The following is a 50,699-nucleotide window of genomic DNA, read 5'->3' as shown; positions in this document are numbered from 1 at the left end:
CCGCCACGCGTTCTACTACCGGTACACCGTCGATGAGCTCGGCCTGCTCAACGAGCTATGGGAGCTGGTGCGCGTCAAGGCCAACCTGTTCACCCCGTCCAAGAAGCCGGTCGCGCGCGAAAGCACCCGGGACGGCCGTCCCCGCCGCGTCTACGACGCACCACGCACCCCGTGGGAGCGGCTCAAGGAGTTCGACGAGGCGGACAGGGCCGCCGGCGGCCCCGGCTTCATACCCGACGACAAGCGAGAGGAGATCGAACACACGCTCGCGACCGTGAACCCGGCCGAGCTCGTCCGCCGCATCCACGACATCCAGGACCGGCTCGAAGCACTGGCGGCACCGCGCACCGCGCGGCTGGCCAGACGCATGGGCCCGGACATGGCATACTTGAACAAGACGCTCGCCCGGATCGCGGGCGTCGAACCGGAAGACGACGAAACCCCACAAGCCGACGCGGACTAGGATTTCACGCTCACCACAGGTGAGGCACCACTCCGGATTACGCGCTCATTTTCAAATGAGGCACCTCGCGATACATCAATCGGGAGTAAGCAGGAGCGGTTCAGAGATCAATCAGTCTGAAGCGTGCAGCTTTACCGTTTCAGACCAATGCTGAATCAGGCCTCGACCTTGGCAGCAGCCTTGTCGGCATCGAAGGCATGCACAGAGTCAGCGCCCTTTGCGGAGCCCTTTTCACCGTTATCGGAATCCCAGTGAATCTCGTGCTTGTCGTCGTGGTTACGCCACCAGCTGGAAAGGATGGAACCGGAGATGTTGTGCCACACGGAGAAGAAGGTGGACGGCACAGCGGCGATTGGGTTGGAAGCGAAGGAAGCCAGAGCCAGGGTTGCGCCCAGAGCGGAGTCCTGCATGCCAACCTCGAAGGTGATGGCCTTCTGCTGAGCGTAACGGAAGCCCTTCGGATAGATCTTGTACATCAGCTTGGAGAAGCCGAAGCCCAGAGCGTAACCGGAAAGGTTGTGCAGAATGACCACCGGGATAGCCATGAGGGAGGAAGCGACGAACAGCTTCGGGCCGTTGGCGGCAACCACAACGCCGATGATCAGGAGGATGGCGACCTGAGAGACGATAGGCAGAGCCACAGTGACCTTTTCAATCTTCTTACCAAAGATCATGTGGCAGATCACACCCAGGGCGATCGGGAAGAGCACCACCTTGACGGCGTTGAGGAACAGGGACTCAACCGGCACAGTGACGTACTGGGAAGCCAGCCACTGCATGAGCAGCGGGATCATGAACGGAGCGCACAGGGTGGAGAGGATGCCGATGGAAACGTCCAGAGCCACGTCACCACGGGACAGGTAGCTCATCACATTGGAGGAGGTACCGGACGGGCAGCAGCCGACGAGGATCACGCCGACGGCCAGAGCACCATCGAGACGGAAGATCCAGCACAGCAGCACAGCGATAAGCGGCATGATGACGAAGTGGGCGATGGTGCCGACGATAACCATCAGCGGCTGGGTGAGGATGCGCTTGAAGTCATCCAGAGACAGGGTCAGGCCCATGCCGAAGAGCACGATGCCCAGCATGTAGCCGGTGTATGCCTTACCCCACAGGCTGGCCTGCGGCACGAAGTAGTTAAACACGGCCCACACGATCACGATGACCGTGAACCACTTGGTCAGCCAATCGGCGAACGCTTTAACCTTTTCCATAGTGTTTCTCTCTCTCGTTTGGAAATGTCAAGGTACGAAAGTAGGCCAGCAAAGACGTAGGAGAAACACAGTGTTCACATTGTGGGCGTAGTCACATTTGCCTGAACAATGCGGATGTATCACGCATGAAACATCGCAAACTTTCCTTTCACGTCGAGGTAGCCCATATCCCCGCTCTGCGGCATGGCTGCACTCATCCGCATCGGAAAAGGCAACAAACAGTGAAAAATCGCTGCAACAATGAGCTTTTCGAACAACAGCACCCATCACGACACGCCGATGCGCACAGCACGAGAAACTCGTGTATAGTATCCATCTGTTGCGCAAAAGCACTGTGTGATTGTGCATCGATGGTGGCCATAGCTCAGTTGGTAGAGCATCTGATTGTGGTTCAGAAGGTCGCGCGTTCGAGCCGCGTTGGCCACCCCAGTACCCCTCCGATAAGTCGGAGGGGTTTTTCGTTTTCTGCGCCATACAAACCAGCGTTGTAGACTCGAGGCTATTGCTTTACGAGCCACAAAAAGAAAGATTCGCAATGCTGTCTTTTGAGAATGATTATTCCCGCGCCGCTCACCCGTCTGTGCTCAATGCCGTGGTACGGGCTAATGAACACCTGTATTCCGGCTATGGCTCAGATGAACTGACTGCTCAGGCCAAGGCAAAGATTCGCGAAGCCTGCGACTGCCCAGACGCCGACGTTTGGTTCCTGGTTGGTGGCACGCAAACCAATCAAGTGGTGATTGACACCATCACTCCCGTCTACGCAGGCGTAGTCACCGTGACTTCCGGCCATCCGAACGTGCATGAAGCCGGCGCTATTGAATTCAGCGGGCACAAAGTACTCACGCTCCCCCATCACAACGGCAAGATGGATGCGAATGAGCTTGATGAGTTCTGCAAGACCTTCTATGCGGACGGCAATTACGAGCACATGGTTTTCCCCGGCTGCGTGTACGTATCACAAAGCACCGAATACGGCACTATGTATAGCAAAGCCGAGCTGGAGGCACTAGCCAAAGTCGCACATCGGTATGACATGCCGCTGTTTGTGGACGGAGCGCGCCTTGGCTATGCGCTGACTGCCACCGGCAGCAATCTGACCCTGCCCGATCTGGCCCGCATTGCTGATGTGTTTTACATCGGCGGCACCAAGGTTGGTGCGCTGTTCGGTGAGGCCGTGGTGTTCACCAAGAACAACACACCGAAGCATTTCCTCACGCAAATCAAGCAGCATGGCGCATTGCTGGCCAAGGGATTCGTGCTGGGCGCACAGTTCGATGCACTGTTCACCGACAACCTCTACCTCAACATCGCCCGCAATGCCAATGTTGCCGCCGACCGTATCCGTGAAGCATTGAAAGCCAAGGGTTACCAGCTCACCTTCGAGGCCCCGACTAACCAGATTTTCGTGACTCTCGATCAGCCGACCATCGACCGTTTGGCACAGCATGTGAAGCTTGGATTCACCGAAAAGGCCGATGATACCCACACCGTGATGCGCATCTGCACCAGCTGGTCCACCACCGAAGAAGAGGTCAATCAGCTTATCGAGCTGCTGTAAACAGGCGCACCAATAACACATTGACACTAACGGAGTAGCGGTTGTAATGCACTATGTGCCGGACCGTAAAGACTTGGCCTGAGCGGCCCGGAGCGTGTCCGGCATACAGTGCATTACAACCGCCACGGTCATTGAGCACTCAATCACGTGAGGCTATTCCCTGATAGCCTCACGTTCCATGTCCACGAACTTGTGGACCGAGGCCTCCACAGAATAATGAGCTTTGGTATTCTCAGCGTATTTGGCGCTCCACTCGGCGCGCTCTTGCTGATGTGAAATCCACCAGTCGATGCGACGCGCCAGTAAAGCGGCATCACGCACGGGGAACAGCGACTCATCCAGCAACGCAAACTGGCTTGCCGCAGACAATTCGGAAGCGGCAATCACCGGCACAAGGCCACAGGCCATCGCTTCGATAACGCTTACGGATTCAATATCCGCAATCGAACAGTGCACGAACAAATCACCTGACCGCAGCAATTCCGGCATTTCGGCATGCTTATGGAAACCAATATCTGCCTTACGCGCCAAGCGTCGCCCAGCACGGAATGACAGGTACCGGCGCAACGGCCCAGTTCCGGCAATCACCAGTTGAATATCCGCAGCATGGCGAGACATGGAAATTGCTTTAATCAGCGTGATCTGATCCTTTTCGCGGGCCAGTCGACCAGAAGCGATAATGCGGAACGGCACTGGAGTGGGAGCCGCCGGATCAACCGACTTCAACGGCTTATACGCTGGTGAATATCCATTAGAAATCACATGCAACTTCGCCTTGTATCCATGCGCACGCAGCAAACTGGCGGTCATTTCGGTAGGCACATGAATATGGTCGATTCGCTTGTACAGCCAATGCTTGAATAGCCAGTACAAGAAGCTCGAAATCCCTGGAATATGGCGCAACGGACCTGCCGAATACAACACGTTTTCCGGCTGCAAATGGAACCCTGCAGTCACCGGAATACCCATTTGGCGAGCAACCTTAGCAGCATGACGCCCGAATTTGAACGGCATATAGATGTGCACCACATCTACGCCTTGGAAAGCCGTGCGAAATAACGTGTCACTCGGCTGAGCGAACTGCATAAGCTGTTTGGAAGCCACCCAGGAGACCAACGGCACCTTATTCACACGTGCGGGATATTCGGGAGCACCAACTCCCACCAATCGCACATGATGACCCTGACGCTCAAGTTCAGCGGCCCACTGTAATGCGGAATTCGATGTACCGTTACCCTGATTGCCCACCGTATCCACCACCAAAGCAATGGTCAGCGGTCGGTCGATGCTCTCTTCACTCCCGTTTTCACGCATTGCCTCATCTTAAGCCACGTCCATACATCGCCCGGCATGTGGCGGGAGCAAACGCTAGCACACATTCGAAAAATAGTGTGCTGCAAGGCGCATTGCCTAATTTTTAGTCAAAGTTTCCAATGCGCGACGAATTCGCGAAACAGCCTGATACAGCTCAGCAGTATGCCTTAGCAAACTGATACGAACCCAATAATCGCCCACTGTGCCGAAGCAGGAACCCGGAATCAGAGCCACACCGGCATTCTTAAGCAGCCAGTCAACAAACGCATCCGAATCGCCGGCATCATCCGGCACACGCGCCCACGCAAATAATCCACCATGCGATTGGCTGACTTCCAGACCACTACCGCTGAGACCATCGCGCACTACTTCGAAACGATGCTGATACTGCGCTGCCAGCTCCGCTACCGTGGACTGGTCGGAGTTCAATGCCAAGGCTCCTGCATGCTGAATCACACTGGAGGCAAGCACAGCAGTCTGCCGGTGCACGGCCTTGACCGCAGCCAGCACATCAGCATTACCGGCGACGAACCCACCGCGCCAGCCAGCCACCATATACATTTTGGAAAGTGAGCCCAACTCCAAAGCCACGTCAAGAGCACCCGGCGTTTCCAGTATGCTTAGCGAGCGAGCGCCACCGAATTCCAAACCCGCGTAAGCAAAGTCATTGAGTATTACAAAGTTGTATTGCTTAGCCAACCGTACAGCAGCCGCATACAGTTCCGGAGTTGCTGCCGCACCGGTGGGATTGTTCGGATAATTCAGAATCAGTAGTTTGGCCCGCGTCCACAGTGCCGAATCCACTGCTTCCAAATCAGGCAGAAAACCATGTGACTCACTGGCTGGGATCGTTTCGAATCGACCGCCCGCAACCGCTGTGGAACCTTCATACTGCGGATAGTATGGGTCCACCGCCACCACCGTGTCCCCTGGGTCAATCAGCGCCTGAATCACCGTGGCAATGCCTACTGATGAACCGGAGGTGGCGAGCAGGTTGGCGGCAGAATCAACATTGACTCCATGCTCACGCTCATACCAGCCTGCGATAGCGTCAAGATACTGAGGCAAACCATCAAACGGAGGGTAGCGGAATTCAGATGGGTCATGCGCCGCGGCAGCAAGTGCATCTTGAACAAACACGGGAGGCTGCCCGTCTGGATTGCCTTTGCTTAAGTCAATAACGTCATGACCTTGAGCGATAGCGGCCGCAACTCTCGCATCTGCCTCGGCGAAGGGATTACCCGGCAGATTGGCCGCTCGTTTGGAAATCAGTGCCTCGTATTGCACCGGCATGTCCAATCCCCCTCGTTCATCCACTTGCGAAGCTTCCAAGCGCATTGCCTCGCAAGTGTTCCCCTTCAAACGTTGGCCCGACCGCGCTGAACAAATCGGCCGGTAGTTGATAAGGTACGGCACTGCTTGTGCCAGTGCAACGGCGTGTCTATATGCAGTATTTATGGCAGGTTACAGGCAATAAAATTCGTGTGGCATGGCACAATGTGGGTATGACTGAGACTGCTGTGAATACTGTTGCCAACTCTCTTGTTTCCTTTGCCGCTCATCGTCCGCTTGGTACTCCGCTGGGCAAGCACGCCACCCGCGTACTGTTTTTGGGTTCCGGCGAGTTGGGCAAGGAAGTCACCATTGAGCTGATGCGCTTGGGCGCTTGGGTGTGCGCCGCCGACTCCTATGCCGGAGCTCCGGCTCAGCAGGTGGCGCATGAGTATCGCGTGCTGGATATGGCGAACGCCGATGAGCTGCAGGCTCTGTTTGATGAGGTGAAGCCGGACATTATCGTGCCCGAAGTGGAGGCCATTGCCACCGATGTGCTGGCAGGAGCCGCTGCCGCTGGAGCTCAGGTGGTGCCAAGCGCTGAGATTGCAGCGATTTGCATGGACCGCGAACGTTTGCGCGTGCTGGCTCATGAGGAGCTGGGATTGCCGACCACACCGTATCGTTTCGCTGGTTCTCTGGAAGAGCTGCGCGCCGGCGCTGCCGAAGTGGGCTATCCGTGCGTGGTCAAGCCGGTGATGAGCTCGTCTGGTCATGGTCAGTCCGTGGTACGTTCCGCGGATGCAATTGATGCGGCTTGGGTGGAAGCTCAGGAGGGTCGCCGTGCCGCCGATGAAGGCGACGTGTCCCGTGTGATTGTGGAGGCTTTGGCTCCTTTGGATTATGAGTTGACTGTGCTGACTGTGAGCTCTTCGGCTGGTATTGTGACCTGTGCTCCGATTGGGCAGCGTCAGGAATCCGGCGACTACCGCGAGTCCTGGCAGCCAGCCGCATCTTCTGAGGCTGTGTTGGCGCAGGCGCAGCTGATTGCTCGCGGTGCCGTGGAGGGGCTGGTGGCCCGCGCGCGTAAGGCCGGTGAAACCGGTTGGGGTGTATTTGGCGTGGAATTGTTTGTATTGACTGATGGCTCGGTGCTGTTCAATGAGGTCTCCCCTCGCCCACACGACACGGGTATGGTGACGATGGCTTCTCAGCGTTTGAGTGAGTTCGCCCTGCATGCGCGCGCAATCCTGGGCTTGCCGATTACCGCAGATCATGTGGCTTTAAGCTTGCCAAACGGCGCTGTTGCTGCCAGCCATGCGATTGTAGTTGCCGGCGACGGTGAGGCCGAATTCACCAATGCCGCCAGGGCGTTGGCCGAGCCTGGCACCGATTTGCGTATCTTCTCCAAGCCGGAAGTGCACGGTCACCGCCGCATGGCCGTAGCACTGGCTATTGGTGCCGATGAAGCCGACGCGCGAGCCAAGGCAGGACGAGTCGCCGATGCATTACAAATCGACGTTCGATAACCCGCTGAGTGTCAGCTATCGTTGATACCCTTTTACCGTTAGTTCACCCAGAATTCCACTCCTGAAAGGCGAGTTATGGAGAAGCTGGAAAAGCTCTACGAGGGCAAGGCCAAGCAACTGTACGCAACCGACGATCCCGATATCCTGTGGGTCGAATACAAGAACACCGCCACCGCTGGCGACGGTGAGAAAAAAGAGGACTTCACCGGCAAGGGCCGTCTGAATAACCTCATCACCACTATCATCTTCGACCTGCTCAAGGCTCGCGGCATCAACAGCCACCTCGTCAAGCGTGTGAACGACACCGCTCAGCTGGTGCGCAAGATGGACATGTTCCCGCTGGAGATTGTGCTGCGCAACACCGCAGCCGGCCACTTCTGCTCCCGTCTGGGCGTTGAAGAGGGCCTGCCGCTCAAGGAGCCGGTGCTCGAGTACTTCCTGAAGAACGATGATCTGCACGATCCGTTCGTGAACGATGATGACCTGGTGGCTCTGGGCGTGTGCACCCGCGAGGATCTCGCCGAAATCGCTCCGCTGGCTCGCAAGATCAATGAAGCACTGATTGACATCTTCGCCAAGATCGATGTCAAGCTCGTGGACTTCAAGATCGAGATGGGTCGCGCTTCCGATGGCACGCTGCTGCTAGCCGATGAGATTACCCCGGATTCCTGCCGTCTGTGGGATCAGCGCGATCACTCCGGCAAGGTGGAGCACCTAGACAAGGATCTGTTCCGCCGCGGTCTGGGCTCCATCATCCCGGCTTACGAGGAGATTGAGGGTCGTCTGGCCGAGCTGGCCAAGTCCGAAGGCATCGAAGTCGCCTGATTCATTTCTTTTGGCTCCCCTCTGACGAAGGGAGCCAATTTGTCTTTTTACGATTGTTAGGAAAGGATTTTCATGGTTTTCCGCGTTTATGTGGAAAAGAAGCCCGGCTTTGACGTCGAAGCGCAGCAGCTCGCCGGCGAACTGCGCACCATTCTGGGCGTCACGGGTTTGAAGGGCCTGCGTATCGTCAATCGTTACGATGCTGAAGGCATTTCCGAAGACCTGTTCAACCAGACTGTGCCCACCGTGTTCAGCGAACCTCAGGTGGACAATGTCTCCTACGACCTGCCTGACTTTGGCGGCGCCAAAGTGTTCGCCACCGAGTTCTTGCCCGGCCAGTTCGATCAGCGCGCTGATTCCGCAGCCGAATGCATCCAGCTCATCTCTCAAGGTGAGCGCCCAACCGTGCGTTCCGCCAAGGTCTACGCGCTCGAAGGCGATCTGACCGACGCTGATGTTGAGACCATCAAGCATTACGTCATCAACCCGGTTGAGGCCCGCGAGGCAAGCCTCGATACCAAGGAAACCCTGAAGACCCAGGTGCCGGTGCCCGGCAAGGTGGAAGTCATCAAGGGCTTCGATGAGATGGATGCCGAGGCCGGCCAGAAGTTCATTGACGAGCGTGGTCTCGCAATGGACCTTGCCGATTTGGAATTCTGCCAGAAGTACTTCGCCGAGGAGGGCCGCGAGCCTACCATCACCGAAATCAAGGTGATCGACACCTACTGGTCCGACCACTGCCGCCACACCACATTCGGCACCGAACTGGACGAAGTGAACATCGATGACGCCGTAGTCAAGGCCGCATTCGACCGCTACCTTGAAATGCGTCACGAACTCGGCCGCGACGCCAAGCCAGTGTGCCTGATGGACATGGGCACCATTGGCGCCAAGTGGCTCAAGAAGAACGGCATCCTCACCGGCCTCGATGAGTCCGAGGAAATCAACGCCTGCACCGTTAAGGTCAAGGTTGATGTGAACGGCCACGATGAGGACTGGCTGTTCCTGTTCAAGAACGAAACCCACAACCACCCCACCGAAATCGAACCGTTCGGTGGCGCTGCCACCTGCATCGGCGGATGCATCCGCGATCCTCTGTCTGGCCGTTCCTACGTGTATCAGGCCATGCGCGTGACCGGTGCCGCCGACCCGACCGTTCCGGTCTCCCAGACTCTGGAAGGCAAGCTCCCGCAGCGCAAGCTAGTGACCACCGCTGCTGCTGGCTACAGCTCCTACGGCAACCAGATCGGTCTGGCCACCGGTCAGGTGGATGAGATCTATCACCCGGGCTATGTGGCCAAGCGCATGGAGGTTGGCGCTGTGGTGGCCGCCACTCCGGCCGATCATGTGCGCCGTGAGACCCCGGCTCCGGGCGACAAGATCATCCTGCTGGGTGGCCGCACCGGCCGTGACGGCATCGGCGGCGCAACCGGCGCTTCCAAGGCTCATAATGTGGAGTCTCTGGAGCTCGATGGCGCTGAGGTGCAGAAGGGTAATGCTCCGGTGGAGCGCAAGCTGCAGCGTCTGTTCCGCCGTGGCGATGCCTGCCGTCTGATCAAGCGTTGCAACGATTTCGGCGCTGGTGGTGTTTCCGTGGCGGTCGGCGAGCTGGCTGACGGCCTGTACGTGGACCTGAACACCGTGCCGAAGAAGTACGAGGGTCTGGACGGTACCGAACTGGCCATCTCCGAATCCCAGGAGCGTATGGCCGTGGACGTTGCCGCCGAAGATGTGGACGAGTTCCTCGGCTACGCCCGCGAGGAGAACCTTGAAGCTACCGTGATCGCCACTGTGACCGAGGATCCGCGCATGGTGATGACCTGGAACGGCGATGAGATTGTGAATCTTTCCCGCGAGTTCCTGGCCTCCAACGGTGCTTCCAAGCATCAGATTGTGCACGTCGAAGCCCAGCAGGCCTACGCCGTGCCGTCCGAGTGGACCACGGGTTCCCTCTCCGATCGCTTCCACGCTCTAGTGACCAACCTCAACGTGGCATCCAACAAGGGCCTGTCCGAGCGCTTCGATTCCACCATTGGCGCCGGCACGGTGCTGATGCCGTTCGGTGGCGTCAAGCAGCTCACTCCGAACGAGGCCATGGTGGCCAAGTTCCCGGTGTTCGGTGAGACCACCACCGCTTCCGCGATGGCTTGGGGCTTCAACCCGTACATCATGGAGAAGAACCAGTTCACCGGTGCTTACCTGTCCGTGGTCGAGTCGCTGGCCAAGCTGGTGGCCGCCGGCTTCGAGCATGAGAAGGCGTACCTGAGCTTCCAGGAATACTTCGAGAAGCTGCGCGACGAGCCGGAACGCTGGGGCAAGCCGACTGCGGCTGTGCTCGGCGCTTTGATGGCTCAGGTTGATCTGGGCGCTGGCGCTATTGGCGGTAAGGATTCCATGTCCGGTTCCTTCGAGGATCTGGACGTGCCTCCGACCCTGATTTCCTTCGCCGTGGCCGTGGGCAACATGAAGCGCGCCACCTCCCCTGAGTTCAAGGGTGCCGGCCACCGCATCGTGCGTATCGCACCGCGTTACCTGGCCGATGGCCTGACTCCGGATAAGGACGCACTGCTTGACGCCTTCGCTCTGGTCGAGGAACTCACCGACTTCCACACCGCCCTGGCCGTCTCCACTCCGGGTTACGGCGGCACCGCCGAGGCCCTGTTCAAGATGACCGTGGGCAACGGTATCGGCGTGGAACTGAACGATAGCATCACCGCCGACGACCTGTTCGCTCCGGCTTATGGCTCGTTCATCGTGGAGCTCAAGGACAACGAGAAGATTCCGGCCGTCTCCAACCTGGTCGAGGTGGGCGAAATCGGCGTGACCACCGAGGCATACGCATTCAGCGCCGCCGGCGAAACCATTGACTTGGCCGAGCTGCAGAACGCTTGGGAAGGCGGCATCGAGTCCGTGTTCCCGTACCGTTCCAAGGGCACCGAAAAGGGCCAGACTGTGGAGACCATCGACTTCCACACTGAGGCCGCTGGCGTGAAGAAGACCGTGTACACGGGTACCGGCGTGGCCAAGCCGCGCGTCATCATCCCGGTGTTCCCGGGCAACAATTGCGAGTACGATTCCGCCGCCGCCTTCGAGCGTGCCGGCGCCGAAGCGCACACGCTGGTGATCAACAACCTGACCCCGGCTGCCGTAGCTGAATCCACCGCCGCTCTGGTTGAGGAAATCAACAAGAGCCAGATCGTGATGATTCCTGGCGGCTTCTCCGGTGGCGATGAGCCGGACGGTTCCGCCAAGTTCATCACCGCGTTCTTCCGCGCTCCGGCCGTCACCGAAGCGGTGCGCGACCTGCTGAAGAACCGCGATGGCCTGATGCTCGGCATCTGCAACGGCTTCCAGGCGCTGATCAAGCTGGGGCTGGTGCCGTTCGGAGACATCGTGCCGATGACCGCCGAATGCCCGACGCTGACGTTCAACACCATCGGCCGTCACCAGAGCCGACTGGTGCGTACGCGCGTCGCCTCCGACCTGTCCCCGTGGCTCGCCAAGACCTCTGTTGGCGATGTGCACACCGTGGCCATTTCCCACGGCGAAGGCCGTTTCGTGGCCTCCGACGAGGTGCTAGCCCAGCTCAAGGCCAACGGTCAGATCGCCACCCAGTACGTGAACGAGGCGGGCGTGCCCGGCATGGATCTCGACGTGAACCCGAACGGTTCGCTCCTGGCCATCGAAGGCATCACCAGCCCGGACGGCCGCGTGTTCGGCAAGATGGGTCACTCCGAACGTTCCGGCAACGGCCTGTACGTGAACGTGCCCGGCGATAAGTACCAGCCAATCTTCGAGGCCGGCGTAGAGTACTTCGCCGCCTGATTGAGTAACGGCTACTGAATAGCAGTACAGCTAAGAATGGCCTTCCGACCATACGGAAGGCCATTCTTTGTTATTCCAAGATAATCAGCACAACACAATGGTTGGTTTGGATACTTGCAAACCCGCAACTAGTTAGCGAGGCATCTTGGTCCGAAAAGACTTTTGAGTTCGGCGAACAGCGCTGCGTCTCGTTTGACACGGAACCGATCACCAAGTGTGAGCACCTGAGCATTGCCTTGCCCATCCAATAGAGCGAGTTGAGTTTCACAGAGCCCCGGGTATTTCAGCAGCACTGGCCTGAGCCTGTTCATGTTCGCGCGATGGGCTGCGTTCCACGGCAAGATGATAGTCAGTGAACGCGTATTGCCATCCTCTAGGTTAAGGACCTGCAACTCTGCGGCACGTAGTGATACAGTCTCATCGCGCAATTCCACATGGCCGCGAATCTGTACCACGGAATCCAAAACCAGCTCAGAGGCCGCAGCTTCATACGCTTTACCGAAGAACATGCACTGGATACTGCTCTCCATATCCTCGATCGTCACGATCGCCCACGGATTGCCCTTCTTCGACACACGCCGATCCACACCGGTAATCAAACCCGCAAGCGTTACCTGCTGATCATCAGGCATCGTCTTAGCCCGATCAATCAAATGCGCGATTGGCATCTCACGCAAGCCAGCCAACACTGCCTGCATACCAGAAAGCGGATGATCGGACACATACAGGCCAAGCACCTCACGCTCGAAATTCAGCCTAGTCTTCTTATCCCACTCCTCTACGTCAGGCACGGTAATGCCAGCATCACACATAGCATCAACCCCGCCAGCCTCATCATCGAAGAACAGATCAAACTGACCTTGCTCCTGCTTGCGCTTAATCGGAATCATCACATTAATAGCAGCATCGCTCACGACGTTCAAAGCACGGCGACTGGAGTCGGTGGAATCAAACGCACCAGCCTTGATGAGGGAATCAATCAGCTGGCGGCTCAGTACCATCAACGGAATACGACGGATGAAATCCATGAAATCCTTGTATTGGCCGCGTGGCCCTTCACGTTCGGCAATGATTTCGGCAACGGCCTGCTTGCCTACGTTGCGGATTGCTCCGAGGCCGAAGCGTATGTCATTGCCCACAGCGGAATACTCATAAACCGACTCGTTGATATCCGGGGAAAGCACCTGGATGCCCATGCGGCGCGCTTCGCCGAGATACAAGGCAGTCTTATCCTTGTTCGAGGCCGCACCCTGCAGCAAAGCAGCCATGAACTCCACCGGGTAGTGAGTCTTCAGGTAGGCAGTCCAGTAGGAAATCAAGCCATACGCAGCAGAATGCGCCTTGTTGAACGCATATTCAGAAAACGGAACCAGAATCCTCCAGATGGCTTCAGCTGCTTCCTCGGAATAACCATGTTCCTTCATACCGGCAAAGAACGGCACTTTCTCGCGAGCCAATACTTCAGGTTTCTTTTTACCCATCGCTCGACGCAGCACATCTGCTTTGCCAAGCGAATAACCTGCCAAGATTCGAGCGGCGGACTGTACCTGCTCCTGATAAATAATCAGACCGTACGTTTCACCCAGCACCTGTCTCAACGGTTCATCCAGTTCGGGGTGAATGGGTTCGACTGGCTCCAGACCGTTCTTGCGTCTCGCGTACATGGTGTGCGATCGCATGCCCATCGGCCCAGGCCGGTACAGGGCAATCAACGCGGCGACATCGTTAAAGCAGGTAGGTTTCATAGTTTTGAGCAGGGATCTGATGCCATCGGAATCGAGCTGGAATACACCGAGTGTGTCTCCTCGAGAGAGCAGCTGATAGGTCGGCTTGTCGTCTAACGGAATCTTCGTGTAGTCGATGGCCGGTTTACCATTCGCCTCAATATTGCTGAGCGTGTCACGAATGACCGTCAAATTGGACAACCCCAGGAAATCCATCTTGACCAAGCCCAACGTTTCGCACGTATGGTATTCGAACGTAGTGGTGATAGTGCCATCCTTGCGTTCCAGCAAAGGTGAAACATCGGTGATGGGAATGCTGCCCATGATGGTGGCGCAAGCGTGCACGCCGGTTTGACGAATAAGCCCCTCGATTCCCTGAGCTTCCTCGGTGATGCGCCTGACATTCGGATTGGAATCGTGCAGTTCACGATATTCGCGCGCCTCAGCATACCGTTCCGCATTCGGATTGAAAATGTCATGCAGGCTGATGTCCTTGCCGCCTGTTTCAGCCGGAGGCAGCGCCTTGGTAGCTGCATCACCCACCGAAAAGTCGTAGCCCATGATGCGCGCCGAATCCTTCAGAGCCTGTTTCGTCTTAATCGTGCCGTAAATCACACATTGCGCCACCTTGTCATGCCCATACTTGTCAGCCACGTATTCAAGCACCTTCGCACGGCCGACCGGGTCGAAATCCACATCAATATCAGGCAAACTCACGCGCTCCGGGTTCAGAAAACGTTCGAATATCAATCCATGTTTCAACGGATCCAACTCCGTGATACCCAGTGCATAGGCCACCATCGCACCAGCGGCCGAGCCACGACCTGGGCCGACCATTACACCGTGCGTTTTAGCCCAATTGATGTAGTCCGCCACCACCAGGAAATAGCCACAGAACTGCATCTGGCAGATTACGCCACACTCGTAATCCGCCTGCTTCAGCACCTCCAACGGCGGATTACCGTCATAGCGATGTTCAAGGCCCTCTTCGACCTTCTTCAAAAACAGGCCGGTTTCATCCCAACCATCAGGGCAGGGAAACCTCGGCATAAATGCGCCGTCTTCGTTGTCATCGAACATGACATTGCAACGCTCAGCAATAGCCAATGTATTGGCACATGCCTCAGGCAAATCCCGGAATAACTCGCGCATCTCCCCGGCCGACTTGATGTAATAACCCGTACCAGCAAACTTGAACCGGTCCGGATCGGCCAGACGCGCACCCGAATTGATACACAGCATCGCATCCTGAGCACTCGCGTCTTCGGCGCACACGTAATGTGAATCATTCGTGGCGAGCAACGGCGCCTTCAGTTTCCTCGCAATCATCAGCAAATCATTAGATACCTGGTTTTCAATCTCCAGACCATGATTCATCAACTCGATGAAGAAATTGTCTTTGCCGAAGATATCCTGCAACTCGCCCGCTGCGCGCAACGCCTCGTCGAACTGGCCAAGCCGCAGACGAGTTTGGACGATGCCCGACGGACAACCCGACGAGGCAATCACACCCCTCGAATATCGAGAAAGCACATCCTTGTCCATGCGCGGATATTTCGCCACTCGTCCTTCAAGATTCGCGATAGAGGATGCCTTGATGAGGTTGGAAAGCCCCTCGTCGGTTTCCGCCCACATGGTCAGATGCGTATACCAGCCGCCTCCAGACACGTCGTTCGGGTTGCGGCGGCGATGCTTCTCGTCAAGATTGGGGTTCCAGGCCGTGTCCCAGTTGACGCGCGTAGAGTCCTGACGCGCTGTTTCCGGCGTTATGTACGCTTCAATACCGATGATCGGCTTGATGTCATGGTCTATGGCGTTGCGCCACAGTTCGTACGCGCCGTGCATATTGCCGTGATCGGTAATGCCAACGGCCGGCATGCCAAGTTCGGCTACCCGATTCACCAGATCAGGGATTCTAGATGCACCGTCCAGTAACGAGTAATGCGTGTGATTGTGCAAATGCACAAAACTCCCGGTTCCACTCATGTGTCGAACCGTATATTCCAATAATGGCTACCGGTAGATAAGTACCGGATATGCAACATCCGATTCGGATGGTATGACAAGGGCGGCGCGGGAGCATTTCAATCTCCCGCACCGCCCTTGCCAGATCAACCATTAAGGTCGAATTCAGCGCTCCAGCTCAGTAGTAATCACATTCACCGTGTAACCATACGTCTCGGCAACCGGCGAATACATACGCTCAATCACATCCTTGTCTTGCTTATTCGCAGCCTTCAACAGCTCTCCCTTATTGAGTTTCTTTTCTTCTGCAGCGGTCGCTGGAATACGGATTGACCAGCGGTGAAACCGTTCAGAACGCCCCTATTACTGCCCTATTGTTGGATTATTCTAGCCTGGTAAGGCCAAGCTTGCGGCTGAAGGTTGTAAGGAAGGCGCGCCGGATGTTTAGGACTTCCATTCTTGTTGATTCCAAGGCATTCGACAGGACGCCCGATGATTGCCATAACCTCATCGATTCGTTCGGCACGAGCATTATTGCCCCATGCGACAATGATACGAACCCCGGTTGCAGCCACAGATTTTAGGATTTCATCATTCTGCGGCCCGACAGGAAACCCTTGCGCTTCAAGCTCTTCAGGATACGTTGTCCGGTACGCATAAAGGTTGTACATACTGACTGTCCCATATCCCCATCGCCTCGCATATTCAACACAATGCTCTACTGTACGGTCATCGATATCCGCATCAGCAGTCGAGGGGTTAAGCAAAATGAATGCGATGGATGGCAGCGCATCATCCCATGTACGACTAAGTTCATAGCGGTATTTCTTATCTTCGCTTATGTTGGCCGAAGATCGGATATATGTATGGGGCATTGCTTATGGAACCTCCCTATAACAACCTATTCTTAGAAACATTCCTCGAGCATCTCCTATTGTAAATAGACAGTAAGGTCTTACGAATATCGTCAATAGGATTGTTCGTCATCAGTTTCAGCCGACTTACAATAAGCAGGTAATTTTCTACTGGTTTGTATGATTCGCCAGCAGCGCCAGCGCCCATGCATAGGATGGACAGTATGGATGCGCAGGCCAAGCAGTGTAATCATGTGGAGCATGAGTTCGGACCGGTATGGGATGGTCAATCGCGCATGCTGATTTTGGGTTCGATGCCGAGCCCAAAATCTCGCGAAGCAGCGTTTTATTACATGCATCCGCGCAATCGGTTCTGGCCTGTCATGGAAGCTGTCTTTGCCAACCTTGCCGATGCGTCTGACCGCGCAGGCGATTCGGCTGAATCTCGCCGCACATTCGCCTTGCGCCACGGCATCGCTCTGTGGGATGTAATCGCCTCCTGCGATATCACTGGCGCCAGCGATGCCAGTATTCGCAATGCAGTGCCCAATGATCTCGCACCGATTCTGCGCGGCGCACCAATATCGCATATATTCACCACCGGCGCGAAAGCCGCACAGCTGTACCGCAAGCTAATCACGCCGGAACTAGCCGCAGCCGGATTCGATATCGACATGACACCATTACCATCCACCAGTCCAGCCAATGCTGCCAAGCATTTGTCTGATCTTATTGATGATTACCGCAATGCCTTCCGTGCTGCAGGCATATCGGTGAACGCATAACTGATTCCCCAAGCACGCATTTGCGCAAATCACCAGCATGCAGCGCACGCACATGCAGCCGGCCAAAGCTTGGCAAATATTCGCAAACCTCTGCTCGCCGGAATAGCTCAGGAGTAGATTGGGCATCATGGTTGACTTGAATACGATGAACAACGACGTGTATGCAATGGTACTTACTGGTGGATTTGGCAGTATCCGTGGCTCACATTGCCCAGGCATAGAGACGTTGGAAGTGTTCACAGAGACGACCAACACGGCCACTGGAGCGAACGGTAATCTCTCAAGCAATTCCAGCACAATTACCTTGACTAAGGCAGGCGTGCTCGCTGACGTGCCATCCCCTACATGGATTGAGCGCGACGGCGATCTGCTCTATGCCGTGCTTGAAGACACCAATGAGGTGGCCGCATTTCGCATCGAGCAGGGTGGAAACGGCAGCAACGTGCACCTTATCGAGCTTTCCCGCATCGCAACGCCGGGAGCAAGCCCCACCCATGCCGTGGTCTGCGCGGATGATTCAGGCAACAGGCATCTGATCGTGGCTTGTTACGCCGATGGGCACGTCTGCGTGCATCCGATTGCTGCCGATGGCGCAGTGCTTGAGGCGTCACAGGTGCTGGTCGGCGAAGGGCATGGCCCGCTGCCTGCCCAGGAAGGCCCGCACGCGCATTGGATTCTTCCCCTACCAGACGGCCGCGTACTTTCCACTGATTTGGGTGTCGATCGTATTTATGTGCATCATTGGGACTCCGGCAAGCTGGTGCGCGATGGCGCTGTGCAACTGGCACCTGGCACCGGTCCTCGTGACATGCATCTGCTACCGGTAAGCAGCGGTGATTCGGCATGCAATTGGCGCGTGGCCGTAGTCGGCGAATGGGGCAACACGGTAACGCTGCTTGGACCTGCAGCAGACTCGAACAGCGCTGACGACATCCATGTACTGCAAACCGTGGAGCTCGGCGGCGATTCAATCGACCAAGCCGCCTCGCTGGCTTTCGTACCGTGGAAGGCGCTGAGAGCTGGAGATTCCACCACAGACACGGTTTCCGGTATTGCATACGTCGGTTTGCGCGGTTCCGAACGCATCGTGGCACTGAGCTGGAACGGCGAGCAGCTGCAACGAATGGCCGCAACCAGCGAACCCGGTTGGCAAGGTCATGGCATCGACTGCGGCGGCAGCCGACCACGACACATTCTGCCAATCGGCAACCTGTTGCTCGTGGCCAACGAGGTATCCAACAATGTGACGGCATTCGCGCTTGCCTCCAATGGCGAGTCCACAGTAACCGCCAATCTCCCGTCCGGCTCCCCCACCGTGTTTGTAAAGCTCTAAAAGCCAGCCAGCGACCCGTTGACTACCATGCGATCTCCGTCTTGGTGATGGATTTCAAGGATTGCGTCACAAACCGTACCCCTTTGCGGCGCAATCCTTGGATCCACTGCAATGTGGCGGGCAACACGGTGAGACACTGCGACATGCCGGCATTGCACGATTTGCGTTCAAGTATGGTTGAAGCACTTTACTAAGAGTTGTTAGCGCTCACGGCAAGGCCGTGATATTATCGATAAATAGCTTGTGCGCACATGAAAGCATGTAGCAAACGTTGCGCGCACTCACAGAGCAACAAAGGAGCAACAATGAAGTATCGCAGCGTTGGCAAGTCTGGTCTGAAAATCAGTGAGGTCGCACTGGGCAGCTGGGTCACCGACCTCAAAGGCACCGCCGCCGAAGATGTAGCCAAGCAAACCGTGAAGCTGGCGTACGATAATGGCATCAACTTCTTCGATTGCGCCGACGCCTACTCAGGTGGCGCAGCAGAGCGATTCCTCGGCGAAGTGCTGAAGGAATATCCGCGCAAGGAACTGGTGATCTCCAGCAAGGTCTTCTTCCCCACCGGCGAAGGTGTGAACGACCGCGGCCTGTCCCGCAAGCACATTTTCGAGAGCATTGATCAGACGCTGAAGAACATGCAGCTTGATTACCTGGACATGTACTTCTGCCATCGTTTCGATGAGACCACCGATCTGACCGAAACACTGCGCGCCATGAGCGATCTGGTGGCTCAGGGCAAGGTGCTCTACTACGGCGTTTCCGAGGAATGGGGCTCCGCCCGCCTAGAAGAGGCACAGCGCATCATCGACCGCTACAACCTCTACCCGATCACCGTGGTGCAGCCGCAGTACAACCTGAACGACCGCTACATCGAGCATGAGATCATGGGCACTTGCCGCAAACTCGGCATCGGCATCACCACGTTCTCCCCGCTGGCTCAGGGCCTGCTGACCGGCAAGTACCGCAAGGGTCAGCCGCTGCCGGCCGGCTCCCGCGCAACCTGGCAGTCCGACCATCAGATCAACGACCTACTGACCGACGAAAACCTCGACAAGGTCGAGCAGCTTCGCAAGGTGGCCGACGAACTCGGCACGAACCTGCCGATTCTGTCAATGGCTTGGATTCTGCAGCATCCGGAAATCAGCTGCGTCATCGCCGGCGCTTCCAAGCCGAGCCAGCTCAAAAACAACATCAAGGCCTCCGGCTTCGAAATCCCGGCTGATGCAATGGCTGAAATCGACAAAATCACCGGCTTCCACCGCTTCGAGCGTCACGTGGGCTGATTGATTACCACAGCCCTCATAGAGCAAGTGCCGCGACCATAGCGAATCATCGCGTGGTCGCGGCACTTGTTTGTTGCAATCATCCTCTCGGAGCACCAATATGACGCAAACCTATTGCGTTGTACTCACCTCACAACCCAAGAATCTGTTTCTTCTTGGCCTCAAACTCATCCTGAGAAAGAATGCCAGCGTCCAGCAATTCCTTCAGCTTTTTCACCGCATTCAGTTGATCGTCCAGCGACAAAGCCTGCGGTTTCACAGCAGACGCTGATGCAGCTGGTTCAGCAGGTGCAATCTCAGAAGACGGATTCGTTACCGATGCGGCAGCTGGCTGCCCCGGCCAAGCACCAGCTCCAGGAGTACCCGGCATCTGCCCCACCGGCCCAAGGCCTTGCGCCATGTTCATGCCGAATAACATGCCGCCCATCTCACCCAAACCGCCGTCTTGAATACCCTGCGCAATCTTCTGCTGAGCCGCCATGTTGCCAGCTTCAACAGAAACGCCCTCATATGCTTTGACGTTCATCTTATTGGACGAGAACTGCTTGACCAGCTCGCGCGATTCCGGCGAGAATTCAATGTTTTCAATAGAGACCTTGACGCAGTCAAATCCGAAACGCTCACGCCATGTTCCAGCATTTGCCGGATCCGAATGAACGCATTGCGCTATTTCATTGGCTTTTGCCGGTAACTGCGAAATGCGGCATTCTGCAGACAGCGAATTAACGGCCACAATAAACGACTGTAGAAAGTCCGAAAGCACCTGGGAGCGCGCAGCAGGATCATCAAACGTGTACGACATAACGTTCGGCGGCACAAAATTACGAACGAAACGCACTGGATCAATCACTTTGATAGCGAACGACCCATACGCGAAGATTTCCAAATCCGTGCCATAAAACTTGTCGTTATACATCAGTGGGCCGCGGGTGCCGAATTTGATATCGCGAATTTCCCGCAAGTTTACGAATGCGATTTGCTTGTAATCGCCGCTAATGCCACCGTAACCGATGCGCTCGCCCATTTGGCTGAACAATGATTCACCGATGCCGCCACCATTGAAAATCGACTGTTGGCCATTCTGGTACTCGTATGTGCCCGGCTGAGAAATCACATTTTCGATACCGGAGCCACTGAAAATAAACGCTGCCGTGTTTTCCGGTACATAAATCAGCGAACCGCTGGTAATAACGCCTTCGGATCCGCGTACATTCGCACCCCGCCCACGGTTCGTACTCTGCAGCACGCCCGGTGCCACTACGACGTGTTCATCAAATCTTCCTGCGGTGAAGATGTCTTTCCACTGATCGGCGAGCGTTCCCGAGAATGAATCGCCCAGTGCTCTCAATACGCCCATGATGTTTCCTTGATTGAGAAAATTATGTATTTACAACGTCTGTTTGGTATCGCAGTATTTGCACACCACAAGCTGACCTGGGATTCCAGACAGCGGAGCGTGGCATCCCTTGCACTGCTTATTGATAGGTTTGCGCACAACAGGTACTGGCTGCTTGACGCTCTGCCCAGTCCAGGTTTCACGCACCGTATCTACTGTGCCTTTGATGGTGTCGGTCAGCCAGGCAACGCCAGGAATGGCTTTGGCAGTGCTTGAATCCGCAGGCTTGTCCGCTGGAACGCCTGTCAACTGCATACTAATGGCATCCATCCATTGAAAAATCTCATTGCGAGCGTCTCTTGGCTTATCCGACCAAAAAATAAAGAACAATTCCTGATCGCGTAGGAACAGTCGCAGTTCCTGATCATTTTCGCTTGCGGCGTTACGCCAATATTGTGCCTGAACCTTGCCATCAACGATTTTGATGCGGTCCAGTGGGTATTCATCAACGTGTTCAATGTTTTTGGAGAATAGCTTTGGGATGCTCCACCGATGAATAATGCGCCGGTTAGTCAGAATCAGTTCATCAGTGGAACCTGACTCCAAGCTTGTGCACCTCGCGCTATTGGTCTGCAACAACACAGCTTCATCGGAATATAAATGGAAATTCTTCACTTCCGCTCCTTTTTGCCCCTCATTACCAAGCAAATTCTTGAATCGTCGTGTGGCAACTAACGCATGGAAATGGCCACCGATTCCAATTGGAACAGGCCGGTGGAGGAATCGTATGACTTCACTTTCGCTTTGACGTGCACTTTCAATCCCAAACCGAAAGTATCGGGAGCGTTTGCACTGAGATGCAAATCCGAATAATTCACGTCAGCAAACTGGAAATTCGGACCATGCGCACTGGCATCGTCATCTCCAGCAAGAATCAAGTAATCGAAACGAGTTTTGTAATTACCATGTGGCGCCACACTAGCTACGTAACCGTCATATTCGATTACGTGATTTGCGTATTTCGTAGCGAATGCGCTTACCGATGAACCCATATCAGGACCGGCAAGCAGAGCCGCAAATTCAGGATTGTTCTGTTCGGTCATGCCAGCACTCTCCGCAGATTCGCTGGATTGTGTATCGGTTTCCGATGGGTTCTCAGTTTGAGTGGTGTCAGTGCCAGTTGAAGGCGATGATTCTTCGCTGCCGCTGGAAGTATCCGACGATGTATTGTCACCGGAACTACTGTCTGAAGGGAAGGCATGGTAGGTCACGACGATTTTCACATCGGACTTGAATTGTTCCGAAGCGGAGAAATCGGTTTCCCCGGCGACTGAGACCTTGTCTACTTCGCCCTCCTTGGTCATCCATCCGGTAATGAGATCTTCCTGAGCTTTGGTTTCAATATTGGTGAATCCGGCATTCTTCAGCTGTGTGACGACATCCTCATAATTCTGCCCTTCGAACGTGGCGGCAGATTCGGGCATTCGAGACATGCCTTCCGGCAACGGTGCATGTTCACTGGCAATGCCGCAACTAACAACGCCTATGAGAATCAGCACAAACAGCACGCCAGCGGCTATCCAAGCCAACGTAGTCCGCCCTTTACGGTCCAAGCCAGCAAACCAAGCCACAATCATCGTTCCAAATCCCGGCTTGCTCCGCGCTCCTGTTGTGCCATTCATTTTGCCGGAGCGTCCTTGTGCCGTCTGCACTGGCACAGACGCAGATGCGAACCGCTGCGGCGTTGGGCCGGCCCATGTTGGTGAGTTGACCTGTAATTGCGCCATCAAATCGTTGTGGAATCGCTCTGCATGCTTGTGCACCAAGCCATCGTCAGGATCGGCTGCATACAAAGTCACTGTAGACCTATTTCCCTCATTGGAAACTACTGCAGTAAGGTCACAGCCGCCGTCATACGCCGCACAAGTTATAGACCGAGACGCATCATCGCAAGATTTCATCATGAATTCGGCACTAAAAGACAGCATATTACGCATTGCGTCATACACATGCTGACCATCATTTTCGAAGCTGAATGTCATCAGCACCCGTCCATTAGGAACTGTCGGCGCTGCCCCATTCTGCGTATCAGACATGGTCATGATTGGTTCCTTTCAGTGGTTGCAAACCGGTACCAGCGGAATTGGCATCTACGCCTTTGCCCGTATCGGAGGTTTCGTCCGATTGCTTTTCGGATATATCACGTGCGGCATCATCGACCGCACGCATACCGTGGAGGATGGCGGTTGCCAGTTGCGTGAATGCCTGTGTCATTCGTCCCCTCCGAATGACACAGGCAAGGAAATACCTAATAGGTGCCAGGCATTGCGAACAGAATCAGGCGTACGCACAAGCGGCGAGCCACCATTGAGCTCGCCCATGCTATGCGCCCACCGTGAATTCAACTTGCACCCTCCTGACGCTATGAGAGGAGGGACAATAGCGCCTCAGTCACGTACTGAGTTTGTTAAGAACCCCTACTCTGCACTTCTGTGTTCCATCGTGAAGGCGGCAAGTTATTATGTCAATGACATAATATGTTATAAATACTCTGCTAAAAGAAGGCTTTTATATACCATGAATGATATAAATCGGCAGAACGCAACAATCTGGCGAGAACGACTCAAGCAATGCATGGAGGAACGCGGGTTGACGCAGTTGTCTTTTGTTAGTCAACTCAATAAGCAGTACTTGACCAGATACCACCAGAAAGATGTCAGCCGCTGGCTAAACACCGGCAATCGCACGGCTTCGGGAGAAATCGGCTTCCCCAAATACGAAACAATGGCGATGATTGCCGATTTCTTTGACGTGGACGTCGGCTACCTGACCGGTGAGACCGATGAGCGTACCTTTGACATGAGTCAAGCATGCGCTTACACCGGTTTAGACAGTGCTTCAATCGAAGCTGTGCGCCAGTGGATTTTCCAAGATGCTAACGATGCCGTCATGAAGCATTACCGCACGGATACACTCAACAAGTTCCTTTCCTCACCGCGGCTTAAGGAACTACTCGCCAAACTCATGACGCTGCATGAAATGTCGACAATATGGAACAACGAACCCGACAAATTCGGCACACTGATGGCTACATTGGCCGACGACAGCGAGCTACCTACCGGTTTTACCGTCGAGCTCATCACCGGAGCCTTCCTCGGCCTCGCCAGCGAATCATTCTCGCAGCTGGTGCGAGAAACATACCCGACCCCACGAGCACATGAGGGATAAGATCCGCCTCATTGCAATCACGCATAGCATGCCCCACATGCAGCAACCTATGCGCCGAAATCGTTATCGCCTTGCGCCTCAGCCTTGGCAATGGCGGTTGCGACGTTTTTGGCTGTCCGATCGAGTACCTGCTCATATCCGGTCAGCGCCGCGAACGGCATGAACTGTGCAGCACGTTTGCTTCTCGGCATCTGCGGATGCTTGCGCGACACATGATGAGGCAGACCGATGATGTCGTCATACGCATGGGTTTCTCGTAATGTCATGCGCGATGACCTCCAATCTGTCCGTTACGCTCCATGCCCGTAGCGCCTTCTTCCATGTTCATGGCCTTGACGACGGAGTTTTTGCCAAAACGCTGCTTGATTGTAAGCAGCGTGCGTTCAATGGTTTCATCGCTCTCAGCTCGACCGTGCTCATCACTCAGACGTATCGACATTGAGGCATCTTCTTCTGAACACACCACTGACCCTGCACTGCCCTCAATATTCGACTTCGCCTGCTCAAACAAATCGAGCTGCTCATACCGTTTGTCCGCCGCAAGTTCTGCCGGCGTGGCTATGTCATCCGCAACCACCGTCAAACGCCGTACCAATAACAGCGGATCCGCAATACGCTCGAACAGCAATGCCATTGCTTTTCGAATACGTTCGGTGGATGCCGTGTAATCGCCTAATCCGATAGAGCCCACCGCGGGCTTAGGCACTTTGCGCCCGTAATGGTCATAGGCCACCGGCCCGTGATATTCCTTTGCAGCCCGCTTCGCCAAAATGCGCATGTCACGATCCTCGCAATCGTCGAGCTTATCAGCGTCAAGACTGCCAATGTCATATCCCACAACCAGTGTGAGGCGATTGGTTTTCACACCTTTATCCACCAAGTCAAGCGCGAGCGCATCCGCCATCTCCTTGGTAATCAGCCGGGCTGTATGCCAGACCGCAGGCCCGGTAAGCACCTGACCGATACTGGTACTGTGCGCTTCCGGCTCATAGGCCTTGATATCCGCCATCGTGCATGACTCCCAACCCCACGCGTGATCAATCAGCAGTTCCGCGTTCACGCCGAACATGCGGTAGAGCAGGTCTTCGTTGTAATAGTCCGAAGCACGTCCCAACGAGCATCGAGCGATATCCCCCATAGTGAGCAGACCGATTTTCTCGAGCTTGCGCGCATAACCGTGCCCCACTCGCCAGAAATCCTTCAACGGCCGATGCCCCCACAGCAATCGCCGGTATGACATTTCATCCAATTCGGCAACACGCACACCATCTTTATCGGCGGGCATATGTTTGGCCACGATATCCATCGCCACTTTGGCCAGATACATATTGGTGCCGATACCAGCAGTGGCCGTGATGCCGGTTTCGGCAAGAATGTCCCTCACTATGGTCATGGCCATCTCATGTGGCGTCATGCCCAATGTCTTCAAATATGGCGTGGCATCAATGAACACCTCGTCAATTGAATAGACATGAATATCTTCAGGCGCGGCATACTTCAGATAGATGCCGTAAATTCGGCCGCTTACTTCCAAATAATGCGCCATACGCGGCGGCGCAATCACCATAGTGGCCTTGAGACTTGGGTTCAAGGCCAGTTCGCGAGCGCGATAGGACGCCCCCACAAACCGCCCGCCGGGAGCATGAATCGCCCGTTCCATATTGATTTGGGCCAATCGCTGCTTGGCCTCAAAGAGACGTGGGCGCCCCGGAATGCCATATGCCTTCAGCGAAGGAGAGACCGCTAGACAAATGGTCTTATCCGTGCGCGTTTCGTCCGCCACCACCAGATGCGTGGTCAGTGGGTCAAGCCCGCGCGCCACACATTCCACGGAGGCATAAAAGGATTTCAAATCAATGGCCAAATACACGTGGCCACGCTGATCATTCATCTCTGCACCTCCTTCCGCCAGCAGTGGTCCTATCATAGCAAGGTAGTCGAACATTTGTTCGATGTTCTTGCCATAAGTGTCTCTACAAGGCAACGTGCAAGAAAACACGGTGATGTAGCCGCCGATTGGTAGGGTTAACAGGTAGTGAATCCCCCTGCTTGAAAAGGAGCTTTGGCTTGTCGGCTGAACTCGAAGACATTCATGAGGAATGTGGCATCTTCGGCGTATGGGGCCATCCCGACGCCGCCCGACTCACCTATTTCGGCCTGCACGCACTGCAACATCGCGGCCAGGAAGGTGCCGGCATTGTCTCCAACGATAACGGCCATCTCACCGGCCATCGCGGACTCGGCCTGCTTACCCAGGTGTTCAGCGATGAGCGTGAAATTGAACGCCTGAAGGGCAATCGCGCCATTGGTCATGTGCGTTACGCCACCGCCGGTTCCGGCACCACGGACAACATCCAACCGTTCATCTTCCGTTTCCATGATGGCGATGTGGCCCTGTGCCACAACGGCAATCTGACGAACTGCCCGTCTCTACGCCGCAAGCTCGAAGACGAAGGTGCTATCTTCCACTCGAACTCCGATACCGAAGTGCTGATGCACTTGATTCGCCGTTCGATGCAGCGTACCTTCATGGACAAGCTCAAGGAAGCGCTCAACACTGTGCACGGCGGTTTCGCCTACCTGCTGATGACCGAGGACGCCATGATCGGCGCACTCGATCCGAACGGCTTCCGCCCGCTTTCCCTCGGCAAGATGAAGAACGGCGCCTATGTGCTCGCTTCCGAAACCTGCGCACTGGACGTGGTCGGCGCCGAATTGGTGCGCAACATTCGCCCAGGCGAAATCGTGGTGGTCAACGATCACGGCTACAAGATCGTGCAGTACACCAACAACACGCAGCTGGCCATCTGCTCGATGGAATACATCTACTTCGCACGCCCCGATTCCAACATCTACGGCGTCAACGTGCACTCCGCTCGTAAGCGCATGGGAGCACGCCTCGCCGCAGAATCCCCGGTCGAAGCCGATATGGTCATCGGCGTGCCGAACTCCTCCCTTTCCGCCGCATCCGGTTATGCGGAAGCTGCGGGGCTCCCGAACGAGATGGGTCTGATTAAGAATCAATATGTGGCCCGCACCTTCATCCAGCCCACACAGGAGCTGCGTGAGCAGGGTGTGCGTATGAAGCTTTCCGCTGTACGCGGTGTGGTCAAGGGCAAGCGCGTCATCGTTATCGATGACTCCATCGTGCGCGGCACCACCTCCAAGCGTATCGTGCAACTGTTGAAGGAAGCCGGTGCCGCCGAAGTGCATATGCGCATCAGCTCCCCGCCGCTCAAGTACCCTTGCTTCTATGGCATCGATATCTCTACCACCAAGGAACTTATCGCAGCCAAGATGAGCGTGGAAGAAATCCGCGACTACATCGGCACCGATTCCCTGGCATACCTCTCGCTTGACGGCTTGGTGGAATCCATTGGCCTGAACGCCGATGCCCCGTACGGAGGCCTGTGCGTGGCTTACTTCAATGGCGACTACCCCACCGCTCTTGATGATTACGAGGCTGATTTCCTGAAGTCGCTGACTCCGGAAGACCGTGTTCGCCTGCCTGAATTCGCTCTGTACAAGAGCAAGTACATTGGCAACGAATACAACACCGTGCAGCCTGAAAACGAATAATCAGGACAGCTTTCTTCATCTATCCTCAGCAACAGCACACCATTCAAATTTCAATCAATAACGACCACCCCTCAGTCTCGCTTCGCGAGCCAGCTCCCCTGACAAGGGGAGCCAGGGGCATCAGAAAGGCCCTTTCATGCCAAAAGCATATGAGAACGCCGGCGTAAGCGTCGAAGCCGGATACGAAGTCGTCAAGCGCATCAAGTCCCATGTGGCTCGCACCAACCGTCCCGGTGTGGTGGGCGGCATCGGCGGCTTCGGAGGCCTGTTCGATCTGGCTTCCCTGGGTTACAAAGAGCCGGTGCTAATTTCCGGCACTGACGGCGTGGGCACCAAGCTCATGGTGGCCAAGATGGTCGGCAAGCACAACACCATCGGCATCGATTGCGTGGCCATGTGCGTCAACGATATCGCCGCTCAGGGTGCTGAACCGCTGTTCTTCCTCGACTACATCGCCTGCGGCAAGAACGACCCGGCCCTGCTTGAGCAGGTCGTAGCCGGCGTGGCCGATGGCTGTGTTCAGGCCGGCTCCGCACTGGTCGGCGGCGAAACCGCTGAAATGCCGGGCATGTACGACGAAGACGAATACGATCTGGCCGGCTTCTCCGTGGGTGTAGCCGAAAAGTCCGCCATCGTGGACGGCTCCACCATCACCGAAGGCGATACGCTGATCGGTCTGCCTTCCACCGGCGTGCACTCCAACGGTTTCTCTCTGGTGCGTAAGGCCCTGTTCGAGCAGGCCGGCTACACCGTGGACACCGAACTGGATGAACTTGGTGGCGAAAAGCTCGGCGACGTGCTGCTCACCCCGACCAAGATTTACGTCAAGGCGCTCTCCCCGCTGTTCAAGGCCGGCGTGGTCAAGGGCGTTGCCCACATCACCGGTGGCGGCTTCATCGAGAACGTGCCGCGCATGATTCCGGACGGTCTCGCCGCCGAAATCAACCTCGGCTCCTGGCCTGTGCTGCCGATCTTCAACGTGTTGGAGAAGGCCGGCGAAATCGATCACAAGGAGATGTACAACATCTTCAACATGGGCATCGGCATGGTACTCGCCGTTTCGGCAGAGCGCGCCGACGAAACCTTGAAGCTGCTCGAATCCAACGGTGAAACCGGCTACGTCATCGGCCAGATCACCAAGGACACCGACGGTTCTCAGATCACGCTTAAGTAACGCTCAGCAATTCGTATCTTGGCTCCCCTTGATTGAAGGGGAGCCAACTCATTGGAAAGGACAATCATGGGTCAGAAAGTTCTCGTCATCGGCTCCGGTGCCCGCGAGCACACCATCGCATACACCCTGCTCAAAGGTGCAAGCGTCGATGAAGTCACCGTGGCCCCGGGCAACCCCGGCATGGTCAAGGACGGTATTCATATCACGCACCTGAGCCAGTCGAATCATGCCGCACTCATCGAATTCGTGCAGCAGAACCATTACGACTGGGTGTTCGTTGGCCCTGAAGTACCGCTGATCGAAGGTCTTGTGGACGACTTCGCAGCAGCTGGCATCAAGGCATTCGGCCCGAACAAGGCCGCCGCTCAGATCGAAGGCTCCAAGGACTTCGCCAAGCAGCTCATGGAGCGTCACAACATTCCGACCGCTAAATACCAGACCTTCAGCGACCTGGAGCTTGCCAAGGACTACGTCAACGATCATGGTGCCCCGATTGTTATCAAGGCCGATGGTTTGGCAGCTGGCAAGGGCGTGACCGTGGCTATGGACCTGCACACCGCCATTCGCGCACTGGAAGATATTTTCGTCGATCATCGCTTCGGCTCCGCTGGCGCCAAGGTTGTTATCGAAGACTTCCTCGAGGGTCAGGAATTCTCCCTGATGAGCTTCGTCAACGGCACCGAATTCTGGCCAATGCCGATTTCTCAGGACCACAAGCGCGCCTACGATGGCGACGAAGGCCCGAACACCGGTGGCATGGGCGCCTACAGCCCGGTTCCGCAGATTCCGCAGTCCGTGATTGACGAAGCCATCGAAAAGATCGTACGCCCCACCGTCGAAGGCATGGCCGAGGAAGGTACTCCATTCACCGGCATCCTTTACGCTGGCCTGATCGCCACCGCTGATGGCCCGAAGGTCATCGAATTCAACGCTCGTTTCGGAGATCCGGAAACCGAAGTCGTGCTCCCGAAGCTCACCTCCGATCTCGGTGCCGGCATCAACGCCATTCTCAACAACGGCAACCCCGAGTTCACCTGGAATGAGTCCAACGCCACCCTCGGCGTGGTCATCGCCTCCAAGGGTTACCCGGAGAACGTCATCAAGGGCGCCCACGTTCCCGAAATCGACGTTGATGAGGATTCCCACGTTTACTACGCCGGCGTCACCTCCGACGACAAGGGTGGTCTCATCGCCAACTCTGGCCGCGTACTCCTCGTTGAAACCTCCGCCCCGGACATCAAGTCCGCCCAGGACAAGGTCTACGCGATCATCGACAAGCTGGAACTTCGGGGACTGTTTTATCGCCACGACATCGGCTTCAAAGCCCTGAAGTAGCAGAAGCAGCACATCTGCCGCGTTGCAGTCTCGTCGACGTACCTTTGTACGCCTTCCTCGACGCGCCTTGCAGCTGCACTACTTCTGCTACTTCAGGAACCTGAATGTGCGATGAAGTAGTGAACGCAACGCATGCCCCTGTGCCTACATAGGTACAGGGGCAAAGTTATAGTTGATGGCAGTTTGTCCGGAAGGAATTACTGTATTCATGACGAAGTTCCCCCCCTCTACCCGTACTCGTAAAGTTGCGGCCATTATCGCCTCTGTCGCAGCTCTTGCTCTTCCGCTGGGTATTGTGCCTATGGCCACCGCCGCAGATACCGCAGCCGTTACCACGACCTCCGCCCGCGCATTCCCCGCAGTCAAAACCACTCGCCACATTTCGGTAGGCACTGAATCCGTCGCCACCGAAAGCGACGGCAACTGGGGCGATGTTGAATCCCTGAATGTTCCGCAGACCCAGTCTCAGGCAGAAAAAGACGCTGAAGCTCAAGCTCAATCACAAGCCGCATCTGAAGCAGCCAGCCGCAGCTCCAGCCGTACCAGCATTGCCGCCAGCGACGTTCCGGTATCCGGCAGCGCCTCTGATTTGGTAGCGTATGCACTGCAGTTCCAAGGTTCCCCATACGTATACGGTGGCACCACTCCTGATGGCTGGGATTGCTCCGGCTTCACTTCCTATGTGTTCGCTCATTTCGGCATCACGCTCCCCCGCGTTGCCGCTAGCCAAGGCTCTGCCGGCACACTGGTTTCCGACCCGCAGCCTGGTGATCTGATGATCAGTTCGACGCACGCCGGCATCTATATCGGCAATGGTCTGATGATTCACGCCATGACTCCGGCTCTCGGCACACGAGTCACCGCAGTCATGAGTGGCATGCAGTATTACCGCGTGCTGAAGTAAGCATCAACGCATAATTCCAATTCCTACAGCGAGGGGTTAATGAGCATCACACAGCTCATTAACCCCTCGCTGTTATTTCCCAGGTTTCAGCTCAACTTGGACAGCAATGTAATCAACGCGGTACGTACTGTATGCAATGGCGGATAAATCATCTGCAGCGTATCCGGAAATTGCGGCTTGGAAACCACGGTTTTGATATGACTCATCGTATCGAAACCAGCTTTGCCATGATAGGCACCCATACCGGAGGCTCCTACCCCACCGAACGGTAATCGACTGGACAGCAACTGCGCCAACGTCAACGAATAACCAAGAGCACCAGAAGACGTTTGACATTCAAACGCGCGCCTAACTGCACGGCGGTTTGAAAACACGTATGCAGCCAGTGGATGCGGACGATCCTTGATGAACCGAATAGCAGATTCCACGTCTTCAACCACCAGGATCGGCAGAACCGGGCCAAAAATCTCCTCCTGCATCACAGGCGCATCAGGCCGTGTGCCCAAAAGTACGGTCGGCGCAATATACCGTGCTTCACGGTCGACCGTTCCACCGCATACCACACGACCATCCGACATGAGACCACACAATCGATCGAAATGACGATCATTGACAATCCGCCCATAATCAGGCGACATTGCAGGATTTTCCCCATAGAACTCGGTTACCGCCAGCGCAATTCGCTCCGCCAACGCTTGCGCAATATCCGCAGTGGCAAGCACATAATCGGGAGCCACACAGGTTTGGCCAGCGTTGGAGAACTTGCCCCATGCAATGCGCCGGGCAGCAACATTCAAGTTCACAGTACTATCCACGAAACATGGCGACTTACCACCAAGCTCCAACGTGACCGGAGTCAAATGCTTAGCCGCGGCGGTCATGACAATCTTACCGACTCGTTCGCCACCCGTATAGAAGATGTGGTCGAACTCGCATTCCAATAGTCTGCCGGTTTCCTCTGCGCCACCTTCCACAACTGTGATGGCTTCGCCGTCCAAGTATCGCGGAACCAGCTCGGCAATCAATTGTGATGTATGCGGGGCAAGTTCAGAGGGCTTAATGCACACAGCATTACCAGCTGCCAATGCATCAGCAAGCGGTTCAAGAGCCAGCAGCACCGGATAATTCCACGGCGCGATAATCAACACCACGCCTTTCGGTTCGGCAATAGTCCATCCTGCTGCCGGCTGCAGTGCCCACGGCATAGGCTGAGGATGGCGAGCAGTCCAACTACGCAGCCGATGGCGAACGAATCTGGCCTCCGACGACACCAGATTCAATTCCATCAGCACGGTTTCTGCAGCTGGCTTACCAAGATCAGCAGTCTCAGCTGCAATGAAATCCTGCGTATGCTTTGCAAGCAGGCGTCGAAGTGCATCCAATTGCGCACGGCGCCAAGCCAGCGGCCGAGTGCGGCCGGACGCATAGGCATGCTTAAGCTGGGTAACGGATTCAGAAAACATAAGCATACCGTTCTTTCAGAACGTAGAGCCGGCAAGGTATGAAGGAACACGCCAAATGGCTTGAGCGCGGCCAAAGTACGTAGTGCATGTATTGCCGGCGAGCGCATCCGCGGTAATCGGATTAGCACTGGCCACACCGAGAAGTTCCGCATGACTCAGCAGTTCCCGCAATTCGGCATCTGCAGATGAGGTATGCGCAAGCACGCCTCCTGCCGCCGCAGCCAAATCCTTTTCACGGCTGGCCTGCGTTACCGGCATATCGTCGCGTGAAACATCATGTGAAACAAACTGTCGGCGGCTCACACCATCGGCATCATCCGATACCGCCGCGCCAACTATCACACTGCCATCTGGCAGTACGGTAATACGGCGATCATCAGTAACATGCACAATGCCATGAGCGTCGGTCAGAGCAATGGACTCATAAATCAGTTCGCTTGACTCCCATCGCGAATCATCCTGCGGATACGGGTTGAACGCCTGCTCAAATTGCGTGGTGACTTGCATTTCGGCACTTGCGGAAACCAGCGAACTGCTGGAAATAGCGCGATCATGAGCATCATAAGCTGTAGCAACCAGTTTCCCCGGCTCATACGGCACATGGAATTCAGCCATGCACTGGCGTACCGGAGCGGTGCCGACCACTTTGCCATTGAGCGTCAGCTGCACGGTTTTGCCACCTGAAAACACTTGCACTATCGCGTCACGTCCCTCATAGCCGCTCCATGACCAGCTTTCCACACCGTCATGCCCACGCTCGATGAACCGCAACGTTCGCCCGGCACGAGTGGCGCCATCCCCATAGAGCAACTGCATGGGCCGCACGGTGATGGCCGGCGCACGCCGCACCCCGGTAACAATCTGCCGATACAGCATCTGGCTGGTTGCCATGCCAGTGATATCGATAAGGCCTGAGCCACCCAGCAATCCCGGATAACGACGATACGGGCCCGTGGCGCGGCCGCGAATGGCCATACGATGACCGTATTCGCGCATCCAACCATACGGCTCAGGATGGGAATACGCCCACGCACTGACCGAGGCTTCGCCAATATAATCCCACCCGGTCCACACAAAATCACCAATCAAATACGGCAATCGTTTGGCATCAGGCCAAGTGTAGGCAATCTCCTGAGGGTAGGTTTCACTGGCACAAAACACACGATCAGGATGCTTGCGGTGGAAATACTCAGGACCTTGGCGGCAATAGTTCAATCCGGCCACATCAACCTCGTTGAATACCGCGTTGGTTTGCCTATCCATAATGCTGGTAGCGAGCGCCGCGGGCATCAGCTTGTCCACGACCGTGAGCATTGCCGGGCCGGAAGCATGTTCGAGTGTGGTGTTGAGGCCGGGCTCTCCTTCCACTGCAGCGTCATGCTGGTCCATATCAGCCTGGGTTTTAGCGGCCAAAGACAGGGAGATTGGATTTACGCAGTCGATGATTGGTCTGTTTGAATCAAATCCTCGGATAATGGAGCACATTGAGCGTGCGGCATCAGCGGCACGCGGCGACTTGGTATCCGCTATTTCATTGCCAATCGAATACAGCACTACACTGGGATGATTGCGGTCTTTGCGCACCATCGAAGCCAAATCCTCGGCGTAATGTTCCCGGAAAGAACCGGCGTAATCGTAACTGGTTTTATGCATCCACCACATGTCGAATGCTTCATCCATCACCAGCAGACCAAGTTCATCGCAGACGTCAAGGAAGGCTTTGGAGAGTGGATTATGGGCGGATCGAATGGCGTTGAATCCTTGGTTCTTCATGATTCTGGCGCGGCGGTATTCGGCCTGCGGCAGGGTTGCGGCGCCGAGAATACCATTGTCATGATGCACGCAGCCACCGTTGAGGATGATGCGTTTGCCATTGATGCATAAGCCATGTTGAGCATCGCAGGTTAATGTACGGATGCCGAAACGTTCCGTATGTGTGTCGAGAATCGTGCCATCGGCATCATGAAGCGTGAGCTGTGCGGTGTATAACGTCGGCGAATCCGGCGACCATAGTTGCGCAGAGTCAATGATGCCGGCATCATCCTGAAATTCAGCCACCGTATCACCATCGGCATCGATGATGGCCGTGTTGAGATATTGGCCGAGAATCGGTGGATTATCGAGATTGACAGTTACCGTTGCGCTGGCCGTTGCGCCCGCGCTCACTACAGTGTCAATGCGCACAGTATCCGGGCGAATCACATCAGTATGCTCCCCAGTCCATAGCCATACCGGACGATAGATGCCGGAACCGGAATACCAGCGGGAATTCGGCACATGGGAGTTGTCTACGAGCACGGTGACGGTATTGGAACCGGTGTGCAGGAGATCGGCGATATCGAGGTAATAGTCGCCATAACCGTAGGCGAGTTCTCCGGCTGGCTCATTATTGACCAGCACCGTGGCCCCTGGATAAACGCCTTCGAATTCCATGAGGCATGCGGCCGGCAGGTCGATTAAATCCAGCGTAGTTCGGTATTCGTAACTGCCGCCTGGATAGTATCCAGTATTGTAGCCGTTCCCTGTGCGCGGGGTGCGCGGCTCATGAATCATCGCGTCATGCGGAAGCGTGATGGACTGCCAAGCACCCTTGCCTGCACTGCTTATGGAACGGAATTGCCAACCGGAGTTGATATTGACGCGCTTCATGGCTTTATTGTAGGCCGTTCTATGGCGTGTGCCGCACGATAGCAATATGCGAGTTTATGCACTCGCTTTACGGCAACGTCATAAAGCTGGTGTCTTTGAGGTAGTTTTTGCCAGCGGTGATGTCATACTGGATGAGCTTGTAATCGGCGAGCAACTGCTTAGTTTCCTCGTCGAAGTCCTCTTCACTCATCGGATTGCCTTCCTGATCCAAATAAATGCTCTGCCCTTCAGGAATGCGGTCCCAGCCCTGAATCTTATTGACCACTGGCGGTTCCATAGCAGCAATCTTGGAGTGCATTTCAGTCAGGAATGCAAGATATGGCGATACCTTGGCATCCATATGCTCGGCGGCCTGAGCCACGAAGAAGTTCGGCGAGGAGTAGGCGGCATCATCCGTCTTATTGCCTTGCGAACTGGAAGCCTTGTTCGACCAGATGAAGTAGTCGGTCAAATGCAAGGCCAACGAATTGTTCTCATCTTCGCTAGCCGAGGAGTAGATGCCAGGCAAGTGGTCGCCATAGAACACCACAGTGACCGGCTTGTCGAGCGCATCGAGCTCATCCAGGAATTCCTGTGTGGCCTGATCGGTAATCTCCACACCCTTCTGATAGGTTTCGATGGACTCCTGCTCATCCTTTTCCAACGGCGTGCCCGTGGTGGATTCGGCAGTATAGTCGTTGTTCTTGTACCACTCGTGATACGGCATGTGGTTCTGCATCGTGATGATCTGGATGAACTTGTTCGACTTGCCGGACTTGATGCCCTCGAGCGCCGAATCATACGAAGACTTATCCGAAACATACGGCGAATCGTCGATCTTGTCCTGATACTTGATCACATCCGGGCCAGTCAGCGTATAGAAGTGTGAGAAACCGAACTTCTTATAGTTCGTGGCGCGCGAATACATGCTGGACTCATACGGATGGTAGCCGAGCGAATTGGCGGGCGCACCCCACATCTGGTTAATGGTCGGTGTCCAATGCGCGCTCGGTACCAGCTGCTGGTATGGGCTGGTCAAGGAAGAATCGAAATTAGCCATGCTCAGACCGGAAAGCCCCATGTATTCAAGGTTCGCCGTGCCGCCACCATAACCGGAGGAAAGCATAAGGCCCGAAGTGGTGTTCTCCTTGATTTTGCGAATATTCGGCATCGAATCCTTATTGACCTTAAGACCCGGCACTCGGCTCGGATCCGAGAAGGATTCGGAAAGCACATACACCACAGTGGAATCGTTGAGGTTGTTGGAGCGGGAGGCGTTGATCTGCTTGGCCGTCTTGGTGTATCGAGCCGCAACCTCCTTCATGGTTTCCTCGGAATAGTTATCCGGCTTTTCCATGACTTTCGGGTTGAGCTGGCGGGTAAAAGCCACCAGCGGACCGTTGCGTTGCGCATCATAGACCGAATCCCACATGGACGGCTTATCGCCCATGCCTTGAGAAAGCTTGTTGGCCCAGGAATCAGTAGTGCTCACTTGCATGCAATACAGCGCAAAACCGAGCAACGGTAACAGCACCAGAATGAGGCGAGACGTGAGATTCAGACTCATGTTCTTGGTCTGAATCATACGCCCCTTGCGTCCGTCGAAATGGCGCAATACCAACACGAACGCCAATAGTGCGGCGAATGCTCCAAGCGCCACAAGAATGGTCACATGCGCACCAGCCGGAATGAATGTGAGCATATTACCGGTGTTGGAGCCGAGGAATCCAAGATCCGCAGGCAGAATCGCCTCATAACGAATCTCCACTTTGAAATGCTCAATCGCCGCAACAATAATGCCAGCACCCATGATCACAATGCTTGCGGTCCAGAATCGGTTGAACAGCATCAACAACATGAGATACAAAAGTCCAACGAGTATCACGTTGAGCAGGAAAACGAAATTACCTTCCGTCCACATCTTGCTGACGAATCCGAACCCGACCGTGGGGCTGGAAACCTGCACACGGGTGGAACTGGAGGAAACGCCGATTTCGAGCGCGGCAACGGCAACAATGTCAAAAACAACGAACAAGATGCCGTACAGCCAGCCGGGGAATGGCTTATGCGGATGCTTAGGCGTGACCTCGTCCGCTTCAGCTCGACTCTCCCAGAGCCTCCAACGGAACTTGGACGCAGTGTTACTACTCGTATTCCTAATGTTCTCGCTCATTCGCCTACAGTTTCTCGGTTACTTTTCCAATGGCATATTGTGACCGCATAACCTTGGAAAATCCATAGCGGCACAGTTTTCCTCACTGTTTCCTAACTATTCACCCTAACGCAAAGGGTGCCTTGGATTTTTCCAAGGCACCCGAATATGCACAATGGCTTTCCCATCGCACTGCCTATTGACTCCGTATTCGCTTCATATCCGCACAGAAACAGCACAGAGCTTGGTGCAGCTTTGATTCAATACTTACTTTGCAGCTTCGGTGAATTGGTCGACCAGTGCATTCATCCAGTCAAGCAAATCATTGTATTCGGCAGGCATTTGCTCGGTAAGTTCCACAATCGGCACACCAGCACTGTTCGCAGCAGTCGTGATCTGCTCGGTAGTCGAATTGGATTCCTGGGTATTGAGCACCAGCATTGTGATGCCGCCAGACTTCAGCGCATCCTGGAATTTCTTGATATCGGTGGGCGTTGGTTCGCTCTCATTGGCGGAAGCCTGCGCGTAGCCCTTCGGCGTGGCATCTTTCATCTTGAGGTCGTCGGCCAAGTACCATGCCACGGATTCGGTTGCAGCATACGGCAGATTCTTGGTTTTTGCAGACGCTTCCTCAAGCTTGGTTTCAAGCTTGTCCGCCTTGGCGTGCCAGTCTTTGTTGAGCTTTGCATAATCAGCCTTATGCGCTGAATCCGCTTCCTGATAGGCGGCGGTGATGGCATCCGCAGCAGCGGAACGAGCTTTGGCAGAGAACCAGATGTGTGGGTTTCCGCCATCCTCAATACCTGCAGCATCGGCAACATTAACCAAATTAGTGTTGGTTGATTCGGCAGCTTTCACCGCCCAAGCATCGTAATCGGCACCGTTCACAATAGATACCTGAGCGGAGTGGAACTTGGCTACATCTCGGCTTGTAGGCTCGTAATCATGGGCTTCCACATTGGTTTTGCTCATGATGTTGGTGACTTCGACATATTTACCACCAAGATCTTCAGCTATGGAGCCCCACTGGTTGATGGATGCCACGACCTCAAGCTTGCCGCTGTTTGACTCTGCAGTGTTTGAATCACCTGATCCACATGCCGCCAATCCAGCAATCATCAATACCGATGTAGCCAATGCCGTGATTTTCTTCCATGCAGTCATACCGTTGTTTCCTCTTCTACCTTGTGATTACCGCGGTTGACATATTGCACTATAGCATCTATTGAGAACCATTATCATTTTCAGTTCTTTTTGGCGTGTCGTATGCGAAAGCCAGCCCCTGCAGATGCAGAGTCCGGCTTTCAATCAAATATTCGGGCAGCAATCACCAATCACGGCTTCTGACACTCCGGGCACAGACCGAATACCTCCAGCGTGTGGGATTCCACGGTGAAACCATGACCCTCAGCCACCTTGCGCAGCCAAGATTCGCTGGGCGGGTCGATTTCCACCGTGCGACCGCACTTCTTGCACACCAGATGATGGTGATGCCCATCATCGCCGCACAAGCGGAACAGCTGCTGGCCGTCGAGCCTGATTGTGTCCGCGGCACCCGCATCCGCCAATGCATTCAGCTGGCGGTATACGGTCGCTAAACCGATTTTCGAGCCCTCATCCTCTAACTTGCGGTGCAGGTCCTGAGCGGAGATGAACTCCTCACAATCGGCCAATGCCGCGCGGATGGCGTCCTTCTGCTTGGTTTGACGTTCGATATGTTCAACCATGCGATAAGGTCACGCCTTCTTCTTCAGGTCATTCCAGCAACCAGTGGCTTCCAGGTCGGCGACCGTGCGTTCCGGATCATCGGTAAGCACGGTAATGTGACCCATCTTGCGGTCGTGACGCACTTCGGCCTTGCCGTAGTCGTGCACGTTCCACTCCGGGTGGCTGGCGATCAGCGCGCGAGTAGGCTCCACATGCTGGCCGAGCACGTTCACCATTACAGCCGGGCTCAGCAGCTTCGGCTCAGGCATAGGCCAACCGGCGATGCCGCGGATGTGCGCATCGAACTGATCCATCGAGCAAGCCTCGATGGTGTAGTGGCCGGAGTTGTGCGGGCGCGGGGCGAGCTCGTTGACGATAACCTGATCGTCCTTGGTAATGAACAGTTCGATAGCGAGCGTGCCGGCGAGCTCGAAGCCCTTGGCCAGACGGATGGCCAGCTCGTGAGCCTCACGCGCCACATGTTCACTCACCTTTGCCGGCGCGATGGTCATGTGCAGAATATTGTTGCGATGCTCGTTGCGCACGATCGGGAAGGTCACGAAGTCCTTACCGTTGCCGGAGACCAGAATCGAGGCCTCGAACGCAAAGTCTACGAAGCCTTCCAAGATGCTTGGCGGGAAGCCGCCGCCGCGATCTCCGCGGGCGCGAATCTTCTCCAAATCGGCATCGGAGCGCAGCACCATCTGGCCGTGGCCATCATAGCCACCGGAGACGGTTTTCAGCACGGCCGGGTAGTGAATTTCATCCAGTGCGGCATCGAGCTCATCGAAATTGTTGACCGCGCGCCACGGAGCAGTGGCGGTGCCGTGATCGTTAATGAACTGCTTCTCATGTACGCGATGCTGGGTCACGCGCAGCAGATCAGTGCCCTGCGGAGCGGCGGCAATGCCACGCACCTCATCAATGGCGTCAGCGTCCACGTTCTCGAACTCGTAGGTGAGCACGTCGGACTGGACGGCGAGGTCATGGATGGCGGTTTTGTCGTCATACTCAGCGGTGATTTGGAAATCAGCCACCTGAGCGGTTGGGCAGTTCGGGGTGGGGTCAAGCACACCGACCTTGAATCCCATGTAGCGAGCGGACAGGGCCATCATACGGCCAAGCTGACCGCCGCCGATAATGCCGATGGTAGAGCCCGGCATCAGCATGGAGACGCGGCCGTTAGTTTCCTCAGACAAGCTGGGCATTGGATTCGGCCACCTTTTCCTTCAGTTCGTTGCGGTAGTCTTCAAGCTTCTGAGCCAGGGTTTCATCGAAAGCGGAGAGCATCTGCACGGCGAGCAGGCCGGCGTTCGTGGCACCAGAGTTGCCCACAGCAGTGGTGGCCACCGGAATGCCGCCCGGCATCTGCACGATGGAGAGCAGGGAGTCCCAGCCGGACAAGGCGTGGGAACGGACCGGCACGCCAATCACCGGCAACGTGGTCTGAGCGGCAATCATGCCCGGCAGGTGGGCAGCGCCACCAGCACCAGCGATGATGACCTTAAGGCCGTTCTTGCGAGCATTGTGAGCGAAGTCCGCCATAAGTTCCGGCGTGCGGTGTGCGGAAATGACCTGCTTGTGGTAGGCCACGCCAAACTGGTCGAGGATATCGCAGGCGCGCTTCATGGTTTCCCAGTCGCTGGAGGAGCCCATCACCACGGCGACCTGGGGCTTGGTTTCATTTGCCATTATCATTTACTCCCTAGTTATTGAGAATATGCCCTCACTGTACTCCCCTGACTCCCCTGTTGCGAACTCGCCACTAAGGCATTTCGCATCAGCACATGGTGGCACCTGCGGCGTTCTTTCAGCGCAAGAAATTTGGGCACGGAACCCATATCTCCCAAAATCCTTGCACTGAACCTTTCTCAGTGCAAAGATTTCGGGAAAACAGTCCTAATATCCTGAAATCCTTGCACTGAGACACAGTCAGCGCAAGGATTTTGGGAGAGATAGGCTCGGTACCCGAATTTCTTGCGCGGAATTTACAACGTCATTGACGCCCTGAACTAATTGTTTCCCCGATGTCCTTTCGCCACTCCAAAACACATCCAAATCCCCAACTTTTATCGTTCAACCACGACTGCCAATGTGGATAACTCGGCAAGCTAGAACCACATAGGTCGATTCGGCTTGCGCACATCAAACGAACCGTCTTAGCGTCAATATATGAAGACACACAAAGAAGTGGAAAAACTGTTACGAACCGCAGAGCGAGAGCAACGCTGCGCTATCGGCGATGGCGGAAAACTGTATCACGCCCTAAGGCGACGAGTCCAGTGCGGTGAAGTCACCTCGCCATATCCGAACCTGTTCGCCGCAGCCTCATACTGGACACAGCTGAACCTTGAGCAACAATCCATGCACATGATTCGTGCGCTGGCAAAACTTCACCCCAAATGGATATTCACCGGTCTCAGTGCCGCTTGCGTCTATCAGTACGATCACGCCTACACCTTGCACGATGGAACGGTAAGCATCGCCTCGACCAGAGGAGCTAACAAACACGACAGTAAAGGTCTACACCGTATATATGCGCCAAATAATATGAAGTGTTACTTATATCATGGCATTCCGGTAACTTCCCCAGCCCACACTCTCATTGACTGCGCCACACTGCCATTCGACAGGGCTCTGTCTATCTATGATTCGGCACTGCGCTGCAAACACACCACGAAGATTGAAGTTGAAACCTTGATGCTTCAAAGCGTTTGCGATGAGCAAGCAGTGAAGACCCTACTTCGGCACGCAAATCCTTTACGAGAAAACGGAGGCGAGTCATGGGCGTATGCGCACATGATGCAACTGGGATATGCCAGACCTCTATTCCAAGTCACTTTCAATAATCCAGACAATCCAGGAGCCCCCTATCGTGTCGATTTCTGCTGGAAGCTTCATGACGGACAGATTATTGTTGTCGAATATGATGGCGTTGCCAAATATAAAGATGCCAGCCACCTCGATAGAGCCAGTATCAAGGCAAAACTCGAATATGAGAGACGACGCGACCGGCATCTCAAAGAAGAAGGGGTTACGAGCGTCACTCACCTGTTCTATGAAGATGTCGCCGATCTCCAACGCTTGGATGTGGTTCTGAGTGCAGCCAAGGTGCCTAAAGTTCGATGAAATTCATCCAATTGCCGTCGTAGAAACTTGTTGGCGAATATTATCTATTGGCCGCGCTTCCTCCATGAGTTGACATCCAGCCCGTTATGGGTCCAATATCCCTACCAACTAGTTGACACCCATCTCAGCGCAAAAAATTCGGGGAAAGGACCCACATCTCCCAAAATCCTTGTACTGAGCACTTCTCAGTACAAGGATTTCAGGTAATTCACCCTAATCCCCGGAATTCTTTGCACTGAGAAACGTTTAGTACAAGAAATTCGGGAGGTTACGTCTGTTTTCCGGAAATCTTTGCGCTGACAGTTACTCAGTGCAAGGATTTTGGGGACGATGCGCCGCAAGACCTTTAGAGTTCAATCACCACTTTGCCGAACACATCGCCACTATTCAGTTTGGCGAAGGCCTCAGGGGCGGCATCGAGTCCAGCGAAGACGGAATCGATTACCGGATGGATATCATTGTGTTCTATGAATCGCAGCAGACGGCCAAAATCTTCCCTTGAACCCATTGTGCTGCCTTGTATACGAATGTCTTGGAAGAAGATGCGCGTCAATTCGGCACCCGGCTGGTCACCGGTGGTGGCACCACAAATGGCGATGGTGCCGCCGGGGCGCACGGATTTAATCGAGTGACTCCATGTGGCCGCGCCCACGGATTCAATCACCGCATCCACTTTGCGAGGAAGGCGTACGCCGGATTCAAACGCAGCATCCGCCCCCAGTTCCATAGCTTTGGCGCGTTTCTCCGCATCACGCGAAGTCACGAATACCTCAAGGCCTGCAGCATGGGCGAGCTGAACCGCCGCCGTGGACACTCCTCCGCCCGCACCTTGAATCAGAACGGAGTCACCTGGCTTGATACCAGCCGCGTTGAACAGCAACGAGTATGCGGTCAACCAGCTGGTTCCCAGCGCAGCCGCCTCGGTAACGCTTAGGTTCGAAGGCTTGGCAAACACATTGGCCGAGGGTACAGCGGTTTTCTCAGCCATAGTGCCTGGATACTTCTCGGAGAGAATCGAACGCCGCTCCCCTGGCATTACGCCATTGCCGTCCGTTCCGACGAATGTGTATAACACCACCTCGTTGCCGGCTTTCAGCCCATGCTTACCAGGAATATCTTCATCTAGAACGCCCACGGCATCGGTGCCAAGAATCATCGGCGTCTGCTCAGCGGAGAGCCCCACACCTTTCAAAGACCAAAGATCATGATGGTTCACGCTCACGGCTCGCACCGAAACAGTGGACCAATACGGCCGCTGCGCCGGCGCTGGTTGATCGCCAACTGCGAGCGCGCTCAGCGGATTCTCATTATTAACGGTGGATGCGTATACGGCCTTCATTGGCTTCGCTCCTTATATAAATGATGTGCGGCAATACGGCTAGCACTCATTCTTCCATACTGCGACGGTTTGCGTGGAAGCACTCGCACGTTATCTGCTTTACGAGGGGCTGATTCGATGAATATACGGAGATGTTGGGGGTATTGCCGCGTGGCTCACATGTCCGGCCACACATGGCACTAGCATGTCGAATTCGGAAGTTTTATGAGAGGGGAGCCACGAGGGTATGAGCGATATGTTGGGCAAAGGGCTTAATACTGCCGATTCCGACGCTATGAACGCTACCCCCTACGCCACTGTCGTTACACCCAACGCCGCAAACACCGAAGTCAACGCCCCGCTCCTGCGCAACATCACTTCTCCCGCTGATGTTAAAGCGTTGCCCGCCGTTCAACTCAAGGAGCTGTGCCACGAAATCCGTACCGCGCTGCTGAACTATGGCCATGAGCATGGTGGCCATATCGGCTCCAATCTCGGCATGGTGGAGGCCACGGTGGCATTACATCGCGTATTCGATTCCCCGCGAGATCGTATCGTCTTCGATGTTTCCCATCAAAGCTATGTGCATAAGATGCTGACCGGCCGCGCTCTCGCCTACCTTGAACCGCAGCATTTCAATGATGTCACTGGCTTCACCAACCCAGATGAAAGCGACCATGATCAGTTCGTACTTGGCCACACCGGCACCTCAATTTCATTGGCTTGCGGCATCGCCAAAACACGCAATGCTGAAATAAGCACTACCGGTATCAGCGGCATCGGCAATGTGGTGGCCGTAATCGGCGATGGCTCTTTGAGCTCCGGCGTGGCTTTTGAAGGCTTGAACAATGCAGCCGAGCAGGGTGGCAATCTCATTATTATTTTCAACGACAATGAGATGTCCATCGCCGGCGATTTTGGCGGCATGTATGGTCCGCTCGCCCGCCTGCGTGCGTCCGACGGCGCTGCGCAGCCCAATATTTTCAATGCGTTTGGATTGGATTACCGCTACGTTGAAGCCGGCAATGATGTGGACGCGCTGGTCAAAGCCTTTGAAGAGGTACGCGGTGTCGATCACCCGGTGGTGGTGCACATCCATACACTGAAGGGCGCGGGTTACGAGGGCAAGGCTGACACCGTCGACGCCGCTCACCAACAGCTACAGCACACTACTGCAACCGACAAGGCCGAAGGCATTACGGCAACCGCAAACGTGCTGCACAATGAGCCTTGGCATTCCGATCATTGCAATCTCTCCGATCATGAGCCGCATGAGGGCCAGTGTGAGGCTTCGCATTGGCAGAATCCTGATGCGTCGCTTGGCAAGCCGGAAGATCCGCGCAAGTATTACGGCAAAATGGCTATGGCTGCGCTCGAGCCGCGTTTTGCATCTGAGCCAGGTTTGGTGGTGATTTCTCCGGCGACTCCAGGTTCCAATGGCATTACGCATGAGTTCCGCGAGCGCGCGGGTGCACATTATGTGGATACCGGTATTACCGAATCGCATGCGGTGGCGTTTGCAGCCGGTATCGCTCGCGCTGGCGGCACTCCTGTGGTTGCCACGACTGCATCCTTCTTCCAGCGCGCTTACGACCAGTTCTTCCAGGAGATGAGTCTAAATCGTTCGCGCGTGACGGTGCTCGATTTTCTGGGTGGGCTTTCCGGCTCGGATAACACGCATTCAGGCGCTTATGATTTGGCGATGTTCGCCAATATTCCTCAGGTGACGATGCTGGTGCCGACTTCCGGCCGTGATTTTTTGGATGATTTGGCTTGGGCTACTTTGCCGGCTAATGCTGAGAATGCACCCACTGGTTCAGTGGTGATTCGTGTGCCGGGTGAGGGCGTACTGGCCGCTGAACGTGATGCAACGCTGCGTCCGATTACCGGCGCACAGACCGCTGCCTCTCAGCCGGTCGACTCGGTATTTTCTGACATGTTGTCGTGGCGTATTAACCAGTCCGGCTCTCAGGTGGCGATTCTCGGCTTGGGCAATACGTATCCGTTGGCGGAACGAGCGGCGACGGCATTGCAATCCGAGCATGGTATTACTGCCACGGTGATTGACCCGCGGCAATGCACTTCGTTGGATACTGATGCGCTGGAATCCTTGCGCAAGGATCATGCGCTGGTGATTACGCTCGAAGATGGTCAGCTTGAAGGCGGCTGGGGCGAAAAGGTGACCGCCTATTACGCGAATCATTGGCAACACAGCGATTCTGCGTTAAATCCGCGCGTGCTGAACTTCGGCGCCACCAAGGAATTCACCGATCGTGTGCCGCTGGCTGAGCTCAATAAGCGCTATGGCCTGACCGTAGACAGCATTGTGAGTGCAGTCACTCGGTAAATGGAATTGGTCTTTGCCCGATATATTACTTCGCGAGGCTAGCGCCTACGCGACTTCTCTCCCTCACCCAGCTTACGCCGGGAGCTCCCTCATCGGAGGGAGCCAAGAAACAGGTACAACGCCGATACCGCGTCATTCGCTGTTTTTTATGGCGTCTAGGGCCGGGATTTTCACCGCCTTGTTGGCTGGACCGAAGCCGAAGAGCAGACCGATCAGCGTGGCGAACAGGATTGCAAACGCATACAGCCACCACGGAATCACCGAGTAACGGGTCACGTCATCGCCGCCGACCGTCGCCTGCCAGAGCATCGTCCATATGGAGCCGCTGGAACCGTCACCGCCCGAACTGGATGACATGCCTCCACCAAGATATGACATGCCCGCTATGTTGATGCCCAGCGAAAATATCGCGCTGATAATGCAGCCAATCAGTCCACCGAGGAATCCGATGGCACCGGCTTCGGTCAGGAACATCACGCGAATATCGCGCACATAGCAGCCGAGTGCCTTCATAATGCCGATTTCGCGCGTGCGCTCGGTCACCGACATCACCATCGTATTGGCGATGCCGATAGCAGCTACCAAGAGCGATACCGCACCGATACCACCCAGAATCAGCTGAATCGCACGCGACTGTTCTTCCAAAGTCTTACGCATGTCCTCATAGGAGGACGTCTCATAGCCGAGCGCCTTGATCTGTGATTCGACTTCCGGCACCGAAGCCATATCCTGCGCCTTGACCAGCACCTGATCGTAATTGGTGGTTCGTTGCTTCGCCACGGACGGATCGACTTTGGCGATGAGTTCCTTCAATGACTTCAAATCCATGACGATGCCATCGGATGTGGCGAAGCCCTTGTTGTAGTCGGAAACGGTTACACCGGTGATTCGCATATCCGCAGTGACATTCTGCGATTCACTTGCATTACCGGCACTAGACGAGCCGCCACCAGTGCCATACAGGTTTTGCGTATACGGATCACCTTGGTAATTGGCGCCGGTGGTCAAGGTGAGCTGCGTACCAATGGGCTTGAAGTACGGATCCTCGTCTTCATATGGCTCACACTGGGCGGTGTCGTTATTCCACATGCAGCCTTCACCGCGTGAGCTTTCGCGCATCTCACCGTTTTTGAGCGTGTCCATGAAATCATAGGCAAGCCATTCGCCAGCGAGTACTTCACCGTCACGAATGGGCATCGAACCATCTTTGAGTTTGAAACCCATCTGGTCGAATTGCGACATATCGATGCCCATAATCTGCACGTAATCGTAGAGGTATCGTCCACCGGCACCGGTTCTGGCGCTGGAATTGTAGTTGTAGTTCATCACCGGAGTCACGCCGGCAACTCCGGGAACCGAGCGGAATGATTCCACGGATTCATCGGTGAGTTTGACGTCCTGAGATGAGGATGAGGATGATGCGCCACTGCCCATCATCATGCCGCCGTATCCGCCATTGGTGTATACGGTGACGATGGAAAGATCGCCCATCGATTTGAGCATTTTCTCATTCTGCTCGTTGATGCCTTGGCCGAGGGAAATCATGAGCACAATCGAGCAGCAGCCCACAATCACACCGAGCACGGTCAAAATCGTGCGAGATTTGCGTCGCCACAGGTTCTGCCGGCAGAGTCGTAAGATGTCGCCGAATCGCATGGTCGGCTCCCTACTTGCGATGTGTTGCGGAATCGGCGGCGACCGGTACCGCGGAATCGACTGCGGCAACCGGTTCCAGCACGGTGGTCGGTGCTGAATCATTCGGTGACGCACCAGCCGGCACAGCGGCATCGTCTGATGCCGCAGCCGGCTGCGTAGCAGCAGTGTCAGCAGCCGAGTCACCCTTAGCAGAGCCCTCTGCCCAATCGTCCCATTCCTCGTCGAGCTTGCTCTTTGCCTTCTTCTTGCGATGACGACGCACCAGCAGCACAATCACCACGATCAGCACCACTACAGCCACGGCACCAACTGCCCACGCCCACACGGGCACCACCGGGCCGGCAGGTTCCACAACCATATTGTCCATGTCAGTGCCGTCCATCACAGGAGCGTCTTCCACATTGACCTTGACCGGGAATTCCTTGGTTTTGCTTTGACCATCGGAATCCTCATACATGACCTTGATAGTGGCGTTCAGCTCGCCGGAAGCCTGCGGTGTGAACGCGTACCCGATGGAGCCTGTAGCGCCGGAAGCCACATTACCCACGTACTGGTTCTTCATGGTGGCGTCGAACCCTTCGCCTTCCATCGTGGCTTCCACGTTGGAAATATCACCCTTGCCCTTGTTCACATATTCCATCGTGATGGTGGTTTCCTGGCCGGCGATGGACTGGTCGGGAAGCACCGGGTCACTCACTTCGAATCGGTCGGGTTGGCTGATTGGCACGGAAATCTTGATATCGGACTGTGTGGAGGAGCGTGAACCGGAATCAAGGTACTCGTATTTGAAGCTGATGCTCACCGGCTGCGCACCGCTCGTCGCGGAAGCGAGCGCCTGCATCGGCACGGTTTGGGTCAGCGAATAGCCGGCCCATAACGCGTCCACGTAGAAGGTGTTCGTGCCGCCTGCGATGGCGAAGCTTTCGCCGCCGTCCACAGTGACCACCATGTTCGTTACCGCCACCTGGCCTTTGTTCTGGAAGGTGAACGCCAGATCGAATTTGGAGCCGGCTGCCACGGAGTCACCGCCGTAGGTGAAGTTGGTCACGATGATGTTCGGCACCGGACCGGCCACGGGAGCGGCCACCGTGCTGCCGCTTGTGGAATCGTCGCCATCATCGGCAAATGCGTGGGTTGGTGCGAATGCTACTGCGCACAGGAATGCAAGAGCCATCAGCACGGCCAGCACGGCGGCGCACATGCGGCGCACTGCGGATGCGGCGAATTGTGCGGCAAGGAAGCCCGCGTGAGTACCGGATTGACCAGATGGGTTGGTGTGGATGTTCATCGCGAGGCTCCTTGATTAGTTGAGATAGTTGACTGTTGACGGATTATGGATGGTCGAGTTGGTGTTGGAAAGGGAGTTGAGGGTGAGATGGCCGGATGATTCGTGCGATCGCTGACGATGTTGCCATCCAATAATGTGACGATGCGGTCAGCATAGGAGGCCATTTGCGGGTCGTGCGTGACGAGCACGATGGTTTGGTTGAAATCGCGCGCGAATGAGCAGATCATCGCCATGACCTCGGCTTTGGTTTTGGAATCGAGATTGCCGGTGGGTTCGTCGGCGAACACTACTTCGGGTTTGGTGACGAATGCGCGGGCAATGCCAACGCGCTGCTGCTGACCGCCAGACATCTGCCTCGGATAGTGACTCAGTCGATGGCCAAGGCCCACGCGTTTGAGTACGGCTCGCGCCGTGCGTTCACGTTGGTCTTTGGGAACACCGCGGAACATCAACGGCATGGCCACATTTTCCAATGCGGTGAGGTTCGGCAGCAGATTGTAGGACTGGAACACGAAGCCGATATGCTTCTGCCGAAAGGCGGCCAGTTCGCGCTCGTTCAGCTTGCTGACTGGCACTCCCCCGATTTTGACTCCGCCGCGCGTGGGCTTTTCCATGCCTGCAAGCTGGTTCAATAATGTGGATTTTCCAGAGCCTGATTCACCGAAAATGCAGCAGATTTGCCCTTGGGGAATAGCGAGATTCACTCGCTCCAAAGCCACCACCGTTTCATCTTCCACCGGATATTCCTTGCGCAGGTTGCGCACCTCGATGATGGGGCGAAGATTATGTTGCGCCATAGGCACCTTCTTCTCTCGTTCGTCGCCTTTGGCGAGCGGGCTGCACCACTGTTTTTGGAACTCTTCTCTTCAGATGACTTTCAGCAAGTCTATAGCGGCAGCGCCGCCATCGCACCCCCTAGGGGTGTTCCCTGAGCGCGTTGAGCGTGTCGGTTCAACAGATCCGCCAGGTGCAACAAAAAACAAGAAGACTGCGTTTCCTTCGCAACAAGCCAACGGAAACGCAGTCTTCCTTACATGTGCCCCCGACCCGACTCGAACGGGCAACCGACGGATTAGAAGGCCGTGGCTCTATCCATTGAGCTACAGGGGCATCAGCGGACAAACATACTATCCAGCCGAGACGCGCAGCCTCGCCCCCAATATCATCCTTCGAACACACGGTCGCGAATCATGCGGCCGGATTCGTCCAATGCGGTGGAAAAACGGCCGTAATCGGAAAGAATCACACCCATGTAGAGCATGTCTACGAGGGCGGTATCGGCCACACGCGAGAAAATCGCATTGCCGTAGATGGCATGCGAATCGCGCCCGGTCACAAGCACTACATCAGCCCAGCTGGCCAAGGGTGCGCCGATGGCATTGGTAATCGCGATGGTTTTCGCCCCACGCGACTTTGCCAGCCTCAGCGCCTTGACTGTATCCGCTGAGCTTCCGGAGTGGGAGAATGCGATGGCAACATCGCCATGAGTCAGGTGTCCGGCACCG

38 protein-coding genes, 2 tRNA genes and 1 pseudogene (1 of these 41 only partly in view) are annotated in these 50,699 nt (G+C 55.5%); 16 read left to right on the top strand and 25 right to left on the bottom strand.

The window, feature by feature from the left end:
- Positions 1 to 463 (top strand): annotated as a pseudogene (locus tag Tam1G_RS06070) (integrase catalytic domain-containing protein); the annotation flags it as partial.
- 155 nt (positions 464 to 618) lie between these two features.
- Here the strand turns inward: Tam1G_RS06070 and Tam1G_RS06065 are convergent.
- Positions 619 to 1,680, bottom strand: a complete 1,062-nt coding sequence (locus tag Tam1G_RS06065; protein ID WP_101625807.1) for a bile acid:sodium symporter family protein — start codon at positions 1,678 to 1,680, stop codon at positions 619 to 621.
- A gap of 353 nt (positions 1,681 to 2,033) precedes the next feature.
- On the opposite strand from Tam1G_RS06065, the gene Tam1G_RS06060 reads away from it, so the two are divergent.
- Both Tam1G_RS06060 and Tam1G_RS06055 read left to right on the top strand, forming a co-directional pair.
- Positions 2,034 to 2,109, top strand: a tRNA-His gene (locus Tam1G_RS06060).
- A 106-nt stretch (positions 2,110 to 2,215) separates the two neighbouring features.
- Positions 2,216 to 3,241, top strand: a complete 1,026-nt coding sequence (locus Tam1G_RS06055) for a threonine aldolase family protein (RefSeq protein ID WP_033889607.1) — start codon at positions 2,216 to 2,218, stop codon at positions 3,239 to 3,241.
- A gap of 153 nt (positions 3,242 to 3,394) precedes the next feature.
- On the opposite strand, the gene Tam1G_RS06050 is transcribed toward Tam1G_RS06055, so the two are convergent.
- Together Tam1G_RS06050 and Tam1G_RS06045 are read right to left on the bottom strand one after the other, a co-directional pair.
- Positions 3,395 to 4,555, bottom strand: coding sequence for a glycosyltransferase (locus Tam1G_RS06050; RefSeq protein ID WP_101625806.1), 1,161 nt, complete (start codon positions 4,553 to 4,555; stop codon positions 3,395 to 3,397).
- A 96-nt stretch (positions 4,556 to 4,651) separates the two neighbouring features.
- Positions 4,652 to 5,848 (bottom strand): pyridoxal phosphate-dependent aminotransferase, encoded by a 1,197-nt coding sequence (locus Tam1G_RS06045; RefSeq protein ID WP_242689666.1) that lies wholly within the window; start codon positions 5,846 to 5,848, stop codon positions 4,652 to 4,654.
- A 212-nt stretch (positions 5,849 to 6,060) separates the two neighbouring features.
- Between Tam1G_RS06045 and purT the strand changes: the two genes are divergently transcribed.
- From purT to Tam1G_RS06030, 3 genes are all read left to right on the top strand, one after another.
- On the top strand, positions 6,061 to 7,356 hold the full coding sequence (gene purT, locus Tam1G_RS06040; protein WP_101625816.1) for a formate-dependent phosphoribosylglycinamide formyltransferase: 1,296 nt from the start codon (positions 6,061 to 6,063) through the stop codon (positions 7,354 to 7,356).
- 75 nt (positions 7,357 to 7,431) lie between these two features.
- A complete protein-coding gene (gene purC / locus Tam1G_RS06035; protein ID WP_100494433.1) occupies positions 7,432 to 8,181 on the top strand; it encodes a phosphoribosylaminoimidazolesuccinocarboxamide synthase in 750 nt (249 codons plus the stop codon).
- Positions 8,182 to 8,253: 72 nt separating this feature from the next.
- Entirely contained in the window at positions 8,254 to 12,006 is a 3,753-nt protein-coding gene (locus tag Tam1G_RS06030; protein ID WP_101625805.1) for a phosphoribosylformylglycinamidine synthase, read from the top strand.
- Between the two features lie 128 nt (positions 12,007 to 12,134).
- Here the strand turns inward: Tam1G_RS06030 and dnaE are convergent, their stop codons facing one another.
- Complete coding sequence (dnaE, locus tag Tam1G_RS06025) at positions 12,135 to 15,716, bottom strand: DNA polymerase III subunit alpha (RefSeq protein WP_101625804.1); 3,582 nt, start codon at positions 15,714 to 15,716, stop codon at positions 12,135 to 12,137.
- Positions 15,717 to 16,066: 350 nt separating this feature from the next.
- A complete protein-coding gene (locus tag Tam1G_RS06020) occupies positions 16,067 to 16,570 on the bottom strand; it encodes a DUF1643 domain-containing protein (RefSeq protein WP_101625803.1) in 504 nt (167 codons plus the stop codon).
- A 203-nt stretch (positions 16,571 to 16,773) separates the two neighbouring features.
- Between Tam1G_RS06020 and Tam1G_RS06015 the strand changes: the two genes are divergently transcribed.
- Both Tam1G_RS06015 and Tam1G_RS06010 read left to right on the top strand, forming a co-directional pair.
- Entirely contained in the window at positions 16,774 to 17,334 is a 561-nt protein-coding gene (locus tag Tam1G_RS06015; RefSeq protein WP_101625802.1) for a DNA-deoxyinosine glycosylase, read from the top strand.
- 127 nt (positions 17,335 to 17,461) lie between these two features.
- Positions 17,462 to 18,667, top strand: coding sequence for a lactonase family protein (locus Tam1G_RS06010; protein WP_242689667.1), 1,206 nt, complete (start codon positions 17,462 to 17,464; stop codon positions 18,665 to 18,667).
- A 22-nt stretch (positions 18,668 to 18,689) separates the two neighbouring features.
- On the opposite strand, the gene Tam1G_RS12010 is transcribed toward Tam1G_RS06010, so the two are convergent.
- Positions 18,690 to 18,812: a hypothetical protein gene (locus Tam1G_RS12010; protein ID WP_279324890.1), complete on the bottom strand. Its 123-nt coding sequence runs from the start codon at positions 18,810 to 18,812 to the stop codon at positions 18,690 to 18,692.
- A gap of 160 nt (positions 18,813 to 18,972) precedes the next feature.
- Here Tam1G_RS12010 and Tam1G_RS06005 point away from each other — a divergent pair, with 160 nt between their 5' ends.
- On the top strand, positions 18,973 to 19,950 hold the full coding sequence (locus Tam1G_RS06005) for an aldo/keto reductase family protein (RefSeq protein WP_101625801.1): 978 nt from the start codon (positions 18,973 to 18,975) through the stop codon (positions 19,948 to 19,950).
- A gap of 130 nt (positions 19,951 to 20,080) precedes the next feature.
- Here the strand turns inward: Tam1G_RS06005 and Tam1G_RS06000 are convergent, their stop codons facing one another.
- The 4 genes from Tam1G_RS06000 to Tam1G_RS05985 form a co-directional block, all read right to left on the bottom strand.
- Entirely contained in the window at positions 20,081 to 21,307 is a 1,227-nt protein-coding gene (locus Tam1G_RS06000) for an SPFH domain-containing protein (RefSeq protein ID WP_101625800.1), read from the bottom strand.
- A 30-nt stretch (positions 21,308 to 21,337) separates the two neighbouring features.
- A complete protein-coding gene (locus Tam1G_RS05995) occupies positions 21,338 to 21,892 on the bottom strand; it encodes a hypothetical protein (protein WP_165781922.1) in 555 nt (184 codons plus the stop codon).
- Between the two features lie 125 nt (positions 21,893 to 22,017).
- Positions 22,018 to 23,145 (bottom strand): DUF4839 domain-containing protein, encoded by a 1,128-nt coding sequence (locus tag Tam1G_RS05990; protein WP_165781921.1) that lies wholly within the window; start codon positions 23,143 to 23,145, stop codon positions 22,018 to 22,020.
- Between the two features lie 229 nt (positions 23,146 to 23,374).
- On the bottom strand, positions 23,375 to 23,560 hold the full coding sequence (locus Tam1G_RS05985; protein ID WP_033889597.1) for a hypothetical protein: 186 nt from the start codon (positions 23,558 to 23,560) through the stop codon (positions 23,375 to 23,377).
- Positions 23,561 to 23,863: 303 nt separating this feature from the next.
- Between Tam1G_RS05985 and Tam1G_RS05980 the strand changes: the two genes are divergently transcribed.
- Positions 23,864 to 24,514, top strand: a complete 651-nt coding sequence (locus Tam1G_RS05980) for a helix-turn-helix domain-containing protein (RefSeq protein ID WP_243394870.1) — start codon at positions 23,864 to 23,866, stop codon at positions 24,512 to 24,514.
- Positions 24,515 to 24,561: 47 nt separating this feature from the next.
- On the opposite strand, the gene Tam1G_RS05975 is transcribed toward Tam1G_RS05980, so the two are convergent.
- Positions 24,562 to 24,780, bottom strand: coding sequence for a hypothetical protein (locus tag Tam1G_RS05975; RefSeq protein ID WP_101625797.1), 219 nt, complete (start codon positions 24,778 to 24,780; stop codon positions 24,562 to 24,564).
- Positions 24,777 to 26,405: a Y-family DNA polymerase gene (locus tag Tam1G_RS05970; RefSeq protein WP_242689669.1), complete on the bottom strand. Its 1,629-nt coding sequence runs from the start codon at positions 26,403 to 26,405 to the stop codon at positions 24,777 to 24,779. The genes Tam1G_RS05975 and Tam1G_RS05970 overlap by 4 nt, the downstream gene beginning before the upstream one ends.
- Positions 26,406 to 26,581: 176 nt before the next feature.
- Between Tam1G_RS05970 and purF the strand changes: the two genes are divergently transcribed.
- The 4 genes from purF (at position 26,582) to Tam1G_RS05950 (ending at position 31,506) form a co-directional block, all read left to right on the top strand.
- Entirely contained in the window at positions 26,582 to 28,093 is a 1,512-nt protein-coding gene (gene purF, locus Tam1G_RS05965; protein ID WP_101625795.1) for an amidophosphoribosyltransferase, read from the top strand.
- A gap of 136 nt (positions 28,094 to 28,229) precedes the next feature.
- Positions 28,230 to 29,267, top strand: a complete 1,038-nt coding sequence (gene purM / locus Tam1G_RS05960) for a phosphoribosylformylglycinamidine cyclo-ligase (RefSeq protein ID WP_101625794.1) — start codon at positions 28,230 to 28,232, stop codon at positions 29,265 to 29,267.
- 66 nt (positions 29,268 to 29,333) lie between these two features.
- Positions 29,334 to 30,602 carry a phosphoribosylamine--glycine ligase gene (purD, locus tag Tam1G_RS05955; RefSeq protein ID WP_033889591.1) on the top strand — a complete coding sequence of 423 codons (1,269 nt, stop codon included), beginning with the start codon at positions 29,334 to 29,336 and terminating at the stop codon, positions 30,600 to 30,602.
- A 208-nt stretch (positions 30,603 to 30,810) separates the two neighbouring features.
- A complete protein-coding gene (locus Tam1G_RS05950) occupies positions 30,811 to 31,506 on the top strand; it encodes a C40 family peptidase (protein WP_101625793.1) in 696 nt (231 codons plus the stop codon).
- 86 nt (positions 31,507 to 31,592) lie between these two features.
- Here Tam1G_RS05950 and Tam1G_RS05945 read toward each other — a convergent pair whose 3' ends face one another.
- The 7 genes from Tam1G_RS05945 to purE form a co-directional block, all read right to left on the bottom strand.
- Entirely contained in the window at positions 31,593 to 32,969 is a 1,377-nt protein-coding gene (locus tag Tam1G_RS05945) for an aldehyde dehydrogenase family protein (protein WP_101625813.1), read from the bottom strand.
- 15 nt (positions 32,970 to 32,984) lie between these two features.
- Entirely contained in the window at positions 32,985 to 35,618 is a 2,634-nt protein-coding gene (locus Tam1G_RS05940) for a glycoside hydrolase family 2 protein (RefSeq protein WP_101625792.1), read from the bottom strand.
- Between the two features lie 67 nt (positions 35,619 to 35,685).
- Positions 35,686 to 37,770: an LTA synthase family protein gene (locus tag Tam1G_RS05935; RefSeq protein WP_033889586.1), complete on the bottom strand. Its 2,085-nt coding sequence runs from the start codon at positions 37,768 to 37,770 to the stop codon at positions 35,686 to 35,688.
- A gap of 246 nt (positions 37,771 to 38,016) precedes the next feature.
- Positions 38,017 to 38,913: a metal ABC transporter solute-binding protein, Zn/Mn family gene (locus tag Tam1G_RS05930; protein ID WP_101625791.1), complete on the bottom strand. Its 897-nt coding sequence runs from the start codon at positions 38,911 to 38,913 to the stop codon at positions 38,017 to 38,019.
- A gap of 170 nt (positions 38,914 to 39,083) precedes the next feature.
- Positions 39,084 to 39,476 carry a Fur family transcriptional regulator gene (locus Tam1G_RS05925; protein WP_033889583.1) on the bottom strand — a complete coding sequence of 131 codons (393 nt, stop codon included), beginning with the start codon at positions 39,474 to 39,476 and terminating at the stop codon, positions 39,084 to 39,086.
- A 9-nt stretch (positions 39,477 to 39,485) separates the two neighbouring features.
- Positions 39,486 to 40,664 (bottom strand): 5-(carboxyamino)imidazole ribonucleotide synthase, encoded by a 1,179-nt coding sequence (purK, locus tag Tam1G_RS05920; protein WP_101625790.1) that lies wholly within the window; start codon positions 40,662 to 40,664, stop codon positions 39,486 to 39,488.
- A complete protein-coding gene (gene purE, locus Tam1G_RS05915) occupies positions 40,648 to 41,148 on the bottom strand; it encodes a 5-(carboxyamino)imidazole ribonucleotide mutase (protein ID WP_033889581.1) in 501 nt (166 codons plus the stop codon). Before purE ends, purK begins: the two co-directional genes overlap by 17 nt.
- 480 nt (positions 41,149 to 41,628) lie before the next feature.
- On the opposite strand from purE, the gene Tam1G_RS05910 reads away from it, so the two are divergent.
- Entirely contained in the window at positions 41,629 to 42,585 is a 957-nt protein-coding gene (locus tag Tam1G_RS05910; RefSeq protein ID WP_101625789.1) for a hypothetical protein, read from the top strand.
- 346 nt (positions 42,586 to 42,931) lie between these two features.
- Here Tam1G_RS05910 and Tam1G_RS05905 read toward each other — a convergent pair whose 3' ends face one another.
- Positions 42,932 to 43,924, bottom strand: coding sequence for a zinc-binding dehydrogenase (locus Tam1G_RS05905; RefSeq protein ID WP_101625788.1), 993 nt, complete (start codon positions 43,922 to 43,924; stop codon positions 42,932 to 42,934).
- A 226-nt stretch (positions 43,925 to 44,150) separates the two neighbouring features.
- On the opposite strand from Tam1G_RS05905, the gene Tam1G_RS05900 reads away from it, so the two are divergent.
- A complete protein-coding gene (locus Tam1G_RS05900) occupies positions 44,151 to 46,250 on the top strand; it encodes a 1-deoxy-D-xylulose-5-phosphate synthase (RefSeq protein WP_101625787.1) in 2,100 nt (699 codons plus the stop codon).
- Positions 46,251 to 46,382: 132 nt separating this feature from the next.
- On the opposite strand, the gene Tam1G_RS05895 is transcribed toward Tam1G_RS05900, so the two are convergent.
- From Tam1G_RS05895 to Tam1G_RS05875, 5 genes are all read right to left on the bottom strand, one after another.
- Positions 46,383 to 47,906 (bottom strand): ABC transporter permease, encoded by a 1,524-nt coding sequence (locus Tam1G_RS05895; protein WP_101625786.1) that lies wholly within the window; start codon positions 47,904 to 47,906, stop codon positions 46,383 to 46,385.
- Between the two features lie 10 nt (positions 47,907 to 47,916).
- Positions 47,917 to 49,107, bottom strand: coding sequence for a COG1361 S-layer family protein (locus tag Tam1G_RS05890; protein ID WP_101625812.1), 1,191 nt, complete (start codon positions 49,105 to 49,107; stop codon positions 47,917 to 47,919).
- Between the two features lie 83 nt (positions 49,108 to 49,190).
- Positions 49,191 to 49,991 (bottom strand): ABC transporter ATP-binding protein, encoded by an 801-nt coding sequence (locus Tam1G_RS05885; protein WP_242689670.1) that lies wholly within the window; start codon positions 49,989 to 49,991, stop codon positions 49,191 to 49,193.
- A 240-nt stretch (positions 49,992 to 50,231) separates the two neighbouring features.
- Positions 50,232 to 50,304, bottom strand: a tRNA-Arg gene (locus Tam1G_RS05880).
- 52 nt (positions 50,305 to 50,356) lie between these two features.
- Positions 50,357 to 50,699, bottom strand: partial view of a MurR/RpiR family transcriptional regulator gene (locus Tam1G_RS05875; protein ID WP_101625785.1) — the end only. 527 nt of this gene lie beyond the right edge of the window; 343 of the gene's 870 nt are visible here — the last part of the coding sequence; its start codon lies off the right edge, out of view; its stop codon occupies positions 50,357 to 50,359.

Source organism: Bifidobacterium imperatoris, from assembly GCF_002860405.1.
GTDB lineage: Bacteria > Actinomycetota > Actinomycetes > Actinomycetales > Bifidobacteriaceae > Bifidobacterium > Bifidobacterium imperatoris.
This window is presented reverse-complemented; position numbering and strand designations above follow the sequence as displayed.

Coding starts and splice junctions, on each gene's coding strand:
- Tam1G_RS05895 (WP_101625786.1), bottom strand. CDS start 47,906: ATGCGATTCGGCGACATCTTACGACTCTGCCGGCAGAACCTGTGGCGA.
- purK (WP_101625790.1), bottom strand. CDS start 40,664: ATGCCCAGCTTGTCTGAGGAAACTAACGGCCGCGTCTCCATGCTGATG.
- Tam1G_RS05940 (WP_101625792.1), bottom strand. CDS start 35,618: ATGAAGCGCGTCAATATCAACTCCGGTTGGCAATTCCGTTCCATAAGC.
- Tam1G_RS06010 (WP_242689667.1), top strand. CDS start 17,462: ATGGTTGACTTGAATACGATGAACAACGACGTGTATGCAATGGTACTT.
- Tam1G_RS06020 (WP_101625803.1), bottom strand. CDS start 16,570: ATGCCCCATACATATATCCGATCTTCGGCCAACATAAGCGAAGATAAG.
- Tam1G_RS05935 (WP_033889586.1), bottom strand. CDS start 37,770: ATGAGCGAGAACATTAGGAATACGAGTAGTAACACTGCGTCCAAGTTC.
- purD (WP_033889591.1), top strand. CDS start 29,334: ATGGGTCAGAAAGTTCTCGTCATCGGCTCCGGTGCCCGCGAGCACACC.
- Tam1G_RS06065 (WP_101625807.1), bottom strand. CDS start 1,680: ATGGAAAAGGTTAAAGCGTTCGCCGATTGGCTGACCAAGTGGTTCACG.
- Tam1G_RS12010 (WP_279324890.1), bottom strand. CDS start 18,812: ATGTCGCAGTGTCTCACCGTGTTGCCCGCCACATTGCAGTGGATCCAA.
- Tam1G_RS05950 (WP_101625793.1), top strand. CDS start 30,811: ATGACGAAGTTCCCCCCCTCTACCCGTACTCGTAAAGTTGCGGCCATT.
- Tam1G_RS06005 (WP_101625801.1), top strand. CDS start 18,973: ATGAAGTATCGCAGCGTTGGCAAGTCTGGTCTGAAAATCAGTGAGGTC.
- purC (WP_100494433.1), top strand. CDS start 7,432: ATGGAGAAGCTGGAAAAGCTCTACGAGGGCAAGGCCAAGCAACTGTAC.
- Tam1G_RS05925 (WP_033889583.1), bottom strand. CDS start 39,476: ATGGTTGAACATATCGAACGTCAAACCAAGCAGAAGGACGCCATCCGC.
- Tam1G_RS06045 (WP_242689666.1), bottom strand. CDS start 5,848: ATGCCGGTGCAATACGAGGCACTGATTTCCAAACGAGCGGCCAATCTG.
- Tam1G_RS06050 (WP_101625806.1), bottom strand. CDS start 4,555: ATGCGTGAAAACGGGAGTGAAGAGAGCATCGACCGACCGCTGACCATT.
- Tam1G_RS05945 (WP_101625813.1), bottom strand. CDS start 32,969: ATGTTTTCTGAATCCGTTACCCAGCTTAAGCATGCCTATGCGTCCGGC.
- Tam1G_RS05970 (WP_242689669.1), bottom strand. CDS start 26,405: ATGAATGATCAGCGTGGCCACGTGTATTTGGCCATTGATTTGAAATCC.
- Tam1G_RS05930 (WP_101625791.1), bottom strand. CDS start 38,913: ATGACTGCATGGAAGAAAATCACGGCATTGGCTACATCGGTATTGATG.
- Tam1G_RS05980 (WP_243394870.1), top strand. CDS start 23,864: ATGAATGATATAAATCGGCAGAACGCAACAATCTGGCGAGAACGACTC.
- Tam1G_RS06015 (WP_101625802.1), top strand. CDS start 16,774: ATGGATGCGCAGGCCAAGCAGTGTAATCATGTGGAGCATGAGTTCGGA.
- Tam1G_RS05885 (WP_242689670.1), bottom strand. CDS start 49,991: ATGGCGCAACATAATCTTCGCCCCATCATCGAGGTGCGCAACCTGCGC.
- purE (WP_033889581.1), bottom strand. CDS start 41,148: ATGGCAAATGAAACCAAGCCCCAGGTCGCCGTGGTGATGGGCTCCTCC.
- Tam1G_RS05890 (WP_101625812.1), bottom strand. CDS start 49,107: ATGTGCGCCGCCGTGCTGGCCGTGCTGATGGCTCTTGCATTCCTGTGC.
- Tam1G_RS05905 (WP_101625788.1), bottom strand. CDS start 43,924: ATGAAGGCCGTATACGCATCCACCGTTAATAATGAGAATCCGCTGAGC.
- Tam1G_RS06055 (WP_033889607.1), top strand. CDS start 2,216: ATGCTGTCTTTTGAGAATGATTATTCCCGCGCCGCTCACCCGTCTGTG.
- Tam1G_RS05985 (WP_033889597.1), bottom strand. CDS start 23,560: ATGACACAGGCATTCACGCAACTGGCAACCGCCATCCTCCACGGTATG.
- Tam1G_RS05910 (WP_101625789.1), top strand. CDS start 41,629: ATGAAGACACACAAAGAAGTGGAAAAACTGTTACGAACCGCAGAGCGA.
- Tam1G_RS05975 (WP_101625797.1), bottom strand. CDS start 24,780: ATGACATTACGAGAAACCCATGCGTATGACGACATCATCGGTCTGCCT.
- dnaE (WP_101625804.1), bottom strand. CDS start 15,716: ATGAGTGGAACCGGGAGTTTTGTGCATTTGCACAATCACACGCATTAC.
- Tam1G_RS05900 (WP_101625787.1), top strand. CDS start 44,151: ATGAGCGATATGTTGGGCAAAGGGCTTAATACTGCCGATTCCGACGCT.
- Tam1G_RS06030 (WP_101625805.1), top strand. CDS start 8,254: ATGGTTTTCCGCGTTTATGTGGAAAAGAAGCCCGGCTTTGACGTCGAA.
- purT (WP_101625816.1), top strand. CDS start 6,061: ATGACTGAGACTGCTGTGAATACTGTTGCCAACTCTCTTGTTTCCTTT.
- purM (WP_101625794.1), top strand. CDS start 28,230: ATGCCAAAAGCATATGAGAACGCCGGCGTAAGCGTCGAAGCCGGATAC.
- Tam1G_RS06000 (WP_101625800.1), bottom strand. CDS start 21,307: ATGGGCGTATTGAGAGCACTGGGCGATTCATTCTCGGGAACGCTCGCC.